This is a genomic window from Streptomyces sp. NPDC005878, assembly GCF_040629815.1.
Lineage (GTDB): Bacteria > Actinomycetota > Actinomycetes > Streptomycetales > Streptomycetaceae > Streptomyces.
Window position 1 is genome coordinate 225586 of record NZ_JBEXWK010000006.1, and the last position, 56072, is coordinate 281657.

Genomic DNA, 56072 nt, shown 5'->3' on the forward strand with positions numbered 1-56072 from the left:
CCAGCGTCACCATGTCGCCGAAGTCCTCGGCCACGGCACCGCGGGGCCCACCGAACTGCTTGTGTACCTCCCCGGCGAGGACCGCCTCAGCGAGGTCCGCCTGCGCCGCGAGCGCCTCGTCACCGTGGAGCGCCCTAACTCGGCCCGGCCGAGACTTGAACGGTAAGCATCAGAGCATGCGTTGACCGTCCGCAGCCCGGTAGGCGCTTGGCCTGCCGGGCCTTCGCCGTACGTGCGATGAAATTGGCCCTTGGAACACCCGGAGCACGGTGATCTGATGAGCCAATGATCATGTCGCCCCGTCCTCGCCCTCGTGAGCAGACCGTCTGGCCCGGATCGAATCCGTCGTTGTGCGGCCTTCTGAAATGGATGGCTTCCGACACCTACCACTGGCTCCGTGACGGCTACGGACCGCATACTCCGCCGCCTGGTGAGGAGACCTTCACGGACGTTCATATCCGTCATCTGCGCCAGGCCATGGGCAGTCGCGTCAAAGTCATTCAGTTCACCAAGGCACAGGAGAGCTTCAACGGCGCGGACTGGGAACTGTGGATCCACAACAAATCTGAGGGTCTGGGGTTCCGGATCCAGGCCAAGAAAGAGTCCAGGGAAAGGCAGTACGGGTTCGGCTACTGGCTGGATGAGCGTCACGCGTACCAGTGCGATCTGCTCATTCACGACGCCCAGGCCACGGGGTGCATCCCCGTATACCTCCTCTATAACCACGAGTCGTGGTCGATCCGAAAGGACGCGGCGGCTTCGCTGTGCGGGCATACGGCTCCTGACCATTCGCACCACGGCTGCTCGCTACTGTCAGCCCACCACGTCCAGGAGCAACTCTTCCGGAAGGCGCTCGGCGACAGCCGGCGGCTTTCCCATGTGCAGCTCAGGAGGATCTCCGCGCCATGGAACCAGGTGCTGTGCGACCTGAAGGACAAGAGCGATGCGCCACACTCTCGTGGCACGCTCACGCTGAAGGCCATACAGAAGCGGGCCGAGGCCATGGAACGCTCAGGATGGGCGACCGTGCAGCGAGTCAACCGCCGCAAGTTCGCCTCTCCGAGCCATGCCTGTGGAGGGACCCCGGAGGTCAGCGTCGGCTCCTGGCTCGGCGACGAGCCGACCGATGAGGTTCGCGAGCCGGTGCTCCGGCCACTTCCCGACCATGTGCTCCGCCTGCTGGAGGCGAACCCTCTGCGCCCGCCGGAGCCGGAGATCCCCACCCGCGCGATGGTGATGTACGACGTGAGTGACGCCGAGGAGACCGTGAACGACTTCGTGGGGTGCATGCGTTACTAGCGGCCGGCGAGGAGACGCGACGATGCCCCGGCCGCTGCGGGGCACCGGCCGGGACACCATGCTTGGAGGCGGGGGACTAGCGGGCCTGGATCTTGGCGAGTGCCTTGCCTAGGTGGGCATCGACGAGCGCCGGGGATCCGGCAACGATGACCACCACGGTGCCCGAGCGGATCGCTGTCTGTTTGATGACGCTGCGCTGCCCGCCCACGGAGTAGGTGAGTAGCTGGCTCCACTGCTCCTCGCCGAGTTTGGGTGCGGTGGTGGCTTGAGTGGTCATGTCGATGGCTGTGGTGCCTGAGACGACCTGGTACGTCGGGCAGGAGGCCATCGCGTCGTAGATGCGGCCGATGCCGTCGGACAGCTTGCTAGGGGTGTCGCTGTAGAGCTCCTCGCTCATCTCGGAGGTGCCGCCGGCGCCGTACGTAAACGCGGTCTTCGCCCTCCGCGGGAGGTGGAGGCTCCCGCCGGACGCCACGTTGCCACCAAGCCGTTCCAGCGCAGGGCATCCGATCACCGTCACGTCCTGCTGGGCGCGCTCCGCCTTGCGTACGTAGCCCTCACCCAGGTCCTGCTCGCTCAGGAGCAATGCGTCCAGCGCGGCCGAGGGCAGCGGTGTGGGCCCGGCCGTACGGCTCGCATCGGGGGGTGAAGAGGCCGCTGCCGGTGAACCCTCCGAGGATCCAGAGCTGTCGTCGGAGCAGCCGGTAAAGGCGAGGGAGGCGAGTGCGGTCAGGACGAGCGCGGTGGTGGAGTGGCGACGCAAACGGGGCCCTTTCGAGAGGCGGAGCGGACGGTGCAACGCGGGCATGCGATCCGGCGCTGGGGGCGTGGGTGGTCAGTGACCCAGGTGGCGCAGGCCGTCATCCAGTGTGGGGTGAAAGTGGTCCACAGGGCCGGAGTTGCGGTTGTACCAGGCCGGGTCCAGGCGCGGCTCGGCGGTGTTGTGGCCGGCGCGGCAGCGCAGCCAGATCGTGTCGTCGCGCATGCTGAAGACGACCCAGTCCCGGTATGCGCCGCACTGCGGGCACGCGCGGACCTCGCCGTCGATGACGAGCGGCTGCTCCCAGCGCATCATCAGTCCCTCGACCTCGTGGCGCGATGGCGCGCGCAGGTCCGCCGGAGGGAAGTCGGGCACCACCCCGATGCTCCCGGTGTGAGCGGGCGGCGCCGGGTCGGGTGCCGGGCTGGCGAAGTCGGGTGCCGACCAGGTCGCGTGCATCTGCAGCATCGCTTGGCCGGCGCGCTGGGCGTCACGGAACTCGCGGTCCGCGCGGCGTCGAAACATATGTCCCCCTCTTCGTCGTTCATCGGCCACACGGAGAGTGCCCCAGGTCTTTGACCTGCTGCAACTTGCGCATTCGGGAATCATCTCGCCTTCGGGGGACGGGGGTTGCGGCCGGTGGAGGGCCGCTTCGGACGCCCGGTGCGCTGTGGTGTGGTGGTGCCCGGGTCGGGCATGGCGGAGGCGTCGGCGGGCAGGCCGGCCAGGCGCCGCAGCCGCCAGACCAGGACATCGCTGACCGACTCGGCCGTGCCGAGTTCGCGGCGGGCGACGGCCTCGGCGAGCAGCGCACCGGGCTCGTGGCCGGCGGCCTCGACGTCGGCGAGGGTGGCAGCGAGCGCGTGCCAGCCTGGCTCGGCCAGGATCTGCTCGGCCAGATGCGGCACCGCCTGGTGCAGGTGGGCCGCCTGGCGCCGCTGGAGCGGCTGCGAGAGGCGGCGGCCACGGTGGCGCAAAGCGGCCATCGGGTGCTGGGCGGCGGACTGGTAGGCGGCGCGCAGGAGTTCGGCGGCCTGGCGGGCGGCAGCGGCCTGCTGGGCGTGGTTCTTGCGGCCGTGCCAGTGGGCCGCGGCGATGACCAGGAAGGCGACCATGTCGATCACCATGGCGGTGGTGGCGCCGTCCTCGCCGCGCCCCAGGGCGGGGCCGCCGTAGACGAGGTCGCGGGCGGCCTGGCGCAGCGCGCGGTCGTGGCCGCGCTCGGCGCGTACGTGGGAACGCGAGGCCCGCTCGAAAGCCCTCGCTGCCTCTTGGAGTTGTTTGCGGGTGTGGGCGGCAGAGGTCTTTGCGAGGGCGTCGAGGACTTCACCGGATGCCGCGATGAGTGCTGCCGCCTGCTGGTCGGCGCCCTGGTCGATGATCAAGAGCGCCTGCCAGGCGGCGGCTGCCGTGCGGCGCCGTGCCTGTGCCGGACCGCTCGGCGCGCCCGCGCGGTCGTCCGGAGCAGTGGCGGGGCCCTGCTGGGAGGCCGACCAGCGTTCGCGGATGCGGGGCAGGGAGAGGTCGGGGGCGAGCGTGGAGCCCGCGAAGTAGACCGGCTTGTTGTCCTCGTTGCGGTCGTCGACGAGCGCGACCTTGTAGCCGAGCAGGTCACCGGAGGGTGCTTGGCGCTTGCGGATGAGCAGGCCAGAGGCGGCCAGCCGGTCGAAGAACTCCTCCTCGCTCGCGGCACCGGCCACCGCCCGGCGGACGGTCTCACGCAGTTCCTCGCGGGCGGTCTGCCCCCGGCCTTGACGCTCCGCTTTGTGGCGCTCCGCACTGGTGGGCCGCTTGGCAGCGGTGCCGTCGCCCTTGTTGAGGCGGCGCAGTCCCAACTCGGCTTCTAGCTGACGGGCTTCGGCCTGAACGCGGACGGCGTCGAAGTTGAGGTCGGGCTTGTAGCCGTCTTCGCGCACGAGGGTGGCCACGATGTGGATGTGATCGTCAGCGTGGCGAACGGCCGCCCAGCGGCAGCCCGTAGTTTCCTCGGGGTCCTCGATGCCGGCGGCAGCGACCATGCGGCGTGCGATGTCGCCCCATTCCTCATCCGTCAGGATGCGGTCCTCGGTGCCGTTGCGCACGGACAGGTGCCAGACGTGCTTCTTCGGTCGTTCAGCCTCGTCGATGTTCTCGACGGGCTGGTCGAGCAGGCGCTGGAGCTGCTTGAGAGTGGCGCTCGGGTTGCGGCCGGGATCAGGAGCACCGTTGTCCCAGGAGGCGACGAGATGCGGGTCGATGTGCTCCTCACTTTTGCCCGGCCCGTACAGGTAGGACAGGAGGCCCATGGTGCGCTTCCCGCGTTTGTGGATCCTGGCGATCATGCCGGTCTTGATCTCAGTTCTGCTGGAGGAGCTGGTCGGTGGCGTCCTGGACACGTTGGACTGCCCGCTGTGTGGCGGCCAGGACGGCGTCGAGTTCGGGAGGCCAGGCACCGGAGTTGATGGCGCGGGCCACTTGGTTGAGGTTGTTGCCGACCTGGTGAAGGTGGCGACGGGCGGCGAACAGCTCGGAGACTGTCTCCCGGCGTCCGGCTATCGCAGCGGCGGTGTTGTCGAGATCGTGCGCGGCGACGAGACCACTGCGGGCAAGGAAGGCGGGCAGGCTTGTACGAGTGGCGGTCGCGGCTGAGGTGAGCACGGTCTTCTCGCCGGCGTTAAGGCGGACGTAAATGACGTGAACGCGCTTATCGTCGCCGGACTTCGGCGAGCGCTTGCGTGCGGTCTTCTTTGGAGCGCGGCGCTTGCTGCGTGATGACTGCTTCTCCGGCTGCGATCCGCCCTCGGTCGCTGCCTCCCGGACCTGCGCCCCCCGGTGCTGGTCCGGGCCCGCCACCCCCGGGGCGGGCTTCGCCGAGACCGTCATCCCCGACGGGGAAGACGGTCTTGGCGGATAACTTGCTCCCCGCGAGAGCGAGTTGATGCCCGGCTCAACGGAGGCGTGGGGCTGGGGTTCGTTCGGGTTCGTCATCGGATGCGGTTCCTCGTGGTGCGGGTGCGGTGCTGGATCTGCGCGGCGAGTTCGACCATGGGGGCGGCGCCGTCCAGTACACGGACGCTGCCCTCGGGCGCGTGCTGCACGAGCCACTGCCCGTTCGGGCCCAGGACGGCGGCGTGCAGGAGGCGGTGGCGGACCAGGACCTCAGCCCAGGCGCCGGCTTCGGCTGCGGTCGGGATCGTCGTACGGGGGTGGCGGGAGCGGATGGCGGGGCCTCCAGGGTCGGGGCAGTGGTTTGGCGTCGGGCCGGACCACCGCTTAACGGGGATGGCATGGGCCGTTTGACCTGCGGTTATCGTCTGGTCATCCGCAGATCGGGCAGGTTGCGAAGTGCTGGCCGAGGGCTTTGGCCATGCGGGACTTCACGGCCAGGGCGTTGGTCGCGCTCGTCTTCGCCGCCTTTGTGTCCGCGCTGCGCTGCGAGTGGTTGCGCAGGTAGGTGATGTCCTGCTCGTAGCCGCTCTTGATGCGCGCGAAGCGGTCGCAGGTCCTCATCGCGATCTCCTGGTGTCTCGGGGCAGGTGTGCGAGGGCGGGGTCCGCGTACAGCTGGTCCTGGAGGACACGGAAGTGCCTGTTGCTGACGCTGATATTGGCGTTGCGCAGGTGAGGGCGGATGGCCCGTCGGGTCATCCGGCCTTCTTCGAGGGCGGCTTTGCGCGCGACCGCGACCTTGACTTCCCACGGGACCTCGTCCTGGTCCGCAGGCTTGGTCCGCGAGTCCGACGCCGAGGCTTCCTGGTCCGTGGTCCGGGCACCGTGCGGTCCGCCCCCGGACCCGTCCTCGTCCTGGTCCGCCGAGGGGGCACCGTCCTGGTCCGTTCCGTGGTCCGGCTGGTGCGGGGTGGGGGTGGTCTGCTGGTCCGCGGGGGTGGAGTCGGCCGCTTGGTCCGTGGTCCGCGTGTCGTGGTCCGCGGTCTCCGGGTGCTCGCGGTCCGGCATCTGGTCTGCCGGGGCTGCTTGGTCCGTGCCTGCCGGGCCGGGTCCTTCGGCCGGACCGTGTGCGTGGTCCGCCCGGTCGTGGTCCGTCGGACCATGTGGTCCAGGACCCGCCTGACCTGCGGCGTTGCTGGTCCGGCCCTCGCTACGCGTTGCTTTCCGGCCAGCGGTGGTCCGCTGGTCCGCAGTGGGCTCACCGGGTTCCGTGACCTGGTCCGCGGCCCGTGTGTGCTCGCGGTCCGGCATCTGGACCGCGAGGGCGCCATGGTCCGCCCCCACCGGACCAGGCCCTTCCGGCGGACCAGTGTGGGTGGCTCGTCCGTCACGGTGGTCCACCCCGGCGTGGTCCGCGCGCAGGTGCCCGGCGGACCCCGTCGCCTCCATCCGGACCGCCGGGTGGTCCGCGGGGGCCTCGGCAGGATCCTGGTCGGCCGGGTGGTAGCGCGTGATGAGGATGTACAGATGAACCGCGCCGGCCAGCGCGAGCGGGGCGAGGGTGGAGAGCACAGCGACGACCGTGTCGCCCAGCTGCAAACCGGTGCGGATGGTCTGCTGGTTGAGGCGGACCGCGTGCAGGGCGTTGGCCCAGATGCTTGCTGCGGTGGCGGTACCGAAGAGGACCCAGACGTAGAGCCGGGCACGCAGCGGAGCCTCGGAGAGGACCAGCAGGGCCCGCACCCCGTAGGCGATGAAGCCGTCGATCACGAGCGGAAAGAGGTAGGTGAGAAATCCGCGGATGTGGATGGCGACGGCCATCTGCTGCAAGGCGTCGTAACTGAGGGCGCATCCGGCCAGGCCCAGGACCACGATGGCCAGGCGGTCCCAGAAGCCGACGGGCGCGACGGCGGGGTGCGCTGCGGTGCGGTGGGTCATGCGGCCTTTCCGAGCGAGGAGATCAGGGCGTGGGACTGCACCTCGCGACCGTGCGTCGCCATGTGCTGCTCATCCGGGTCGTCGGGGTGAGGCTCGCGAAGCTCGCCGTCGTGTTCCTCCACCAGGCCCCAGTACAGGTCGCGGGTCTCGATGGCACGGGCGGCTTCGCGCATCAGGTCGCGGGTCCAGTCGAGGTCGGCATTCATCCGGTGGGCTACGCGCTCCGGGCTCCACCCACGCAGGCGAAGATGATGGATGACGGTGCTGCGCTCCGCGGTGCTCAGCGGCACGTCGCGGCCCTGGAGGGTGGCGCGAACGCGGTCGTAGTCCAGGCGCTCACTGCGCTTCTTGAGCCACTGCTGGCGTTCCTTGTCGGTCAGGCCGCCCCAGATGCCGAAGATGACCTGGTGGTCGATCGCGTAGTTGAAGCAGTCCTTCCTCACCGGGCAGGTGGCGCACATCCGCTTGGCCTCGGCGATGGACCGGCGGTCGCGCACCGTGTGGAAGAACAGCTTGTCGGCGCGGGCAGGGTCCATGCCGTGGCAGGCGCCCCGGGCGTGCCAGCTGTGGTCGCCGGTTCCCCGCAGGTCCGGTGCGGGGGAGTCGTTGGTGGTCTTGTAGCGCATGGGAGTCTCCGAGGTCGCCTCGCGGGAAGGCGGGCAGGCAGCACCGTGGTGTGGCGGTGTGCGGCGAGGCGGGACAGGGTGCGGCAGACGGGGCCGCACGTGTGATCGGTGGCGCGGGGGCAGGTCAGGGGCGCTGGAAACGGCGGTCGGGCCCGGTGAACTCGACGGCGGTGCACATGCCGGACAGGCGGGAGAGCACGCGGTCGCCGACCTTGTCGCGCAGCACTGCCTGGCGCGCGGGCATCCGGTCGGTGCGCACGGGCGGCATGTTGCTGGTGAAGATCGTCGGCAGCCGGTTCTGGCAGCGCCAGTTGACCAGCCGGAAGGTGATCTCCTCGGTCCACTCGCTCGGTTTGGCCGCCCCGAGGTCGTCGAGCAGCAGCACCGGGATCCGCATGATCCGCCGCAGCAGGTGCTCGGAGTCCGCTCCGGCGCGCGGGCGCAGATCGGCGTACAGGTCGGCAGCGGTGGTGGCGTGCCAGAGCACGCCACACCCGGCACCGGTCAGCGCGCGGATCGCACCGAACGCCTCGTGTGTCTTGCCGGCGCCGGTGGGGCCCCACAGCAGCAGGCTGGGCCCGTGGGTGATCTCCCTGCGCCCGGCGGTGCCGTAGTGCGGGTTGATCCCCGCGGCGTTCGGCACCCTGGCGTTGCTGGCGATGGTGTTCACCCAGGCGGCGACGTCCGGGTGCTCGGGCAGGGCCGCGCGGTAGTCGACCGGGATGCGGGCCTGGGCGGCTTCCAGGGCCGGGATCGGCTCCGGGGTGCCCGGCAGGGGACGCTCCAGGCCGACGTCCAGGCCGCGCTCGGCGAGCTTGGCCTCCAGGCGCTCACGCAGCCGCTCGGAGATCGCGGGCTGCGGGTCGGCGTAGCGGGCGCGGGTCACAGGCGGCCTCCAAACGTCGTCGGCTCGGCGGTGGGGTTGAGGTACGGCGTGTAGGCGTTGCCGGTGCTGGCCCAGGGCCCCGCGCCGGAGGCGGACGACAGTGCGGCGGCCGACTGCGGCGTGGCGTTGACGATCTCGTTCACCAGGCTCGGCAGGACGCTGGGGTTGAGTCCCTTGGCCCGCAGTTTGTCGAGCGCAGCGCGGATGTCGTCCGCCTTGAACTGCTCGTCGAGCAGGGTGTTGACCTTCCGGCCCAGATGCCCGAGGAAGTCCTCCGGCGGGCGGCGGTTGCAGCCTCGGACGTACTCGGCCACCAGATGCTTGGCCGAGACCTTCACCGAGGGGGCGTCGGCTGCGGGCGCCTCGCGCCCCGTAAGGGAAGATCCAGGATCCAAGATCCTAGATCCAGACGCCGAGGGTTCGTCGAAGCTTCGGCGAGGAGTCGACGAACCTTCGCCGAATTCCTTTTGACCTGCGGAAACGTCAGGTTGCCGAGTGCGGGGACTGGCTGTGCCGTGCACTTCGGAAAGGGCGGGATCCGCCGCAGGCGCCGGGGGCCCGGACAGGGCTGCCGAGGCTGCGGGAGCCATGTCCGCTACCTGAGCGAGGGTTCCACGAGCCTTCGACGAATCTTCGGCGAGGGTTCCACGAGGTGTCGCCGCAGCACCCCGGGGGGCGGGCTGCGTGACGTTGGGGCACTGGCCGGCACCGCATCCACCGCACTTGTGGCCCGCCTGGTGCTGAACACAGCGCGGCACGCGGGAGGCAGACGGACGGTCGATTTTCTGATGCCGCTCCCAGGTGGTGATGTGCAGCCAGCCTCGCCCATCACACCCGGTGTACCGGCAGATCAGCCCGGAGGCGGCCAGTTCTTCCAGGTCTTGCGCGACATGCGTGGCGGTGTGCTCAGGGCGCAAGGCCCACAGGCGCCCGGCGATGATGGCCGGGTGGTCACGGTGTCGGCCGGAGTCATCGGCCTGCGTCAGCAACCCGATGAAGGTCAACATCGCGGTGACCGAGCACTCGGCCAGCGACTCCGACTCGAACATCTCAGGCTTGACCGTACGGATACGAGCCATCAGGCCCCACCTCCTGCGCGAAGCCCGAGCGGACCCCGCTGGACCGGTGTCCGGTCGACGGCGGACGGGGGGCAGACTGCCGCGCCGGTCGGGCTGACCGACCTTTTGCGCAGGGCAGCGCGCATGCAACACTCTCCTCTGAAGTGAGCGCCGCTCCGGGGTGTGTTTGGGAATGGGCCCGGTGCGGTGATGGTGGGTAAATCTCCGGCCCTCGCACGGGCAGGAGTTCCATTGGGCGGTCGGCGCTTGAGAGTTCGCACCTCTCGGGCGCCGTCGCTGTTTTCGGGCTACCCGGCCCGGCTGGTTCGTGTAAGGCCCACGCTGTTCCTCCTCGTCTCTGCCGCCGGGCAGGGTGCCCGGCGGGGGACGACGAACATATGCGGACCCTTCGACAAGATCCAGACTTAGCTAAAGGCTGCGGTACAAGTTGCAGCGGGAGGCGGGACGAGTTGCTTCGCCTGTCCCTGGGGCGTGGTGGACCGGTGGGATGCGGTGGCTAGCTCGTGCACGGTGACTCCGTGGAGGACGGGCCGGATGTTGTGTTTGGCCTGTCCCGCCTCGACGGGGCAGCCGCGTACAGGGACCGGCATGGCGAAATAGCGCAGAGCTGCCGCCCTGGCGCAATCAGTCAAACGAAACTATCCTCGTTTGATCTACGGATCAAGTGGCTAGAGTGACCTAGATACATTCGCCGGACCTGGAAGGACGTGTTGGATGCCGGCCCGTCGGTTCGAGGCCCAGCGGCTGCTGATCGCTCGCCGGGAGGAGGGCCTCAAGCAGAGCGACGTCGCTCAGGCAGTGGGCGTCAGTTCTGCGCGCGTGAGCGCCTGGGAAACCGGGCGGTCGGTGCCTGACCCGGAGAAGCTGCCACGGCTCGCCGAGGCCGTAGGGCGGGACCTGGACGTGCTGTTCCCGCGCGCGGGGCGCCCCGATCTCAAAGATCTGCGCGCTGATGCCGGCTACTCCCAGGCCGCGACTCGCGAACTGACAAAGACGAGCACGGCCGGGCCGGTGGCTGCCGCGGAGAACGCGCAACGCCGGCTGGCGAAGGAATACGAACAGCGCCTGGCCGACGGGTACGGGGTCAGCGTAGAGGCGCTGCGGCGGGCGCAAGAGCGTTCCTTCGGCCATGACGTCCCGGAGCCGGGCGAGCCGGAACCCGCAGACGCCGTCCAAGCCGGCGGTACGACGCTGCCCACCACGCTCGAAGGGAAGATCACGTATCTCCTGGAGCAGCTGCCGGATCCGTTGTCGGACGTCGAGGTCGCCGCTCGGGGGAACAGCAGGGCCGGGGCGCATGTGCTGACGGCGGACCTGGTGCGAGGGCTCAGGACGGGCGCCGTGTCGAGCGCCTCCGACGACGTTCTCGGCGCCCTCGCGGAAGCCCTGGAGACCACGCCCCTCATCTTCAGATCCGGCGATGCCGGTATTCAGCGCGTCATCGCGGAGACGCTGGTGCTTAGGAACCAGGTTGCTGCGATCGCTGCTCGCGGCGGCGAGGAGGAAGGTCTCTCTGCTGAGTTGCTGGCGTTCATCAATCAAGAGGTGGCCAAGGCCAGGGCGGAAGGTGCCGCCCAACGCGAACACCCCGCCTCCGGATAGACCGTTGTGCAGGCAGCGTCTGGCGGCCCGGCCTGCACTTGGTGGCGCGGCCGGGCCCACTGGTCACAGGCGCACGGGGACGTAGGCAGTCCGGTTCTCGGCGTGGGCCCTGAGCGCCTGCTGCCACACGTCAGCCAGGTGCGGAGGGATCAGACCGTCTTCCATGCCGTCGGGCGGACAGAACCGGTACTCGCTCAGCTCGCTCTGCTGCAAGGTGATCGCCGCTTGGTCGCTGGGGCTGAGGGTGCCGCCGTCGAAGATGTAGAGCACCTGTGCGCCCCTGCCGGGAACGGTGATCCAGGCATGGACGAGCAGACGCCCGATGGCCGGAGCAATGCCGAGTTCTTCACGAACCTCGCGGACGGCCGCCTCGCAGGGGGTCTCGCCCTGGTCGACGTCGATGCCGCCTCCGGGCAGATTCCAATAGTCCTTGTACGTCGGGTTGACGATGAGGACCTCGCCGTCAGGGTTGAAGAACACGGCAGCGGCTGATGCGGTCAGAGCGTTCATGGTCATCACTTTGCGGTGTGGGGGTCGTGGGCAGGAGCCAGCGCATCCAGAATTGCGCGGGTATGGGGGCTGGCCTGGCGATACGCGCGGGAGACGCGCAAGAGCAAGGGCACTTCCGAGGCGAAGTCATCACCGGCGGTGTAGAAGGCGGCGGGTGCACCGGCAGGTGCGTCCGCGAACGCAAGTGCGGCCTTGAGCCAGTACGCCTCAGCAACGGCGGCGCCATCGTCAGCGACATGGCCCTCGGCTTCGGCAAGCCGACGCGCTCGCTGGAGCAGATCGGACGGCGCCCTGCGACGCAGCTCGTGTGTGACGTCGCGGATCTCGGTGACGTAGCGGCCGAGGCGAATCTGCGGGGTGGCGTCATGAGAGAAGATGTCGCGCACCAGGTTGATGACGCCGGCGGCGCGGCGACCGCACAGGAGTCCGCTCGGCTGGTGCAGTGCGACGCCGTCAACGGCCAGGACCAGATCCCGCCACAGGGCATGAAGACCGGCGAGGGCCTTGAGAGCGCGGACTCGGGTGGCGAGAGCATGGGTGGCGGGTGTGATGGAGCCGAGCAGCCACAGCAGAGACGCCGCATACAGCACGGTGTCGGTGACATGCTCCTGCGTGGTGCCAGCCGAGGCGGCGGCGGGGTGAAGAGCGATCACCCCGAGGTACGCCGTGCGCAGCACGGCGTACAACACCATCAGAGCCATGCCTGTGGCCATCATCGTCAGCCCGGCCCGCAGACTCCATCGGCGAGCGAGCCGGGCAGCCCGGCCCCACTGGTAGGCGCAAACGGCAGCCGCCGCGGCCGTGTAGAAGTTGAACAGCCCCAGGTACAGGGCCAGGCCCGGCTCGCCGGCATGGCGGCCCATGAAATACGGGCTGTTGACGGCGGTCTTCGAGCGGTCCAAGGCGAGGAAGAACACAGCGATCAAGCACACAACGGTAGCCAGCGAAGCGCGAGCTGCCGTGCGATGAACCACGGAGGTGATCTTGATGTGGCGGGCCGTGGCGTCGTCGTCCCGGTAGACATCCGTGACATAGGTCAGCAGCACACAGATCCCGACAATGGCCAGGGCGTGCTTGAGGAGCGTGGGCAAGTCGTTCATGCCCAGGGGGCCGACTACGGCGCGACCGGTGTCGGTGCGCAGCCACCAGGCGGCGGCGAATGCGGCGAAGGCACCCCACAAGGAACGCTCGCGGCGCTGGCCACGCAGCGCGCTCGGCAGACGGACAGCGGCTTGCAGCAGCAGAAGCCCGATGATCAGGCAGACGAACGCATCAGAGACGGGCACGGTTCTTCCGGGGGGTACGAGTGCGGGGGATGAAGTTCAGACGGGAAAGGTCCTCGTCGAGGTACCGGAGCACGGGATCCTCGATGTAGTCGGTGCCGTACGCCTCGTGGTGCAGCAGATCGGCCACCATCTCGGCGCGCCTCTCGACCGGGGTGTCGTAGCGGTGCCGGGCCATGACGCGGCCTCGCTTGCCCAGACGGTGCAGGACGTTGGGCGGAAGATCCGGGAGGAGCCTGGCGAGGTGCTCGAAGCTGACCTCGCTCACGTCGTCGCACCACAGGTGAGCAAGCTCGTGGAGGATGATCCTTTCGCGGTGAAACGCCGTGGTGCCCTCCACGTAGAGGATCAAATCGATTGGAACGTCGGCCAGTTGGACCCACAGGCCGCACACGTCGGTGTGAGCCAGCAGATAGTCAGGGATGGCCACCAGCTTGATGCGCCGGCCGCGCTCGGCCTCGATGCCGGCGATCAGACCGTCCAGCGTGAACGGCCGCGGCACCGGCATCTGTGCCACAAGTTCCTGGCACTCCTGGCGGAGCGTACGCAGGCTGACCGCCCTCTTGCCTGACCCCGCCTGCCCCCCGGCGGTCGGAGCCGTGCCCCGGCCGCCACGCAGCCTCGTCCACCACATCGCGCGCCACCATCTCCTTGCCCCCCACCACGCTGCCCACAGCCCGTCCGGCGCGGGCCGGTATCCCCAAAAAGAGGTCAGTGCCCCATCGCTACGCCGCCGTCCACCGGCAGGACGGCGCCGGTGATGTAAGCGGCATCCTCGCTCGCCAGGAAACGTACGGCTGCGGCGACTTCATCGGGCCGTCCGATGCGACCCAGCGGCACCTGCCTAAGGAGCGCGTTTTGCTGGTCCTCGCTCAGAGCTGCTGCCATGTCGGTGAGGGTCAGGCCCGGGGCGACCACGTTCACCGTGATGTTCCGCGAACCGAGTTCGCGCGCCAGGGACCGGGCGAAGCCGATCAGACCGGCCTTGGACGCGGCGTAGTTGGCCTGCCCTGCCTCGCCGCGCAGGGCGACCGCGGAGGAGATAAGGATGACGCGACCCTGCCGCGCCCGCAGCATGGCGCGGTTGGCCCGCTTTACGGTGCGGAACGTGCCGGTGAGGTTGGTCTCCACCACCGAGGAGAAGTCATCCTCGGACATTCGCATCAGCAGCTGGTCGCGGTTCACCCCGGCGTTGGCGACAAGGACCTCGACCGCCCCGTGTTCGGCCTCGACCGTCTTATAGGCCAGTTCCACCTGCTCGCCGTCGGTGATGTCGCACTGCACGGGCAGGCACCCGAGATCGACAAGATCTGTAGGCGGCTCGCCGGTGCGATAGGTGAAAGCCACCCTGTCGCCGCCTTCGGCGAAGGAGCGAGCTATAGCGTGGCCGATCCCGCGGTTCCCGCCAGTGACCAGGACCGAACGTGACATGACTGCCTCTCAGAGTTTGCTGCGGGCCCCACCGGATCCGGGGCGCCGTTTCTGATCGGGACTCTAAAGCCGCAGGCAGACACGCTGAAGCACGCGGATTGCGCGATCGGAACTGCCAGTTCCACTTACGATTCCGTAGGAAGTGACAGTTCCCATTGCATGTACATGAAGACAAAGAGTGCGCCCCGCTGACCTGGTGATATGACGTGGTGTATCGATTGCGCTACCACCACAAATCCGCTGGCCGTCGGCTAGGAATGTGTCTCACGACTCAGGGGGTCAAATACGTGACTCTTACCGATTCGTCCGATTCTGGGGCGCAAACCATCACGCGCATCCTGAAGAACGCCCGAGCCCGCCGAGACCCTCGCGATATCCCCGGTGCCGAAGCACTGCTTGGACGACGCGTACGCCCCGGCCTTACCCAGATCGACGTTGCCCGTCTCGTCAACGCGAGCAGTCGCTGGGTCCGGGCTCTGGAGAACGGGGAGCCACGGAACTACAGCGACGCCTTTCTGGGTGCTGTGCGACGCATCCTGAACCTGAATGACACCGAGTGGGATCTGGTCTACCGACTCTCCCGCCACCGCACCCCGCCTCCCCCGGGCCAGCAGCCTTCCGGCGTTCGGCACGCCAGGATGCCGGCGGCTATCCGGACCCTCCTGGAGAGGCTGCCCTTCCCGGCGTACATCTGCGACTACCGGTGGGACGTGCTCGGATACAACGCTCGAATGGCTGCCGACTTTCCCTGGCTTCTGCACGGCCTCAACGTCATGCTGTGGGCCCTCACCTACCCGGAAGCGCGCAACCAGCTCATCGACTGGGAACGCGGCTGGGCTGCGCCCATGATGGCGCAGCTACGCGTCCACGCTGAACAATGGCGTCACGATGCCGGGATGCGAGCAGTCCTCGACACGGTGCTGGCGGACCCGGATGCACGCAGACTCTGGAACTCTTCGGACCTGCCAGCCCTTTCTCACCCCGACAGCGCCGTTCCGCGACGCTTGTACCTGCCTCGCCAGGGCGAGAAGGAGTTCAGTGTCGTGCTCGTCACCATGACCCCGGACGCAATGCCCGCATGCCGCTTGATGATCCTCATTCCGGTGTGACTGACATCCAGCGCCAGCCTTCCTGGCCCGACCATGTGGCGAGCTCGCGAGCGTCGGCGTCCCGTTCAACCTGTCGCCGATCGCCGGGTACGACGTGCAGCTGCTGGTCGATGATGCTCATCAGCGGGCGCTGCCCGTGAACCTGTGAGTGCTGGCTCCGCCGGACTCGCAGTCGTGGGCGCAGACCCAACACGGCATCACGGCCGAGTAGCTGGTCCTCTCGCGAGGTATGAATCCGACGATCAGCCGCGAGGAGTCTCCAGCATTGTGGTCACGACCCGTTACGGGGACGGGCCCGTCTAGGTCTGGCCGAAGGCTTCGGCGGTCGCGATGCCGGTCCTGGATGTTCCGGACATCCACATCGCGCCGCAGCAGCGGGAGAAGGACGGCCCGTTGCTGCGGCGATTTGGTGCACGGTTAAGGACGGTCGTGCGGTGAGGCTGCGGGTAGGAAGCGGGCAGGTGGGTGGTCGATGCGGAGGTCGGGCCTCCAGGCGGTCAAACACTGGGCGGTGCAGTCGAAGATCCTGTTGGGCAGAGCGGTCAACGGCCACCAGCGCCAGGCCCCGATGGCCGGCTCGCGGTCGTGGGGTTCGCCGCGCCAGCGGTTGACCAGCACCGGGACGGTGACCCGTAGGACGCTGTCCACGTGGTCCAGGAGGGTGCCCAGCATGCAGGCGTCGTCGGTATCGGCACGGAGTCCGGTCTCTTCGGCCAGCTCGCGTACGGCGGCTTCAGCGAGGTCCTCGCCGGGTTCGACGGAGCCGCCGGGTGCCTCCCAGGTTCCCCGGGCATGGCGGCCCAGCAAAATGCCGTGCGGGCCGTGGACGAGGACTCCGACACCGACGGCGGCGTGAGCGATGGGCGGTCTCGTGCTGCGGGCCCGCGAGGTGGGGATGAGCGGCCGATGCGCCTGGAAGAGGCGGTAGGAGACTGGGCTGTCTGGCTGACCGGAGTTCAGCACGGTGATCGAGTCGACGATCAGCCCGTTCTGAACCAGCAGGTCCTCCCACAGCGAAGATTCGAGCACCCACATGTGGACCGCCCGCTCCTCGCCGCTGCCGGGCAGACGAAGGGCTTCCGGGCGAGCGGCAACACGGGAGGAGGGCCCGACCCCGGCTGAGGTGGTGTGCAGGGCGGTGAAGACGAGCCGGCCGCCGGGTGCGAGGGCGTCGGCGAGGACGGGCAGCAGCCGGTCGGGATCGAGGTAGGGCAGCCCGTTGATGGAGTAGATCACCTCGTACGGGTCGGCATCGGCCAGGTGCCGGACCGCGTCGGCCAGTACGAACTGGATGCCAGGCAGAGCGCCGTATCGCTCGGTGGCGCGCTCGTGCTGGCTGGGGGAGGCGTCCACGGCGTCGACCAATGCTCCGTGCTGAGCGAGGTAGGCGGCATGCAGGCCGAGCCCGGAGCCCAGGTCCAGGAGCCGCCGGCCACGGAGGCTCCCGAGGATCTCGACACCGGGGCCCGTTCCGGCGTTGCCCCAGTGCCACTGGGCGAGGTCGGGGATGTCGGGACGGTGCTGGAGCTGGTGGCAGCCGTAGACGTGCCAGGTGGCGGCGTTGGCTTGTTCAGCGCCAAGAGCGGTGAGGCGAGCGATCACGGGGAGTCTCCAGCGGGCTTTTCGGCGGTCAGAGGGGTGGCTTGGGCGGGGACGGTGTGCTGGTAGGCGCTGGACTGCAACAGGTAGGCGTCGCGGAAAGCTCCGGTGCTGGCGACGGGGTCCATGAGCTGGTCGAAGGTGCCTTGTTCGACGATGGGTCCGCGGTCCAGGACCACGATGATGTCGGCGTGCCGGACGCTGTGGAGGCGGTGGGTGACCAGCACCACGGTCTGGCCTTGGCGGGCCAGGGCGCGGATCTGGTCGAAGGTCTTCTGCTCGGCCTTGGGGTCGAGGGCGCTGGTGGGCTCGTCCGCCACGAGGACCTGGCCCTGGCGGAAATATGTGCGAGCAAACCCGAGCCTCTGCCACTGCCCGCCGGAGATCTGCTGGCCGCCCTTATAGCCGCGCGACAGCAGTGTGCTGAGTCCGTTGGGCAGCTCGGTGATCACATCGTCGGCGCCCGCGAACCGGGCCGCCTCCATCAGTTCGTCGTCCTGGAACGGGTCGGCTGGGCGGCCGATGCCGATGTTGACCCGGGCGGTGAAGGGCCAGCGGTGGAAATCCTGGGCGAGGGTGGCGACCCGATTGTAGATCTGGGCCCGGCTGGCGGTGACGGAGTCCACCTGGTCCCACCAGATTCGGCCCGCGTCCGGCGCGTACAGACCGCACAGCAGCTTGACCAGGGTGGTCTTGCCCGAGCCGTTGCTGCCCACCAGCGCGATCGTCGTCCCTGCGGGCAGCACCAGGTCGATGTCGCTGAGGGCGGGGGCGTCCTTGCCGGGGTAGGTGAAGGAGACCCTCTCGAACCGGATCGTCGCGTGATCCGGCAGGTCGACGCCGTCGGTGGGGATCGCGCGCCGCTCCGCTTCGGTGCACAGCCGCTCGTAGTCGCCGACGAAAAGGCTCTCCTGGTGCATGTCGGAGATCTCCAGGACGCACCGGCGCAGGGATGCGGATCCGGAGCGGATGGCCAGGACCGCGGTACCGCCGACAGACAGGGCCATCGCCCCGGTCCACAGCAGCAGTCCGAGCACCCCGAACGTTGCCGCCGTCGCGGCACCGGTCGCGGTGGCGGCGAACAGTCCGGTGCGCGCGTCCTGGCGGGCGAGCCGGTCCTGCTCGCGCTCGGTGGTGTCGGCCATGCCTCGGAAGTGCCGCAGCAGCCACGGGCCGATGCCGTGCAGGCGAAGCTCGGCGGCGGCGCTCTGCTCGATCATCAGGCGGGTCAGGAGCTGGGCGGCACGCGCGTGCTGCACGAATTTATGGAAGGAGATGTAGCGGCGTCGTGCTTTGGCCATCGCGCCCCAGGCGCTGGGCACGGTCATCAAGAGCAGCAGGGGGTGCAGCACGGTCAGTACGCCGGCCGCCGCGATCAGCGAGATGAGACTGTTGACCACGTTGGTGGTGTACTTCACCATCCGGCGGGCCCAGTCCGCGCCCCAGGATGCTGAGTTCAGGAGCCGGTGGAACTCGTCGTCCTCGATCGCCTTGAGTTCGACCCCGGAGACCAGTGTCAGGTACCTCTCGGTGGCGACGCGTTGGACGCGTGGCTCCAGGGCGCCGGTTGCGGCGGTGGACGCGGCGGTGCACAGTGCGCCGACCATCCCTGTCACCGCGACCGCAAGGAGCGCGGGCAGGGCATCAGTGATCCGCGCCGGGACGGTGCCTGGGGCGAGGAGGTGGGCGAGCACCATATTGACCGCCACCAGGGAGATGGCCTGCGCGACCCCTGAGAAGACCTCGGCCGCCGCGACGGTGCGTAGGGCGCTGCGGTCCGCCAGGGCCGCCAGGCGCACGGACGTTGCCACGAGCCGGGGCAGATTCCGCGCCATCGACCACAGGGACAGCCCCAGCCACGCGCCGTGGTGCGCGTTCCAGCCCATGTCGTACTCCAACTGCCCGCCGAACAGCAGCTCTTCGGAGGCTGAGACCTTCTCAGCTTCGGCTTCGTCGGACAGTGACTCGTCCTTCTTCATGCCGTCCCCCGCTCGCGGGTGGCCGGTACACGCAGGCACGTCTGGAGGGTGCCGGTGACGAACAGGTCCAGGAGGGCGGCCGTGGCCGGGTGGCAGTCGGCGGGCGGCTCGCCCGGCTCCGCCCAGACCAGCTCCACCTCCCCCTGGCTACCCGCGTTGCGCGGCTCGCCCCTCCAGCGCTGCGCGGTGAACAGCAACACCAGATACCGCTCGCCGTCGCCGACTTGGAGGTGCGCGGTGCCGCAGTACTCCACGTCGGAGGCATCGACCTGGACGCCAACGGCCGCGTCGACCGCTCGGCGGGCGCTGTCGTCCGCCCACTCGCTGCCTGTCAACGCGCCGCCGACCAGGACGAGTCGCCGGTCGGCTGCGGGTTCGGTCCGGCGCAGGAGCAGGACCCGGCCGTCCGGCCGGTGCAGGACGGTGGCGGTGTCCACCGCCGGGCGGAAGCGGTCGCGTTTCCCGTTCAAGTCGGGGACGGCGCCCCTGGCGGGGGGATGTGGCTGATGGAGGGGGCGGGCGGCGGGCTGTTCGACGCACACGGGGTGCTGTTCGAACTTGGGCTGGTCGCCGGTGCAGTGCATGCGGTGTGGCATGGACGCCTCCTCGTTGACGTGACGCTCGGACAGGTGCTCGGACTAACGGCCCCCGATGGCGCACGTTCGGGTGGTGAGGGGGCGAACTCTTCGGGCTGATGTGCGGTTTCGCGCCTGGGGCCTTGCAGAGCCCGAGCCGGGGCCGGTTCGATCACGCAGATGGGTGTCCGAGTCCGCATCGCACACGATCCGGGGATTGCGCGGCCCCGTGTACGGCAAGGGCCGGAGGCCGTGGTGGAGTGGGCTGCGCTGCTGCGTCTAGCGCCGCAGCAGCGCGACGAGGCGGTGCCACAGGCGCACCGGCAGGGAGGTCGAGCTGCCGCCGAGCGTGAGCGCGGGGACGGGCTCGGGCTTGTCCTTAGCAGGCTTGTCCGTGGTCATGTGCACTGCTCCTTGTTCACGGCCACGCCGGAGGTGTGGGCCTGTCCGGAGTCGCCGCCGTTCTTGTCCGAGAGCATCTCGACGGACGCGGTTATGCGGGTCCGGTAGAACCCTGGCACGCAGCCGATGGCGACCGTGGCCTTCTTCGTGACGTTGATACCGGCGGTTGCCCGGTAGGCGGCGCGCCGCTGCTCGGCCCAGGAGCCGTTGATGGTCCGCTTGTCGACGATCACGGTCAGTTCGTGGCGCAGGACAGCGGCCCGGCAGACGGCGTCGGCGTATCCGGTGATGCGACCGCCGGTCACGTACGGTTCGGAGATCCGCTGGCTGCAGCGGCCGAGCAGCACGTTGCCGGAGTAGGTGACGCCTTTGTCGGACGTTCCCGAGCTGCTGCTGGAACAGCCGCTGTCCTCGGCCGCCAGAGTGACGGTGAGGGCGACGGCGGCGGCTAAGCAGGCCAGGACCCGGCGTATTCGAGGGACGGTTGGCATGACGGGCTCCTGAGTCTGACAAGGGGAGGTCAGCCGAATAGGTGGATGAGGGCCCAGAGGAAGCCGTACCAGAGGCTGACGATCGCCAGCAGCGCCAGCGCTGCGGCGACCAGCGGCGGGCCCATGCGCTCGCTGGCCCGCTCCTTTGCCTCGGCCTTCGCCTTCTCCTCTTCCAGGCGTGCCTGCTGGTCTACCCAGCAGCTGTGGCAGTGGGCGCCAAATCCGGCGTTCGGTATGTGGCTCTCCATCAGAACGCCCCGTGTCTGGAAGGCAGTTGTTTGCGGAGGCCGTCTGGGCGCCCCAGGTTGCGGGATGGCCGGAGGTGGCCTGCGGCCCGGCCGGCTGTGTCTCGGCGCATCGCGGTCTGGCCCAGGTCGGCCAGGCGCGGAAGGAAGGACACGTCGAGTTGTTCCACGGGGTGCAGCAGCCCTTTCGAGCAGGTCTTGGCCGCCCACACCGCGTATACGGCGCGCGGGTAGGAGGGGTTGATGCCGATCTCCCCTTTGGGGAGGAAGCCGTTGAAGGGGGTGGGGATGCCTTCGGTGTTCCAGTAGTTCCAGGCTTGCAGTGCCTTGGCGTGCTCCAGGCAGGCGTAGAGCTGGGGGTAGCGATCCATGATTCGCATCTGGCGGAACAGGAGCTGCCCCATCAGGCCGGGCGCGGCATCGGTGAGCGCGGTGAAGGACTGGCGGCGGAAGGTGAAGGCCGCAGCGTCCTGGTCCGGGGCGAGGGCCAGGCAGGCGAAGAGGTGGGACAGGCGGTCTCGGGTGTACTCGGCCGCGCCCGCCGCGAGGCTGGGGTCGATCTGCGCAATCAGCGTGGCCAGTTGGTGGTGGTCAGGATGGAAGCGGGCGAGGTCAAAGAGCTGGTCCATGCCGTCGACCGCCGCGTGCGCCAGGTGCTTGTACAGCCGGTTGTTCAGCTCGCCGCGCTCGGCGTACGCCCGGGTCTGGGGGGTGGTGGAGTGGAGCATCAGGTACTCGGACAGCACTTCGAAGTACAGGTAGCCCAGGAACGGCACGTGGCGGACGGCGGCGGCGAGCTGGTCGACGAACACCGCGGCCGGGGTCCTCCTGCCACGTGCGTTGGCTAGGGCGAGGTCGAGGAACGGCGCGGATGCCCGCAGCCGGGCCATGATCGCCTGGCGCAGCTGCTGGTTTTCGGCCGGGGTCAGGAATGCCGCGTGCTGGAGGTGGGTGCGCAGGTGGATGGGGCCCAGGCGCAGGTAGTCGATGCCCTTGGGCGGTACGGGAGCATCGGGGGTGATCTCGATGACTAGCGTGTCGGTGTGCGGTTTGGTCTCCAGGAGGTACTGGCCGAGATTGTGGGGGCGCAGACCGTCCGGCTCGGGGGTGAGCGGGGCGCAGTACAGGGCGGCGACGAGGCAGCCCGATGATGCGTACAGGTGCCGGCTGGTGCGGATCGCGTCGAGGGCGACTGTGGTGTGCATCAGATGGATGGGGCCGCCGCCGGCCAGGGCGCGGGTCATGGCGTTGTCCCGCAGGAGCCAGCCGTTGGGGGCGTCGGCGAGGTCCTGGCTCCACGCAGCGGGGCTTTGTGCCAGACCGGCTGGGGCCGGGGCGGGCGGGGTGGGGAGGGTGTGGTCGGTGTGGGCGTTGTCCCATGCGGTGTCCATCAGAGCCGAGCTCCTTTCGGCGGGGTGGTGAAGAGTTGACAGGCGTCATCGAGGGCTTGGCGGTGGGTGGCGCCGTTGAGGCGGGCCTGCTCGCTGCGGACCACCAGCTCGAAGGCGACCGTGGGCAGCCAGTCGGGGACGGTGGCGCGTAGGCGGGACAGGTCGGGCCACCAGTGCTGTAAGGGGAGCCGGTAGCGGTCCAGGGCGTCGGCCGCCTTGAGTAGGTCGACCAGGTGCGGGGCCTGCTGGTAGGCGCGTCTCTGGGAGGGGGTGAACGTCTCGTGCGGCACGTCGTGGAGGCCGACGGCCGCCGCCTGGTCCCGGGAGTACGTGGGCAGCTCCTTGCCGAACGTGGTGAGGACGGTGTCGCTGTGGCGCTTCAGCCACGAAGCCGTCCGTTGCCCGTGCCCTGAGTCGTCCCGGTCGTCGTGGCGGCGGCAGTCGTGGACGGCCGCCGCCAGGCACAGGGCCGCGGCGTCGTCCGGGCTGAGCTGGTGGTGCTGGGCCAGGAGATCGGCCAGCAGGCAGACACGGGCCTGGTGGCGGATGCCGTGGATGGAGTCGGCCAGCCGGGCGTCGGCGAACCAGGTGGACTCCGGCACAAAGCGACGGCCAGGTTGTGGGAGGGTGAACGCCACGGGCGCCAGAGCGGGCGTGGGCCGGTTCTGGGCGATCCAGTTCACGGTGGCCCGGTCCATGTACTGGTGGGCCGGAAGCGACCGCTGGACCGCTCGGTCGTGCAGGGACGCGGTGGCAGGCCGCCGGGTTCGTGCCGAGGACACGGGACTCCTCGAAAGGATGAAGAGACGTTGGTGGGCATCAAGGTGGGCGTGGCCGTGCTGACCATGGGGACGCGGCCGAAGGAAGTCGCGGAGCTGCTGGCGTCGGTTGAGGCTCAGACGGTCAAGCCCGCGAGGACCGTGCTCGTCGGCAACGGCTGCACGCTCCCCGACGACCTGCCTGGCTGGGTCGAGCGTGTGGAGCTGGCCGAGAATCTCGGGGTCACCGGCGGGCGCAACGCCGCCCTGGCACACCTGCGGGACGTCGACGTCGTCGTGGACCTCGATGACGACGGGCTGCTCGTCGCCGACGACGTCGTCGCCCGCATCAGCGACCTGTACGAGAACGATCCCACTCTGGGGATCGTCAGCTTTCGGATCGCGGACGAGACCGGGGTGACGCAGCGCCGTCACGTCCCGCGCTTGCGCGCCGGTGATCCGATGCAGGGCGGCGAGGTCACCACCTTCCTCGGCGGCGGCCACGCCCTGTCCACCCGCATGCTTCGCGAGGTCGGTGACTGGCCCGAGATGTTCTTCTTCGCCCATGAGGAGACGGACATGGCGTGGCGGGCGCTGGATGCCGGATGGCGCGTCGTCTACGAGCCGCAGCTTCTGCTCCAGCACCCCCGGACCTCCCCGGCTCGGCATGCGTTCTTCTACCGGATGACCGCCCGCAACCGCGTCTACCTGGCCCGCCGTCACCTGCCCGCCCTTCTTGTGCCCGTCTACCTCGGTACCTGGCTCGCCCTGACCGTGGCCCGCACCCGTGACCTGGCCGGGCTGAAGGCGTGGTTCTCGGGGTTCGCCGAGGGGTGGCGCACCCCGTGCGGCGGGCGCCGGCCGATGCGCTGGCGCACCGTGTGGCGCATGACCCGGCTCGGCCGTCCGCCGGTGATCTAGCCCACCGGGGTGGGCGGCGCGGGATGCAGCCACGCGGGGATCGCGCCGGGTGTCGCGGCGAGCCATGCTGCGTAGCGGGCGATGCCCTCGGCGACCGTGATGCCCGGCTGCCAGCCCAGCACCGTGCGCATCCGCTCCACGCTCGCGTAGCCGCCCTCGGGGTCGCCCGGCGGCATCGGCGTCGACACGAGCGTGGCGCCCTTGTAGTGGCCGGATACCAGGTCGGCGACCTGGCGGATCGTGGTGGCGGTGCCCGTGCCGATGTTCACCGTCTCGTTGTGGGCGCCCTCAGCCACCAGTGCGTGCAGGGTGCCGGTGGCGATGTCGTCCACGTGGACGAAGTCACGGACCTGGTGTCCGCCGCCGTTGAGATGCAGGGGCAGCCCGCAGGCTGCGCGCATCGCGAACCAGGCCACCACCCACGAGTGGGAGTTCTCCTTGATGACCTGCGGCTCGCCGTAGACGGAGAAGTAGCGCACGATCGCGTACGAGACGCCGGCCCCACTGAGCATGGCGGCGGTCTGGTGCTCACCCCACGCCTTGGTGTTCCCGTACACCGACACCGGGCACATTGCCCCGCCCTCGGAAAACTGTGCCGGTACGGACACGAGGCCGTGGAGCGGGTCCGGGGCGCCGGGGTGGGGGCCGTTGCCGTAGACGCTGGCGGAGGACACGAACACCATCCGCCGCACGCGGTCCGAGGACGCCACGGCGTCCAGGACGTGCTGGGTGCCGATGATGTTCGTGCCGATGGCGTCCAGCGGTCGCCGGGTGCACGCGGCGACGTCGGCCAGGGCAGCCGCGTGGATCACGTAGTCGCAGCCGGGCACGACCGTGCGCATTAGCTGAGGGTCCGCGATGTCTCCGATGATGAAGTCCGGGCCCAGCGGGTCGATGCCGAAACGGCTGCGGTAGACGTCGGGAGGGTAGGCGTCGAGCTTGCACACCGAGACCGGGCGCGCGCCGACCTGCCGCAGCCGGTCAACGATCCGGCTGCCGATCAGCCCGCCAGCCCCGGTGACCAGCACGGTCTTGCCGGAAAGGCGCTGTTCAAGCGACATAGGAGGTTCTCCTTCACACCGGTAGAGAGGTCTCGTTGCTGCGGGTGCCGATCGGCCTCGGGGACCGGTCGGCACCCGCGTCCACCCGGCCGACTGCCAGTGGGAACGGGCGGAGTCTGGGGAGCTCCGGCACCCGGAACGGACCAACGTGCGAGTGCCGGAGCGTCTTCAGGGGTCGGACGGGGGAGCGTCCGGCAGCGTTACCGAGACGGCCTCCCGCACCGTCTCGGTGACGATCACGGCCACCGGATCGCGCAGAGTCCAGGCGGGTCCGGCCATACCGAGCAGCAGAAGCACGACCAGTGGGAGTCGGCTCTCGTCGCAGGGCTGGCGGGCGGTGCGGGCGTGCCGGTGCCGTGCGCTCATGGATCACTCCGTTTCCCGTTCCCAGCGGTCGCTGATCGGCGTGGAATCCACTCAACTCCCGTACGGAGTAAGGGGAGAGGGCCCAAGATGTAACCCCGTGTAGTCCCGTGTAACCCTGGGCGGAGGGAAGGTCGGGGAGGCCATGGACTCCGGTGGTGAGCGGATCGCCAGGCAGATCCGGCAGGCGTGCGAGGAGCGCGGCTGGGGGCCGACCAAGCTCGCCCGTGGGCTCGGCATCGCAGCTGCCCGGGGGCCCACCGGCATGTCCCGCCAGTACGCGCGCAAGCTCCTGGCGGGCGAGCGTCTGCCGGGCGAGCTGTGGATGCCCGCCGTGGTCAGCGTTCTGGGAATCGCAACGGATCAGGTGGCCGAGATCCCCGGACCTGAGCCCGTGTACGTGGATACCGTGGAATCCGTTCTGGCCCTTGGAAGGAGCGACAGCGACGTGGACCGTCGGATCTTCCTGACCGCCTCGGGCGGTACAGCCCTCGCCTTCCTCGGCGTCCCCGACGCTGAAGCGATCACCCGACGCGTCCGCGCCGCAGCCCCCACCGCCGTCCGGGTCGGCGCCGGCGAGGTGGCTGCGATCGAAACCATGGTCACGACGCTCGGGAACCTGGCGGCTGAGTACGGCGGCGGCCACGTCAAACGCCTCGCGGTGGACTACCTGGTCGACAACGTCGGTCCCTGGCTGAAGGGCCGCTACACCGAGGCCACCGGCCGCAAGCTGTACGCCGCCACCTCCCAACTGGCGCACCTGGTCGGCTGGATGACCCAGGACGAGAGTGACGACCGGCCACATCAGGACAAGGCCCAGTACTACTACGGGCACGCCTGGCGGCTCGCCGCCGAAGCGGGTGAGCCGGAGCTGGCCGCGACTGCCCTGCGCGGGGCCGCCGTTCAGTCCATTGCTCGCGGGCCGCGCCACCGCGCCGAAGCGTTCGCCCTGGCCGAGAAGGCCATGACCTACGCGAAAGACCTCGACGACCCCCGGGCCGTCGCCTACTACCAGTCCACGCTCGCCGAGGCCGCTGCCCTGGACGGCAACCACCGCCTGGCCATGCAAGCCCTCGCCGCCTCCAAGACCGAGATCGAGCGCACCGCCACCGCACCCCCCGGCCAGTCTTGGGCATCCCACTTCACCATCGGTCGGTGGGCGTACGCGTCGGGCATGACCCTCGCGAGAATGGGCGACCTCCCCGCCGCCCGCGAACACCTCCACCAGGCCCTCGACACCTACGGCCTGGACCGCCGCCGCACCCGCGCGAGCGTGCTCGGGAACCTCGGCGGCCTCCACCTCCAGCAGGGCGACCTCGACGGGGCCCTCGTGGTGTGGAGCGAGTTCCTGGACTGCGCCGAAGGCGTCCAGTCCATCAAGGTCCGCGACGCCGCCGAAGACCTCCGCGTCCGACTCGCCCGGTACGAGAACGTCACCGCGGCCCGCGAGCTGTCCCAGCGCGCCACGGTCCTGCTCGCCCGCGCATGACGTGCCGCGCGACATGGCTCCGCCGAGCGCGCTGAAGAGAGCAGACCTGTGCCCGCTCACTGGACTGCTCCGACCAACGCCACGCCCTTGGGCAAGACGTGAAGCCTGCGGCAGGGGCTGGTCGCCGCCCGGGTGCGGACGCTGACCGCTTCGGTCGGCAGAACCACGTCCCACTCGGCCCACACCTTCTTGCCCTCGGGCATGCGGTCCCAGCCTGAGCGGCTGGCGAAGGCGTCGACCAAGAGAAGCCCGCGCCCGGACTCGGCCGCGTAGTCGGCCTCCAGCCGGGCGGGAAGTACCTGGCTCCCGTCGTACACCGCCAGGAGCAGCCGGTCGTCGAGAGAGAGGGCAACGGTGACTGGGCCCGCTGCATGGGTGACGGCGTTGGTGACGAGTTCCGAGGTCACTAGCTTGATCGCGCCGTGCTGCTCGGCTTCCAGCGTCACTCCCCAGTCGGCGATCAGTGCGAGGACGCGGTCGCGAGTGCGGGCCAGGTCCGCAGCTCCGGACACGGCGATACGGGCGTGGCGCTGGGTCACGACACGGCCTCCTCGGGGGTGTGGCCGGGGGCGCTCGTGGCGAGGCGGAATCCATGGGGGAGGGGGCCGAGGCCGGGCAGTGGCTCGCCCAGGACCCGCCACATCAGGCGGTCACCGGTGAAGGCGTTGCGGGCGTGCAGCCAGCGGCTGTTGTCCAGCAGGTAGCCCTGTCCGGCCAGGAGCGGCACCGTGATCTGGTGGCGTGCGATCGTGGCCCGCAGGACGGGCAGGTGGGGCTCGATGAGGGGGTTCCAGCGTGCCAGCGCGTCCAGGCGCAGCCGGATGGAGACCCGCCCTGGGCCTTGGCGGGTGAAGACCTGGCTGGCGTGGCCGTCGCCGCCCCCGAAGAAAGCGGTGTGCCGCGTGGACAGCAGATCCAGGGCTTCGGGGTGGTGGGCGGCGAGGTCGGCGTGGACGGCCTGCCCGTCGGTCAGCAGGCACTCGCCGCCCTTGGCCGCCGGATTGGCACACACCAGCAGCATCAGGCGGGGCGGCCTGGGGATTCCGGAGCGCTCCGTGTGGGGGGTGAGTTCACTGCTGGTGAAGCCGCCGTACCCGGCCCGCCGCGCGTGGCGGCGGGTGTCGTAGATGGTGGTCACCCCGTCCCGTGCGTCGCTGTCACGGTGAGCGGTGACGCGCATGATGCGGGCAGCGAATGAGGTGAGGACCGAGCGGACCATCAGCTGGTCCACGGTGACCAGCCCGGTCTGCCGCAGCTGCTCCGCGAGGTCGTCCACGGGCAGCGTGGTGGCCGGCTGGAACGGCGGGGCGGGAGCACGCAGGGCGTGGGCGTGGCTCATCACGGGACTCCTTCGCTGGGTGGCTGACCCACTGTTCGCGGCCAACGGGCGGGCGGTAAAGCGACTGATTGTCGACTCGGGCAAGTCGGGCAGAACGCAGCTGAGTTGAGGCTGGCGTGCTACGTTCCGATCGCCCCTTGCACGCGCTGATGGACGAGGAACGCCGCCATGCCGTACACGCCGCCGTTGTGGCCCGTCTCCATCAAGGGCGTCGCGCTCGACGCACAGGGCCGGGCCCTGCTGCTGCGGAACGAGAGAGACGAGTGGGAGCTGCCCGGAGGCCGCCTGGAAGTCGGCAGCCCGGACGGATCGCAGATCCCGGACGACTCGCCCGAGCAGGCCCTGGAGCGGGAGATCGCCGAGGAGACCGGCTGGAAGATCCAGACCGGACCCCTGATCGACGGCGGCGCGTGGATCTACGAGCCGATCCCGGGGCGGCGCGTTCTGATCGTCACCTACGGCTGTACGGTCCTGACCCCCGACCGGGCCCCTGTCGTCAGCCACGAGCACAAGCAGGTCGGCCTGTTCACGGCTGATGAGGTGCCGTCGCTGAGGATGCCCGAGGGCTACAAGCGGTCCATCGCGGCGTGGTTCGCCCAGGTGTAACCCGTGGACGGCACCGGGAAGGAACCCGTCGGAGGCAGGGCGCTGGAAACACGGCCGCCGTCCCGGTTCGCTGCCTGGCACTGGGCCACCGGTCAGGCGCAGCAGATCCTCGCAACCGGCGACCTGGGCAAGATCCTGCGGCTGTTCCGGGCGGTTCACGGCCTGAACCAGACGGAGCTGGGGCACCTGCTCGGCTACGACAAGACGTACGTGTCCGCGATCGAGCTGGGCAAGCGCACGGTGGAGGACGTCGGCTCGCGGCGGCGCATCGCGGACCAGCTGCGCCTGCCCCCGCACCTGCTCGGCATCACCGATGTCGCGGACACCGACCACCGCGCGATGCTCCAGTTCGGGGAGTCCACTGTGCGCCTGGCGGAGATCGCTCGCCAGTCCGGCCACGCCACCGAAGCCGTGGCTGAACTCTGGCCGCTGGTCGCCCGGTTGGAGGCCCGCCTGGAGGATGGTCATGCGGAACGGGAGGTCCTGCACCTGCTGGCGCGGGCGCGGGTCGGACTCGGCGTGGCGCTGGGCAATGTGCTGCCCGAGGAAAGGCTCGCGACGGCTGCGCGCTGGACGGGCAAGAGTCTGCCGATCGCCCAGTACTTCGGTGATCGGGCCTTCTCCTCGTCCGCGCTGCGGATGCATGGCAACGAGTTGCGCAAGGCGGGCATGAAGGGCGCCGCCGTCGACCGCCTCCAGCAGGCCGCCGCTCTCGCCCCCGGCCCTGCCGCGCGGGCCGCTGTCCTCCCGCTCCTGGCCCGCGCCGCCGGATCCCTCGGCGACGGCACGCTGTTCGATGCCGTCGTCAGCGAGACGGCGGCGCTGCTGGAGGTGGTGGAGCACACCTCGCTGTTCAACCCCTACGCGCTGCACGAGATCCGGTTGCGCGGTCTGGTCGCCACCGGCCGGGCGGACATCGCCATACGGCTGATCGAGCAAGCCCCGATCCCGACCATGACGGTGGCCCCGCAGTGGCGCGTCATCGAGCTGATCACCGTGGCTCACGTGCGGCTGCTGGCCGACGATCGCGACGGCGCCACCACCTGTCTGGAGACGGCCGTCGCCGAGGCCGCTCGGCAGCGGCTGCCGCACCAGTTGCAGAGGATCGTGCGGGTTGCAGGCGATCGGCTCCCGGCCAGCCGGGACGCCGCCGGTCATGCCCTGGACCGGATGCGCCAGGAGATGGTGGCCTAACCCAGCACGGGGCCGGTCGCCGGGGAGGACGCTGGCGGGGGCGAGCTGAGCTGGGTGGGGGCGGTACATCTGCGAGGTCCCTTCTGGGGGGTGCCGATCGGGGCTCGATGACGCGGTCCGGGGGTCAGCGGGGCAGCAGAGCCGTCCGTGCTGGCACGGCCGGGGCGGGGTCGGCGAGTGGTGCGGCCAGGTCGGCGCTGGTGGCGACCAGGTGATAGAGATCGGGCGTGGCCTGGGCGGGGAGTTGCAGGCGGTAGGCGCGGCGTCCGTCGGGATCCCGTGAGAACCGGTCGAGCTGCCAGCCGCAGACGCCTTGGAGGTAGAGGGCGACAGCGCTGTCCGTTACCGTGCCGCGCACCCAGCGCGGCGGTCCGGGCCGGCGGGCGATGTAGTCGGCCAGCCACACCGAGCCCAGACGCGCGAGGCGCTGGCCGTGCTGAGCGGGGTGGGTGACCGACAGGGCTTCCTCCTGCCGCTCCTTAGCGCTCCATCCCACGAGGGCGGCTTCACGGACGGCGAGGACGAAGACTCCGACGAGGTCACCGTCTTCTTCCATCCCGATGACCTGGGTGGTGTCGTGGCCGTCGGCGAGCATGCTCAGCAGTGCGAGGCTGTGGCCGTGGTGCGGGTGATCTTGTTGCTGGGCCCAGGCGGTGCGGGCGGTGAGCAGCGCATCGACGAGCGGGCGGTCCTCGTGCGAGAGGAGCCTCATGAGGTACACGACGGGTCCTTGACGATCGAGAGCTGTGGCTTGAGGGCGATGCCGGCGTAGGCGCCGGAGTTCGCGGCGGGAGCGCGCGCATCGGGGTGTTCGGGGTGCCAGCGGTGGGTGGGGACGAGGCCGGGGTCGAGTAGGGGCCAGTCACCGAACAGGGTCTGGATCGCTGTGCGGGTGCGGGGGCGGAACGCTACGGCTGCTTCTTCGGCCCACAGGGCCGTGAGCTTGGCTTTCGCGTCAGGCGTGGGGGTCAGGTCCGGGCTGGCGTGGGTGATTGACAGGGCGCTCCCGGGCGGAAGCCACTCCCGCAACACCGCGAGGGCTGAGGTCACGGCCTGGTCGTCCTCGATCCACGGCAGCACGTCGTGGAGCAGGACGGCGACCGGCCGGGTCAGGTCGAACCGAGGCGCGACCTGGGGATGGGCAAGGATCTCGGCCATGTACCGAATGTCGGCCTGGAGGATGCTGGGGTTGCCAGAGAGGCTGCTCATAGTGCTCTGGGCGACTCCGACGACGATGGGGTCGATGTCCACGTGCACGATCGACGCGCCCGGCAGTACTTCGCCGAGCGTTGGCGGCTCGTGGCGCTGGAGGCGTTTCGACCAGTCGTAGGCGTACCCGCAGCCCAGGTCGAGGACCTGCTGGAAGCCGATCTGGGCGAAGAACCGTGCCGTCAGCGCGGTGTGGTCGCGGTTGTTGTAGGCGGCGGACACGATGGTGTAGTCCGCCTCGTGGAGCCGATGCGCGAAGTCCCGGTCGACCTGGAACGAGTCCCGGCCGCCACTGAGCAGGTGATAGAGGCGGGCCGGGTTCGGACGGCAGTAGGCGTCGTCGTCGACAGCTGGTGCTCCCGGCCCTCTCCATGAAGGCCCGGACGTCACCACGGCGCACTCTCCATCCCCTGCTCGGCCAGCGCAGCCGGATGCACTGGGGTGGGGTGGCTGCTGATGACGATGGCGTTGCCCTTCACGGGCAGTGCCAGCAGCCCTTCGGCCGCCAGGTCGCGCAGGGCCCGGCGGACATCACGCGGGGAGAAGTCCAAAAGGCGGGCGAGGTCGCGTCCTGGCGGCAGCGGATGGTTCACGCGGTGCACGCCATCGCGGATCTCGCCGCGCAGTTGCCGGGCGGCGGCGACCGCGCCGGGTCCCGGTTCGGCGTGCCGTACCTTCCACCGCTCGCGCGGCGCCACGACCAGGCGGCGGCCGGCGTCCCGCTCCAGGACCCCGAGGTCATGCAGGCGGTCGAGCGCGGGCCGTACGCAGATCTCCGGTACCCGTAACTCTTGGGCGAGGTCGCGCGGGAGCGGGAGCGTTGAGCCGAAGAAGTACCCACCGCGGGCGATGCGGGTGAAGACGATGTGCCCGGTGTTGCTGAGGTCGGTGGCGGATACGGGCCGTACTCCCCTCCGCGTCATGCGCCGCCGCCCTGATCGGGGTGCGGGAGGGACGGTGGGTGGAGTGGGAGGCTGCGGGGTCATGGGTCCTCGTTGGCAAGGGAGGTGAACAGGCTGTCGGAAGGGAGGAGTTCAGCTGGCGGGGCTGCGCAGGATCACGCAGGCGACGCGCTGGCTGGCGAGGTCGTAGCGCGTGGCGTGGGCCCAGCCGTCGCCGAGCCGGGCAAGGTGGTGTTCTGTCATGCCGCCGCGCAGGGTGCGGGCCTCGTGGTCGGTGGCGCGGACCTCGCTCAGGTACAACTGGCCGCCCGGGCGTAGCCAGTTGGTGCGGACGCGGTAGAGGAAGGCGTCGGGGTCGTCGAGCAGAGACACGGTCTGGCGGCACACGACCAGGTCGACACTGCGCGCGATCAGGCCGGGCGGGTCACCGAGGGAGAGGTCGTGAACGACGTACGGCAGCGGGCAGGGGGTGGCCTGGCGGGCCAGGGTGATGGAGGAGGGGGACCAGTCGATGCCTGTCACGTCCATCCCCGACGCGTACAGGTAGCGGGTGAAGTCCCCGGTGCCGCAGCCCGCATCGACCGCTTTCTTCCCGCGGTGGCCGGGGAAGCGCTGCTCGAAAAGGCGGAGCTCCTCGGCGGTGAGCGGGTGCAGGTATACGCCGCTCGTGGCCACGAAATCCCAGAATGTGACGTCGCGCGGCGGTAACCGGAGCGGGCTGCTCGGCATGTGGACTATCCTCTCGGCCACCCCAGGAAAGTGGGGCGAGATGGTTGATAACGGGCGTGATGAGGGTGGGCCGGCCTCAGGGCTCGGGTCGATCGGAGGCCGGGGCGCACGTTGCTCCTGCCGCCCCGCACAACAGGTGGGCCAGCAGTCGGCGCCGCGCCTTCCCGTGATCCCCGGTGCCGCACACGGGCGCAGCGTCCGGGCCGCGGGTGGGAAGGCCCCGGCTGGAGGGCCGCCTCCTGGCCGCGTCGTGGATGCGGGATCTCGACCACGACCAGGAGGTGACCAGCTATGGGGGAGGCGGGACGTGCGGACCGCAGCGGAAGCCGATCCGCCCGGACTGCCGCGCGGGGAGCCAGACGGCTCGGGGCGCCGGCGGAGCGTGGGTCATGGCAGTCGCCCGGGAAACACCCACACCAGTGAGATCAGCACCAGGCAGAGGAGCGGGAACCCGGCGCAGTGCTGGAGGTAGTGCTGCCAGAACGGCAGCGGCCCCCGAGGCGGGGCCGCTGGCGCCCCGGCCTGGCGGCGTGCGGCCCAAACGGAGCGGGCCAGGAGTACCGCATACAGGGGGAGCAGACCCTAGGTGAACAGGGAACGGAAGATCATGATCCTGGGGTGTGTAGCGGGGGGAGGGGAGGGTGGTCATCGCAGCGCACCCGCCTCGGGGTCGGCTTCGGTGCGGCAGACCAGGCGTATGCCCCAGCCGTAGAGCCACGTCTCCAGTCCGCGCCGCCCCCACTGCGGCTCGTTCACGCAGATCGGCGGGACCAGGTCGCTGGCTGACTCGACCGTGAGCAGCGTGATCCATTTGCCTTGGATCAGTCGCTGGAGACGTTGCCAGCCCGGCCGCTCCCATAGCGGCCAGTCGGACAAGCCCCGGTCGTGATGGAACCAGCAGACGTTACCGCCGTGCGCCTCGGCCGTTCTCCCGAGTCGCGCGTGAATCGGTTTGACGTCGGCGCCCTGGGGAGCGCTGGTGTAGGTCGCGGCCGACACGCGGAGGGCTTCGACCCTCGTCGTGAGGCTGCGCAGTATCCGGACGTACGAGCTGCTTGGCCGGCCTCGGTCGATCGGCTCCATCTCCAAGAGCTGACGCGCTTGGGCGACGGCTGCTGCCAGCTCCGGCGGAGGATCGAGCCTCAACTCCAGCGTTCGGAGCAGGCTCTCGATCCGCTGCCGGTCCTCGCGCATCGCGTTGGTCCGCAGCCGGTAGGTGATCAGGTTTAGGGCTGCGAAGTCACCCGCGCTGCTCGCTGACTGGTCGAAGAGAGCCGTCGCCTGCGTCAAAGGGAGCTGGACCTTCATTGCCCACTTCCCTTCTGCCCTGGGGGTGATTCACGGCCGCTGGCCTTGACGGTGGTGACATCGCGTAGAACCGCGAAGTGGGTCTTACTCAACTGCCGCCAACTCGAGCTATCCAGAGCAGGATTGATGCTCTAATGAGGCATCGGTGATGCAAGTAGGGGCATGACCTGGCTGTATCTGTGAACTGGGCTCGATGGAGTGGGAGCAACGTCATGGGGCAAAGGAGGTATCGCCTCGCTGAGCGCCGTAAGACGGTCGGGATGACTCAGGAGGCCCTTGCCGATCGCCTCGGTGTGGACCGGAGCACGGTGGTGCGTTGGGAAGCGGGTACTGGATCCCCCCAGCCCTGGCAGCGACCCCGGCTAGCCGCCCAGTTGCGCGTGAACGCTCTGGAGCTCGAAAGTCTGCTCACGGAGCCGATCGACGAGTCTGATTTTGATCAGCAACGCCGCGAACATGCCCTACGCCACCCAGCCAAGGTCGATATGGGCACCGTTGGGGAGCTGCGACGGGAGTTTGACGAACTGGCCGAGCGATACGACCAGGTGCCCTCGGCGAGTCTTCTCGCGAGAGGTGGGGAGCAGCTCAGCCACCTCACCTTCCTCGCGCGGGAAGCGCGCGGCGGCCGTGTGCAGCGCGAACTGATGTCCATCCAGGCTGACGCGTCGGTGCTGATGGGCCAGTTGGCATGGGATGCGTCTCAGCGGCGAGACCAGGATACGGCCAGGAACTACTACGACCAGAGTGGCCAGATCGCACGTCGGCTCCGCGATCACACCCTGGAGGCCCGAGCTCTGCTCCGCACCAGTTACGTCGCCTTGTATGGGGCCCAGCAGGATCCGAGAACTGGACTTGGTCTGGCGTTGCAAGCAGCTGAGACAGCCCGATTGACCAGCCCGGGCGTAACTGGCTTGGCTCTCCTTCACGCAGGTGAGGCACACGCGATGCTCGGAGAAGAGCGTGCCTTCGAACGCACTCTCAAGCAGGCCGAGCAAGTACTCGAAAGGTCAGACGCCACAGACGCCGCCGTAGGACTTGTCTCGTCCACCCAGATCGGACGCCTCTCCGGCTCCTGTTACCTGTCCCTAGGACAGCACCGTCGTGCCCAGCTGATCCTGGAGGCCACAGCCGCTGAACTGCAAGATCGAAAGAAGTCGCGCGCCATCGTGCTGGGCAACCTTACGCTGGCCTACATCCGACAACATGAGCTTGACGCGGCAGTGGAGACCTTGGGAGAGGCAATCGCGGAGCTTGAGGAGACCCGCGGCGGCGGAGGTATGAATCTCGTCTTCGGTGCCGCCCGTGAACTTCGCCCGTGGAGACAAGAACCGATCGTTGCGGATGTCCACGACCGGCTTCTGGCGCTCATGATGGCCGCATAACTAGTGAGGAGGACCCCTGTGCCGCTCGTGCACGACGAAGAGAAGCAACTGGTCCGAAGGGCGGTATGGGAGGCACTCGACACGGCCGGGGCGGTACACGATGAGACAGCACACGGTCGTATCCCCAACTTCGTTGGGGCCGAGGCAGCAGCTCGACGCTTGGCCGAGCTCGACATCTGGAAGACCGCGAGTGTTGTCAAGTCTGTTCCTGACAAAGCACAGTTGCCCGTACGGAGTCTCGCTTTGAAAGCGGGCAAGCTTGTGTACATGGCGGTGCCGAAGCTAGCGACGCGTCAGCCCTTCTACCTGCTCGACCCGCGCAAGCTCTCCGCTCCGCACGATATCGCTGCTTCGAGCAAGCATGCGGCGACTGTGGCCCCCACCGTTGACGTGGATCAACTCCTTCCCATTGACGTCATCGTCTTGGGTAGCGTTGCCGTCAATCGTGCAGGGGTCCGGATCGGTAAGGGGGCTGGCTACTCAGACCTTGAGTTCGCTTTGCTCGCCGAGGCCGGACTCATCCGACCCGACACGGTGGTCATCACAACGGTCCACTCGCTGCAGGTGATCGACGGTTCGATTCCAGCAACGGATCACGACGTCAACGTGGACCTGGTGGTCACTCCCGACGAGGTCATCGAGTGCACGACGCCGCACCGCCCGGCGGGCATCATGTGGGATCACCTCGATGAGGAAAAGATCTCTTCGATCCCCACGCTGCTGGCCCGCAGTCGGAACCGCACGGAGGATCCGCAGTGTTCGTAGCACCTCAACGGCGCTCACTGTTCCGAGTCGCCTCGGGTGGCCGGCTCGCGTGCGCGGGGCGGGTCCATGAGACCCGCAGGAACGCGGAAGCGGGGCCGATGATGGACCCGTAGCGGGCGGTGACCTGGTCAAGGACCCGCTCGGCACGCAGCTGGGCCTCGCGCAGACGGTCAATGCTGAGCTGAGTAGGCAAGGACGGCGACCGAACCCCCACGACTTTCATATCCCAGACCAGGGCGCCTACACCCTGCCCAGTGCCGCAACACCGGCAACTTGCGTAGCACAACCCCCTGCGGGCACCACCTAGACAGCAGCCCCGATCTCGCAATCCCCGGCGACCGCCCTGCTCCGCAGCTCCTCGTCCTGCACAGTCGGCTGGCTGAGGCCGCCGCCGGGCCCAGCAGCGGTGAGCCCCCCAACCGCCTCTTCACCGATCTGCGCCTGGTGCTCCTGGCCATGTCCCTGACCTGGCCTGCCGCCTTCGAACACGTCACCGGCACCGACATGATCGACCAGGTCGACAGCCACATCACCGCCGAACAGCGGCCCTGGCGCAGCGTCGATGCCCAGCCCACCGACCCCCGCCCTCTACATCCTCGCCCTCCAGCTCCTCGACCACCATCGCTCTGCCGGGGGCATCCCGCGGATGGTGTTGCCCTTCCGCGCCCACGACGCAGAGCCACACCAGGCGCTGAACCCGCGATGCCAATGGCTTGCATGGCCGGGTGGCCTTCCGGTACGCAGGCGGTCAGGGCAAGTCGTCGCACGCAGGGGGCGCTTCGGTGTCTCCCGGCAGCGTGGTCGTGGCGAGGGGGAGCCAGGGGCTTGGCGCTTGGGGTGTGGCGGGGGTGACGGGTGTGGGCAGGGGGCTGGTGTCCGGCGGGCAGCTGGCTGGGGGGGCCGGGGAAGGTGCAGAGGCCGGAGGCGGTGACGGGGGCGGCACTGGGGGCGGTGACGGCGGGGGGAGGGCGGTCGTGGTGGGAGAGGGGTAGGGGGTTGTCGCAGACGGGTGCGAAGGGGAGGCCGTCGGCGGCGGGGGCAAACCGGCTCGGGCGCTGTCCTGCGAGGGCTGCGGGACGCCTGGACGGCGGGGAGGCGCGGGGGTGGATTCACGCGGCGCGGCGGGCGGGGACATGACGGGCAGGAGGTCAATGTTGAAGTCCGGCGCTGGGGGCGGTGCAGCGCAGCTGGTGCCTAACAGGAGGCCGCAGAGGGCGAGCGGGAGGGTCCAGCGAAGTACGGGCATAGGAGGCTCCTGGAACGCCGGGTGTGCTCCGGGCAGGGGAAGCGGGGCTGGAGGGCGGCCGTTGATCAGCCTGCTTCCAGGGTTTTGAGGAAGAGACTGAAGGAGGTGAAGAACGTCTCTGTCCCGTGGTAGACGGCCAGTACGGCGTGGGCGATCTGTAGGGGGGCGGTGGCGATGGCGAACAGGGTGATGACCAGCAGAAGCCAGAAGAGCAGGCCGCGGGGGCGGGAGTACATGAGTTGCCCTCCCTGCGGGGCGCCGTGCCGACGGGGCGGGTGATCGACGCAAAGCCCGGGAAGGCCCGGCGTACGTGTCGGGGGCAGGATGTCGTCTGAGACACCGGATCATGGGGGGGGATGCCTCCCTGTGACGGGGCGTGCCTCAGGGGTGCGGGTGCGGCACCACCACAAGGCGCCCGTGGACACCTCCACATGACCCGTTCACACCCCGTGCGGGCAACCGCGCATACAAAGGCGCACGGGCTGCAAGGGGCAGCCCCCACATCTCCACAGCGAGCCCGCGCACGCCCGGCGCGTGCGCGCGCCCAGGAACCGGCCCCCCGGGACAAAGGGCCATCTGCTGGTCTTCGCAGGTACCTCGGACGGTTCCCGCCTGGGGCGCCCCGGCGCCGGTGACGGCTGGACGCTCGCCGTCACGGGAACTGCCACGGTCCCTGGCCACCGGATCCGCTGTGACACCGAGACCCGAGGGGGATTGTCGTCTCAGTGCGGTTCAGCGCTGCTGTGGGGGCAGGGCGGCTGTGCCCGGTGGATGTTGGCTGCCCAGATTCCGTCGGAGTCCTTGATGACGTCGAGGATGACTGCGTCCTGCGCTGCGAGGGTGCGTGCGCGGCAGCAGACCTGGATGGCGCAGGCGTGCACAAGGGCGTCCGGTTGGCCGTTCTCCCAGGTGATGACGCCGACTCCCTTGTTCGGATCGAACCACTTCACAGTTCCCTCGGGCACCATGCACACCTCCCGGCGCCAGGATAGGAAACACAGGGCTCCTGGGCGGAGTTGCGGTGCGTGCAGGCGGTGCTTGCCTGGGGGAGCGGGCGTTGCTGTGGGCGGGAAGCAGGTGGTCAGCGCTGTGCTGGCGGCGGCTGGCGGAGTGCGGGTGTCATCTGGGAATGCGGGGTCACGTCGGGGTGGCGGGGTTGACGCTCTGTGGCGGGGTGCGGCTGCTGGGGGTGAGGCCGCACTTTGGCGCCGGGAACCGTGTTCGTTTCGCCGGGTCTGCGCTTCCGTTCCGTGGTGGCAGGCATGGGGGAGGGCGGCTTCGGTCAGAGAGCCGGAGAGTTCTGCTGGTCTGATGGACCAGCGGTCGGGGCGGCGGGGCTCCTGTTGGGGCTTATGGAGGTTCCGGGCTGGTCTTTGCGCCCTGGATTCGCCGGCTGGCTGACGCGGGTGGGGGTGGGATCCCGGTCGGTGGCACGGGGTGCACCGGGTTGGCGAGGTGGGGGGAGGGGCGGGCGGCAGGCCAGCGTGCGGCGCGGTGCCGCCCGTGCGGCGCGCTGCCTGATGGTGCTGGTGGGGTTTGGCTTACCCGCTCTCCACGAGCAGAGGCTTGGTGTCGGGCCAGGTGAGGGCGGCTGATCCCCAGGTCAGTCCGGCGCCGAACGTGGTGAGCAGGGTGCGGGTGCCGGGTGGGACGGCCTGGCGTGCCGCGGTGTCGGCGATGGCCAGGGGCAGGGAGGCGGCGGAGGTGTTGCCGACGTCGGCGATGTTCCCGAAGCAGCTGGGCGCTGTGATGCCCAGGTGGTCGGCGACGGTGGTGAGGAGGTGGGTGTTGGCCTGCTGGCCGAGGAAGGCGTGCACGGAGCGGGTGGGCCAGCCTGCCCGGTCGAGTACGTGCCGGGAGGAGGCGGTCATGCGCGTGACCGCGTGGGTGAAGGCTTCTGGGCCCTGCTCGCGCAGGCAGTGCTGGGCGGGCGGGAGGGGCTGTCCGTCGCGCAGTGGGTGGCGGGATCCGCCGGCCAGGATGGTGATGAGGTCGCTGCCGGAGCCGTCGCTGCCGAGGTCGGTGGCGCAGATGGCTCCCGGTTGTGTGCTGGGGCCTTGGCCCAGCAGGACGGCGCCGGCGCCGTCGCCGAAGACCATGCTGGTGGTCGGGTCCAGGGGGTCGAGGACGGAGCTCATCACGTCGGCGCCGATCACGAGGGGCCGGCTGCAGATGCCGGAGGTGATCAGGGCGCGGGCCAGGGTGAGGGCGTAGAGGAAGCCGGGGCATCCGGCGCCGACGTCCAGGGCCGGTATGTCGCCCAGGTTCAGGCGGTGGGCGACTTCGGGTGCGGTCGCGGGGATCGGCCGGTCGGGGGTGCTGGTGGCCAGCAGCAGGAAGTCGCTGGCGGTGGCGGCGGAGGTCAGGGCTGCCTGGCCGGCGAGGACGGCGAGGTCGCCGGTGCTCGTGCCCGGTTCGGCGATGCGCCGGCGCCGGATGCCGGTGAGGTCATGGATGGTCTCGGCGGGGATGTGCAGGCGATGGGCCAGTTCCTGGTTGCTGACGCTGCGCTGCGGCAGGCAGGCCCCGATCCCGCAGATCACCGCGGTCGGTGTCACGGGAGTGTGCTGGGGGTCCGGCTCTGCGCGGCGCAGGGAGGGCGGGGGTGCGCCGGTGGCTCGCACTGGTCCGGCGGTGGGGGCGAGCGAGGGGCCGGCCGGGGGGAGGGGCGGGGGTGTCACGGTGTCCTCCGTGCTCGTTCGCGGGCCCAGCCGTAGGCCGCGCTTGCTGCGGCGGCCGGCGCCATGCTGCTGCGTCCTGGGATCCGCTGCCGTCGTCCGGAGGTGATCGGATCGCCGAGGTTGGTCCGGGTCTGGACGGTGAGCTGGCGGGCCGAGAGGTCGGCGAGGGATGCCTGCAGTTGGGCGGGGGCCTGGGTGAGGACGCTGAGCAGGTGCAGGGCTGCCTGGGCGGCTTGTTCTTCGGTGAGGGTGTCCAGCAGCAGGTCGCGCATGATGGTGGTGAGTGTTCTGCGCAGCGCGGTGGACAGTTTCAGTTTGGGGTAGAGGCAGCGCACGGATCCTTCGATGTTGGCGACGGATTTTCCCACCACCGAGACGAGCGGGGTGATCTGGATGCCGCGGTGGGAGGAGTAGCGCAGCAGGGTCATGAGGGCGACCCCGAAGTTGAGTTCGGCCAGGGTGGCGTCGGTCCAGTGGGGGACGATGCGGGTGAGGTCGCCGATGAAGGCCGATACGTTGCTCCAGGGGGTGGCGGTGCCCAGGTTGACCCATTGTCTGGCCATGGCGGTGCCGTCATTGTGGGCCATCGCCATGAAGGTGCCCAGAATGGCGGCGCTGGTGGTGCGGTCGAGGCGTCCGACCATGCCCCAGTCGATGAGGTGTGCTTTGCCGTCGGGGCTGATGATGATGTTTCCCGGGTGCGGGTCGGCGTGGAATTTTCTTTCCAGGAAGTAGCAGCGGAACATGAACTGGATGAGCTGGTAGGAGATTTCTTTCCGCTGTTTCTTGCTGAGGTCGTCGCTCTTCACCCGGTTGATGGGCACACCGTCCGCGAAGGTCTGTACCAGAACGCGGGGTGTGGCGGTGATGACTTTGGGTACTCGTACCCGTTTAAAGTGCCTGGCGGCTTTCCTGGCGTCCTTCATGTTGCGGGCCTCGCGGGTGAAGTCCAGTTCGTCTTCCATGACGGTGAACAGGACTTCCAGCATGGCCCCGACATCGACGACTTCGTTGAAATGCGGTGCCGCTCTCGCTATCAGCCGGGCAACCCTTTTCAGGACGGCCATGTCGCCGAGCACCGCCGCGGAGGCGCCTGGGCGCTGTACTTTGATGACGCAGGGGGTGCCGTCGGCGGTGACGGCTTTGTAGACCTGGGCCAGGGAGGCGGCGCCCAGGGGCTGTTCGGTATGGATCTCAGTGAACTGCTGCCGCCAGTCGGCGCCCAGGCTGTCTTCAAGGACGGGTTCGAAGCGGGCGAACGGCTCCACGTTGGCGTGGTCGTTGAGGTTTTCCAGTTCGTCCCGGATGTACTGCGGTACGAAGTCGGGGCGGGTGGCGAGGATCTGGCCGACTTTCACATACAGCGGGCCCAGTTCCTCCAGGGTCCGGCGCAGTCCCTGCGCCCGGGTGGCTTTGAGGTCCTCAGCGTGCGGGACGCCGGGCCGGCCACGCCGGGCGCTGAGTGTGTTCAGGGTGCGGCCTGCTTCGCCGGCGAAGGACCGGGACATAATGCGGACGGTGCGGCGGGTACGCCCGTGGGGCATGCATGCTCCTGGTCCCTCGCGCTGCCTGGAAGGGGGATGGCTGCTGTCTGCTAGGTGGCGAGTTCCCTGTCCTTGTGGTCCTTGGCCACGACGGTGGTGAGGGTGGAGACCTGCTGGGTGAGCTGGCCGATCTGGCCGGCGAGTGCGCGGATCTGGCGCTGGTTCTTCTTCGCCCGCTTCTTGCTCTTGGACTTCTTCCGCTTCTTGGTGCCCAGGCCCTTGCGGATGACCCGCCGGGTGTCCTTGTCCATGCGCTCGCTGTTGCGGACCAGCCTATCGAGGTAGTTCTTCCTCGCCATAGCTCGCCCCTCCTTCTGGTTGCTTAGGGGGTGGTGCTGTTGCGTTCTGCCGCAGGGGCACCTGGGCGGACTGGGCAGGGGGTGTTCCGCCCAGGTGCGCTCACTGCCGCCCTGGTGCACGGGCGGGGCGCCATGAAGGCTGCCCGCTTGCGGGGCGGAGCTGGGAAGGTGGTGCGTTAGCCCGTTACCGCGCACGGCAGTGCACTGCGCACAGACGTACGGCACAAGGGGGCGGCGGAAATGCTCGGATAAAGACTTCGGCCGCGTCTCGCAGTATGTGCGTGAAGCGGCTGTGAATGGATCCGGCGCTCTCCCGCCGGCCCTTTGACGTTAACGCCGTGTCGTGGCGGGCTGTCAAGGGGCCGCCCTTGCGCAGCAAGGCGTATAAAGAAATTGGCCTGATATTCGCGGCCTGGCGGGGCGGGCGGGTTCCCTGCTGGTGAGCACGGGCGTCCACCACATTCCCTGGCGACGCAGGAGACAGGGGCTGCCCGGTGCTGCACCATGCCCCTGCGCATGCACGGCGTTTCCGGCACGCCGGGGGTGCGTGGGAAATGCGGGGAACGAAGCGGGACGCTGTGCGGCAGTGAGTCTTCGGGGAGCGTTTTCCGGCTATAGCGCCCGGCGCGCAAGGGTGTCAGCATTCTGTTTCCGGAGCGCGGGGGCTGGTATTTCTTCCTTTCCGCGCTCTCTGCACGCTCTTCGCACTCCTTCCCGTACCGAAATTCCGGACTGCGGTCTCTCTTGTTGGGGTAATCGGCTGTTCGCTATCCATCGTCCGCAGGAAAAGCGGCGCGTCGCGGGGGCAACCGGGGCGCATCGGAGCAGGCACACCATGGGCGGTGGCGTGCGGCCCCGGCGGGTGTGTAACGCCCCGCCGGTGCGGACTGGACACCAGTGAAGGAGAGGACCGCTGATGACGAACGAAAGCCGTGAAGCGACCGATGAGCCGATTGCGGTGGTGGGCGCAGGATGCCGCTACCCCGGCGGGGCCAACTCGCTGGAGGCACTGGACCGGCTGCTGGCAGAGGGCCGTGAAGCGGAGCGCGAGGTGCCCGCCGACCGGTGGACGCAGGAGCAACTGGCGGTGCTGGCCCAGCCGGTGGCCGATCGGGTGCGCTACGGCTGCTTCCTCGATGGTGACATCTACGCCTACGAGCCCGAGTTCTTCGGGATCAACAAGCGGGAGGCGGCGTGGGTGGACCCGCAGCACCGGCTTTTGTGGGAGGTGTCGTGGGAGGCTTTGGAGCACGCGGGCATCCCTCCACTGCACCTGAAGGGCTCACAGATACAGACCGGCCTGTTCTTCGGGATCTACACACACGACTACGAAGTGCGCAGCCAGCGCCCCCTGAAGTTGGGAGACGACCCCTACGCCCTGTACACCGGGTTGGCCGGCGTCGGCGTGGGGCGCCTGGCCTACCTGCTGGACGTACGCGGCCCGAACATCGTCCTGGACGCGACGTGCGCCTCCAGCCTGACCGCTGTGCACCTGGCCTGCCAGAGTCTGCGGGCCGGGGAGGCTGACCTGGCATTGTCGGGCGGGGTGAGCCTGAACCTGGTGCCGGAGACCGCCGCCAATCTCGCGCGCTGGTCGATGTTTTCCCCCACCGGCCACTCCCGGGCCTTCGACGCCGATGCCGACGGCTACCTACGTGCCGAGGGCTGCGGCGTGGTTGTGCTCAAGCGGCACAGTGACGCCGTCCGCGACGGCGACCGGATCCTGGCCGTGCTGCGGGGCTCCGCGATCAACCAGAACGGGCACGGTACCCGGTTCACCGCGCCGTGCGCGCCGCCTCAGACGGCCCTGTTCCGTGAGGCGTTGCGCCGCGCCGGCGTCGAGCCGGGCGATATCGGCATGATCGAGGCACACGGCCCTGGCACGCAGGTCGGGGACCCCATCGAGTTCGCCGCACTCGCCTCTGTCTACGGGCAGGGCCAGGCCCGGTGCGCACTCGGTTCGGTCAAAACCAACATCGGTCACGCTGAGCCTGCTTCTGGCGTGGCCGGGCTGCTCAAAGCGATCCTCGCGGTGCGCTCGGGCACCATTCCGGCGTCGCTGCACTTCACGCGGTGGAACCCGCAGATCGACGCAGACTCCACCCGCCTGTTCGTGCCTACGCAGCCGGTGCCGTGGCCGGTACCGGGCCCGACCCGGCTGGCTGCGGTGTCCTCGTTCGGGATCAGCGGCGCCAACGCCCATGTGATCGTCGAACAGGCCCCAGTACCCCTTGCTCGGAGCGCGGCCGGTGCGGTGGGACAGCTGGACAGTTCCGGTGTGCCGCAGATATTCCCCCTCTCCGGCGGGACGGCGGCGGGCGTCCGGGCCGGCGCCGCCCGACTGGCCCACTGGGTGGAACAGCACGGCGAGGGCACGACGCTTGAGGACATCGCCTACACGCTCACCGTCCGCCGTTCACACCTGCGCCGTCGCGCCGCAGTGGTGGCCGGCAGCGCCAAGGAGCTCGCGGACAAGCTGCGCTCCCTGGCCCAGAACGAGACGGCGGACGGCGTGGTCGAGGCGACGGCGCTCCAAGATGCCGGTCCTGGACCGGTGTGGATGTTCTCCGGGCACGGCTCGCAGTGGGCGGGCATGGGCCGGGACCTGCTGGACGTCGATGCGGCGTTCACCCGGGTGATCGATGACCTGGAGCCGCTGGTGGCCGCCGAGTCCGGATTCTCCCTGCGAAAGACGCTGGGCTCGTCCGCAGAGGTGACGGGCTTCGACCGGGTGCAGCCCACCCTGTTCGCCGTGCAGTTGGGCATCGCCGCGATGTGGCGGGCCCACGGCATCAGCCCGGCCGCCGTGGTCGGCCACTCCATGGGCGAGGTAGCCGCAGCTGTGACGGCGGGCGCTCTGGACCTGGCGGACGGGGCCCGGGTGATCTGCCGCCGCTCCCGCCTTGCCCTGCGCACCGGAGACACAGGCCGGATGGCCTCCGTCGCCCTGCCCCGCGAGCAGGTCGAGCACGACCTCGCCGAGCAGGGCGCGGACAGCGTCGACGTCGCGGTGATCGCCTCCCCTGCCTCCACTGTGGTGGGCGGAGATGCCGCACAGGTGGCCGAGATGGTCGCCTACTGGCAGGAGCACGATGTGTTCGCCCGGCTGGTCAACGTGGACGTCGCCTCCCATACGCGGCACATGGACATCATCCTGGACGACCTGCGCGAAGCCCTGCAGGACGTGGTGGCCCAGCCGCCCGTGGTGCCGTTCTACACCACCGTGCGCCAGGACCCGCGCGCCAATGTCGTGCTGGACGCCGCCTACTGGGCGGCCAACCAGCGCGAGGCGGTGCAGTTCGCCTCCGCCGCGCGGGCGCTGGCCTCGGATGGCTACCGGGTGTTCATGGAGATCTCCCCCCACCCGCTGCTCGGGCACGCCCTGCGCGAGACCCTCAACCATGCCGGGATCAACGACACCGCCTTCGTCGCCTCCCTGCGCCGTAACGCCGGCACCCCGGCCGCCTTGGCAGCCGGGCTCGCCGAACTGCACTGCGCCGGCCACCCCGTTGCGTGGGAGAGCCTTTATCCGCAGGCTGATCTGGCCGATGTGCCCCCCACGTCCTGGGAGCGCGAGCACTATGAGATCGCGCGCCTCACCCCGCCCAGGGTGCATCCTCTGACTGGCCCGCATGTGGCCGACCCGGGGCAGGACGGCACCCATTACTGGCAGAACGTCCTGGACACCGCTGACCTGCCGTGGCTGGAGGATCACCGTGTGGACGGCACCGCCGTGCTGCCTGGCGCCGCCATGTGTGAGATGGCCCTGGCCGCCGCCACCGACCTGTTCGCGGCCCAGCCGTCCGCCGTGTGCGTGCGGGACCTCGAACTGCGCAACGTCCTGCCACTGACCGGACCCGTCATGGTGACCGCGCAGGCCACCACCACCGGAGCCGACAGCGCCCTATGGGAGCTGAGTGTGCCCGGCGCCGACGCTACCGGCAGGACCGTGCACGCCACCGCCCGTCTGTCGCACCATCCCGTCGCCACCCCGGCGCCCGCCGACATGGACAGGCTGCGCGCCGAGCACACACAGGAGGAGTCCGCCGACGAGCTGTACGCACGCGTACGCGAACACCTCCGGGTGGACTACGGTCCTGCGTTCGCCGGCCTGCGCTCGCTGCGGCTGAACCACCGTCAAGACGAGGAAGAGATGAGCCTGCTCGCCGAACTGGTCCTGCCCGACACGGCCCGCCCACCCGTGCGCGATCTGCACTGGCACCCAGCATCCATGGACATCTGCGTCCAGGCGTTCCTGATGGCATGGCTCGCCACCCGTGCCCCCGCCGATGGCGTGCTGCTGGGCTCCCGCATCGGTGAGGTGCGCCTGTTCGGGGACATCACCCGGGGCCGCTACTGCCACGCCCGCCTGGAGCCGGGAACAACGGACGAACACGCCACCGCCGCCCTCCGCCTCCTGGACGCGGACGGCAACGTCCTGGCCACAGCAAAGGGCGCGGAATTCGTGCGGCTCCCGGCCCGCTCCCCCCAGGAGGAGTTCGACAGCCGCCTGCTCCAGACCCGCTGGGAACAGACACCTCTGCCGGAGCCCGGGCCCGCGCCGACCGCTGGTGGCAGGTGGCTTGTGGTGGACGCGGGCGACACACAAACCGCTCGGGAGGTTGCCGGCGTGCTGGAATCCCATGGCGCCACCACCATCCTGGCCGCCCTGCCCACGCCCGCCGAAACCACGCACCAGCACGAGCAGGACACCGACGATACCGGCCCAGCCCTGACCCGTTTGCGGGACTGCTTGAGGTCCTCTCTGGCACCGCTGGACGGCATCGCCGTCCTGTTCGACTCCGACGACACCGCGGACGAGGGCGCACCCGGCCGCGCCCGCCACCACGCCGAACGGCTCCTGCTGGACATCGTCCAGCCCCTCATCGCCGAGAGCGCTGAGAGCCCGCCGCGCCTGTGGGCCATCACCTCAACCGCCCACCAGGTCCTGCCCGGCGACATCCCCCGCCTCGGCCAGTCGGGGCTGCGCGCCCTGCTGCGCGTGGTGAGCTACGAACACCCCGAGCTGCGCCCCACCGTCCTGGACACCGACCCCGCCACCAGCGCCGACGACATCACCCGGGAGCTGCTGGCCTGCCCCGACGCTCAGGACGACATCGCCCACCGCGGCGGCCACCGCTACACCGCCCGCCTGTGCACCCGCCCGCTGACCGCCAACGACCAACGGCACACGCGGATCGACTGGGCGGGCGATGCCGTTCTTCTCGACCAGCAGCACGTGGGTGACCTCGGCTCCCTGCGGCTGACCGCCGGGCACCGCCCGCCGCCCGGCCCGGACGAAGTCGAAATCCACGTCCACGCCACCAGCCTCAACTACGCCAACGTCCTCATGGCCCTGGGCTACTACCCGGAGATGCGCGTACCCGGAGAGCCGGCGGCGGCTGCCGTGGCGGACAGTGCGGGGATCATCACCGCCGTCGGGGAGCGGGTCACCGGCCGGCGCGTCGGCGACCGGGTGACCACGGTCGCCTGGGACACGCCTATGGCGTCGTTCGTGCGGGTCCGCGCCGACTGGACCCTGCCTGTTCCCCCCACCCTGTCCCTGGAACAGGCCGCGGGCCTGCCGACCGCCTACCTCACTGCCTGGTACGCCCTGCACCACCAGGCGCGGATGCGGCCCGGGGAGAGCGTCCTGATCCACAGCGCCTCCGGCGGCACCGGGCTGGCCGCCCTCAACGTGGCCCGCGCCCTGGGCGCCGAGGTGTGGGCGACCGCCGGCAGCGAAGCCAAGCGCGCCTACCTGAACGAGCTGGGCGTGGAGCAGGTGATGGACTCGCGCAGCCTGGACTTCGCCGAGCAGATCCGCCGCCTCACCCACGGCCGGGGCGTGGACGTCGTCCTCAACTCCCTGACCGGGCCCGCCCAGAGTGCGAGTCTGGACCTCCTCGCCCGCCACGGCCGGTTCCTGGAGATCGGCAAACGCGACATCTACAACGGCACCCGGCTCAGCCTGCTGCCCTTCCGCCGCCACATCACCTTCGCCAGCATCGACATGCCCTTGCTGCTGCGCAATGACCCCGGTCTCATCGCCGGCCTGTACGCGGAGCTGGCGGCGGCGTTCGCCGATGGCACCCTGCCGCCGCTGCCCGTCACCTGCCGGCCCATCGAGGACGCCGCCGAGGTCTTCCGCACCATGGCCGCAGCCCAGCACACCGGCAAACTCGTCCTCACCTGGCCCCAACACGGCACTACCACCCTCCCCGTCCGCCCCCGCGACACCACCGTGGTACGCCGCGACGCAAGCTACCTGATCACCGGCGGCCTGGGCGGCCTGGGATTGCTCTGTGCCCGCTGGCTCGCCGAAAGCGGCGCCCCCCACATCGTTGTGACCGGCCGCTCCCAGCCCGGAGCAGAAGCCACCCGCCTCATCGACAGCCTCCGCGCCCAGGGCACCCGCGTCGATGTGGAGTGCGCCGACCTCGCCGAGGCGGCCACCGCCCACCACCTCGTCGAGTGCGCCCGCGCAGCGGGCTACCCGCTGCGCGGTGTGCTGCACTGCGCCGCCGTCATCGAGGACGCCACCGCCCCCAACATCACCCCCGACCTCCTCACCCGCGTCTGGCGTCCCAAAGCCGAGGGCACCTGGCACCTGCACCGCGCCACCGCCGGCCTCGCCCTGGACTGGTGGGCCGCCTTCTCCTCCATCGCCGCCGTCCTGGGCAGCCCCGGACAAGGCGCCTACGCCAGCGCCAACGGCTGGATGGATGAGTTCTGCACCTGGCGACGCGCCCAGAACCTGCCCGCCACCGCCATCAACTGGGGCGCCTGGGCCCAGCACGGCCGCGGAGCGCACCTCGAACAGCTCGGCCACACCATGATCGGCCCCGAGGAAGGCATCGCCGCCCTGGAAACGATCCTGCGCCACGACCGGACCCGCACCGGCTACAGCCCCCTCAACCCCGCCCAGTGGCTCGCCGCCTACCCCGACACCGCCGACCTGGCCTACTTCACCGACCTGGCCCCCACCGAACACGGCGCCGGGCCGGGCAGTGGTGGCGACGACGCGCTGGCGGTCCTGCGCGCCGCCCCCGACGAGCGGCGTCACAGCCTCCTGGAAGGCATCATCATCGAGCACATCACCACCACCCTGGGCCTGGAAGAGGGGCGCTGCCACGCCGAAACCTCCCTGACCATGCTCGGCCTGGACTCCCTGCGCGCCACGGAAGTACGCAACCGGCTCCAACGCGACCTGCACTGCACCTTCCCCCACACCGCGCTGTGGACCAACCCCACCGCCGCCGCCCTGGCCCGCTACCTCCTCGGCCAGCTCACCGGACAGCACCTCCTCACACTCACACCCGCCCCCTGACCCGCAGGGGGCCCGGCACGGGGCCCCCTCCCCAAGCCCCGCCTCCCACACCATCGGCCCCGGCCCGGCGAACGCCCGCCCGCACATCCGGCCACGCCGGCACGGCCCTGCGCATCCCGCCCAGCACCGTCCGGCCCGGCCGCCCCCGCCGAAGACCTCCCGCAACCCGACGGCACCAACGGCACAAGCAGCTCCCGAACCCACCACACCCGTCACCGCCCGGTGTGCCGCGCCCCGCCTTCCCCCACAGGGGGGCCGCGGCACACTCCCCGCCCCCGACCACTCCAAAGGCCCGACATGCGCGACCCTCCCGTGGACCCGGACGAGCCCCCTGCCCGCCACCGCGCCCCAGCAGATGCCTGCCTCGCTCCGCACCTGCACCGCGGACCGCGGCGACCCGCCCAGCACCGCCATGCGCACCCACGTGGCGGCCGTGCCCGAGGCACAAGAAAAGGCGTTCAACTGCCCAGCGCTCACCCGGCCCGCGGCCCCCACGATCTCCGCGCGCCGCCGAGAGGCTGCGCCACGCCGCCCCGCCCGCCCAAAAGGCAGCCCTCCCCGGGTCCGCAGGGCCACGAACACCTGGCGGCCACCAGCGAACACGACGGCCGCCAACGCGCCCGCTGCCGCGGGCACACCGCACCCGCACCGCCTTGTGCGCGTCCCCCAGCCGGGTTCCGCACGCCGCAACAACCTCAAGCCCGTGGCCGGCCCTGTTTGCTCCGGCGGCGCGCAGCGCCCCTGGCGCCCGTCGGCGAACCCGGCCGGCACCTCCTGTATCAGCCTGTCCGTGTGCGGCCCCCAGAAGGGAGCACGAGGTGAGCATTCCCCGTCCCGCCGCCGTGATCTGCGGCCTGGGCTCCTGTCTTCCCCCGCAGATCCTGACCAACGACGACGTCGCACGCCATGCAGCCCTGGACATCACCGACGAATGGATCCGCACCCGCACCGGCATCCAGCGCCGCCGACACGCCGGCCCGGACGTCAGCACCGGCGATCTGGCGACCGCCGCAGGCGAAGCCGCCCTGCAGTCCGCTGCAGGCTGGGCGCCGGACCTCGTCATTCTCGCCACCACCACACCCGACCGGCGATGCCCGGCCACCGCCCCCGAAGTCGCCCACCGCCTTGGCCTGACAGACGTCCCCGCGTTCGACCTCGCGGCTGTCTGCTCCGGGTTCATCTACGCCACCGCCGTGGCCAGCGGCATGCTGCTGGCGGGCCTGTACGCGCGCCCGCTGGTCATCGCGGCGGAGACCTGCTCCCGCATCATCGACCCCGCCGACCGGGACACCGCACCCCTGTTCGGCGACGGCGCCGGCGCGGTATGCCTGCGGCGCGGCGCCACCGACGAACCCGGTGCGATCACGGCGGTCGACCTCGGATCCGACGGAAGCGGCAGCGACCTCGCCGCCATCACCGCAGGCGGCTCCCGCCACCCCTACGCCACCGACCCGCCCCCGCCCCACCAGCTCTACCTCCGGATGCGCGGCACCCCGCTCTACGCCCACGCCGTGCACCGCATGACCCAGTCCTCCCGCACCGTGCTCGCCCGGGCCGGCTGGCCCGCCAGCAGCATCGAAGTCTTCATCGGGCACCAGGCCAACCAGCGGATCCTCGACGCCGTCGCCGACCGCCTCAACATCGCCCCCCTCCACCGCCACGGCAACATCCGCGAGGTCGCCGACACCGCTGCCGCCTCCATCCCCCTGGCCATGTACGCCGCCGCCCAGCCAGGCGTGCTCCGCCCCGGCGCCCGCACCCTGCTGACCGCGTTCGGAGCCGGACTGACCTGGGGCTCCATCACCCTGACCTGGCCCGACCTCAAACCCCACGCCCTGCCTCCACAACCCCACAGCCCCCGCGATGCCCCGCCACGGAAGGCACCTGACATGTCACCCGTCTACGACACGCTCCTCACCCTGCTCACCGACAAGTTCGGGATTCCCGCGCAGCAGATCACTCCCGACACGTCACTGGCCGACCTGGAACTGGACTCCCTCGCCGTCGCCGAGTTCTTCCTCACCCTCCAAGAACGCTTCACCATGTCCCTCGGCGCCGACCAGTGGCGGGCTGAACGCACCCTGAAGGACATCGTCAGCACAGTGGAGGCACTGCGATAAGCCTCATCACTCCCCGCCAGGCACACGCGAGGCGAGGTGAGCATCCACCCGTGCTCGCCCTCACCGACCCGTCAGCCAGGCCCAAGCACCCCCTCCCGCCTCTCCAAGAAACCGACCGCCGCCAGCCGGGCGAACCACGCCCCGCACCATCCCCCATGCACTCTTCCTCCCGGAAGGGACCTCCCGCCAGATGCCGGCGTACGCCGGGGCCCGAGCCGGCCCTCGCGAAGGGGCGCTGCCACGCCGGCACCTCACTGCCCCTTCCCCACCCCGGACTCCCTGCGCGCCGCGGAACGAACCGACCGGCCCCCACGCAACCCGCACCGCACCTTCCCCCACACCGCGCCGTGGACCAACCCCACCGCCGCCGCCCCCGCCGGCTACCTGCTCCACCAGCTCACCGGCCAGCCCCCTCACACCCGCACCCCCAGCTTGACGCCACAACACCCCGGCAAAAGAGGCCCACATGATCACGCGAAGCCGCCTGAGCAACCCGCGCGGCCCCGCCACCGCCCGGCGGGGCCGCAGCCACGGCAGCCACCCCCACACCCAGCGCCCCAAGCCCCCCGCCCCAGGGCACCGCGCGCCGCAGCCGCCCGCCCACAGCCCCACAACCCTCCCCCCGGCCGACACCTGGCTCCTGCTCACCACCGCCCACTCCACCGACGCGGACGGCCTGCCAGCCCAGCTCAGCCGGGAACTGGAACGCCTGGGCAAACGCAGCACCATCATCGGCGGCGCCGCCCTCATCCGCCGCCTCACCGGCGCCGCCCACGTCGTAGCCATCCTCCCGCCCCCACCCCACACACACCCCAACCCCGCCCAAGCCCACCCCACCCCCTCCACCGTCCGCTGGCTGACCCGCCTCAGCCGCCGCCTGCCCGACCGGCACACCCGCCCACCCCGCCTCTACGTCCTGACCCGCTACCTCCAGCCCACCCCGACCAACACCACCACCAGCCCTGAGCACGCAGCCATCACCCGCTTGCTCCGCACCCTCACCGCCCGCCACCCGCAGCTACGGCCCGTCCACATCAACACAAGCCCGGCCACCCACCCCGCAGCCATCGCCCGCCAACTGCTCGACACGCCGCCGGCAAGAGACACCACCTACCAAGCCCGGCCCCCACCGCCCCACCACGTCACACCCCCTCGTACGCGACACGCCCTCTGCGAGCAGCAACCGGCAACACCACAAGGAGGAAAACAATGACCCCCCTCACCCACGCCCTCCTGGTTGAAGGCCCCGACGATCTCCCCGCGGCCTACCGGCATCACCGCCTCGACTCACCCACGGACAAAGTGAGCATCACCTGGTGCGGAGGCCGCGAACACTTCGTCGCCACCGGGGAAACCACCGAACACGACGGTCACCGCCTCGCCGTCTACCGCTGGTCCTACCGCACCCGCATCGCCGAATAGACCGGATCAACGGGGGCCCGGCTCCACCAGAGCCAGCAGCCCCGACCACAGACCCGGATCAAGGCCCACGGCCCGCTTGCGACCCGCACCGGGCCTGCGCAGCCGACCCAACGGCGCCTCGCCGGACCCGATTCGTCGACACCCTTGCGGCCCCGTCGTCTCGCCGGCCTGGGCCGCCCGCGCAACGGCCGGGGATGCCACCGAGGCCCGTGATCCGGGCCTCGCCTCCCTCGGCAGACGGCGCTGCCGCTGTTCCCGGTGCGCAAACAACACTCCGGCCTGGATGGGGAGTTGCTGTCCCATCTCATCGGGCAGGACCCGTACAACCCGTACAAGGTGAACGGGCCCGCCACCGAGCAGCAACACGTCGATTCTCCGCGAGCCCCTACTGGGTAGGGGCGGTTCACTGGTGCTGAGCATCGAGGGTGTACCGAGGACTGAGCTGGGCCCAGTGCATGTAGCCGGCGACGACATCCCGGACGATGTCGGCATACGCAGACCCGTACTGTGGGTCCGTGGTGCAACAAGCGTCGGCGATCGTGGTGAACTCGTCCACTTGGCGGCGGAATTCGGCGGCGAGCAGGTCGGCGGCCTCTTGGTAGGTACAGTTGTGGTGCTGTACGAGCAGGCGTGCGTGGACCCAGGTGTCCCCGCGTTGTAGGTCCCGGCGCAGGCCGATGATGTCGTTCATGGCGCCGATCAGGTAGCTTCCCAGTGCCGTCAGTTTCTGTGCTTCAGGCTGCATCAGGGTGCGGGCGGGGATGTGCACTCCACGGGCAACCTCGGCCAGGGTGAAGAACAGCGGCATACAGGTGGTGAGCTGCCGGACCCGCGTGTAGTCCGCGATCGTGGGCGTGGTGTTGCTGTGGGTGTAAGCGGCTTCGGTACTCAGTCCCATGAAGTACTGCAGCAGATGCCGCTGGGCGCGCAGGACCTGGTCCGGAGCGGCGATGCGCTGCAGCCGCTGGCTCAGTCCAGCCAGCGCACGCGGCAGTCCCGGAGCGGTGGCATCGCTGGTCACGGCGCGGCTGATGCTCTCGAACTGTACGAGGCGCCCCATGGCGCGGGCCAGCGCGCCGCCAGGACGGCCGTGCTTTTCCATGATCTGGTCATCGGCCAGGGTCACCCAGATGTTGATGCACGAGCCGAGCAGCACCGCATCGGCGTCACCGTGTGGCACCACGCTGGGGAACGACAGGCCGATCCTGCTGTCGGTGAGGCACCGCTCCTGCTCGCCCGGCTGGACCAGACCGCTTTGGCGTGTCCACTGCAGCGTCTCCTCACAGATTTCCTGTGCAGCCGGGTGGGGGCGGGCCGAAAAGGGCAGGGACAGCGGCGGGATGAGCAGACCTGAAGGATCCGGAGCCGGCCCGGGCGCCGCAGTCCGCCCTGCCGTATCTGCCTCTGCCTCCGCGTTCCGCGCACGAGTGGGGTGCAGGCGGTCCATCGGTTCTCCTTCGTGGATCCCCCCGGCTTCATCGGTGGGAGGGAGTGAAGCGTCTGCGGAGCAGGGCAGAGAAGGCCGGTCCGCTCCCTGGCTGGGTCAGGGGCGGTCGGTAGGTGATCGCATGGATCTGCGGCACTCCTTCCGGATCGAGCCGGCGCCGGGCCACGCATCGCGCTTGCCCGTACGTTCGGCTGCGCCGGGATGGTCTGCAACGGTGCGCTGGCCGGCCGCGAAGCCTCCGGCCAGGAGGACAGGTCGTGTATGACGACCGGCGAGCTGGCACGCCGGGTGATCGCCGAGGCGAAGCGGACGCCCGGGCGGGCGTGGCTCATGGAGGTGTCTGTGGATGGGTTGCAGTCCTCCCTGGGGGACCTGAACACCGCGTAAACCAGCTTTTTTTCGTGTCGGTGCCAGGCAAGCGGCGGGGCGGCCGTACGGGTCTGCCGCGGTTCACGTTGAATCGGGAGACCCGCCGGCCGGTCCGGTTCTCCAAAAACGGATTCCGGCTGCGGGACAACGGCCGTCTCCACCCGGCGAAGATCGGTGACGTGCAGGTCCGTTGGTCCAGACCGCTGCCGTCCGCCGCATCGTCCGTGACCGTGATCAAGGAGACGTCCGGCCGGTTCTGCGCGAATGTCGTTGTGGAAGCCGAGACCGAGTTCCTGGAGCCGGTGGCCGACGAGGTCGGTTTCGGCGTGGGCACGACCACTACGCCGTCCTGCGCAGCGGCACGGTGATCGACAGCCCTCGGATTCTGCGCCGCGCCGGTTGGCGGCTGAGGAAGGCGCAGCAGATCGTGATGAATGAAGGGGAGGATGTCACGTCGGGGGTCCCCCGTTCGCGGGTGCCTGCGGCGTGCGGGTGGCCGCCCACTGCGCGTCGATGGCTTGCTGGTATCGCCGCAAGGCAGGTGCGCAGAAGGTGCGGGCGGGACCCTTGGGGAGTGCGTTCACATATTGCTCAGCGAGCACGAGTTCCGTACGCACGTAACGCACCATGTCGTCGGTCCGCCAGGAGGCGGGCCAGAAGTCCACGCCGCGATCGATGTCGCGGGCGCGGTCGATGAGGATGTTCGCGGACTGCAGTGCGCGTCCGTAGCCGATGCCGTGCGTGCGGTGGGTGCGCGTCCCGTCGTGCCAGGCCCACAGGTCTGAGAGCATGAGCACCAGCGTGCCGGAGACCGCGTACGTGTAGCGGTCCAGATCCTGCCGGTTGCTGATCCGGAAGCCCGCGCGGGCCCAGTCCGCCATGCGCTCGGCCATCGCCGCGAACGTCTCCAGTACCCGGGGCGCGATCTCGGGCGGCGCCAGAACAGCCCAGTCACCGATACGGAGCGACACCTCAGGCAGTACCGAGGTGTGCGCGCGGTAGGCTGCGGCAAAGTCGGCCCGGGTGAAACTGGACTGCAGTAAACGGCTGGTCGCTTCCAACAAGGCTGCCTTGGTGGCTCCGGCAAGTCCCGGATGGTCCTCGATCTCGTCGATCGCCCGCATGCACAAGTAGGCGCTCGACGTCGCCTCGTTCAGCCCGGGAGGCATCGCGATGACCGGCTCATACCAAGTCGTGCTGTAGTCACGCACAACGCCGTGCGCCTCCGCCAACAAGGACATGGCATACCTCCGGATCTAGATCAGCGTGGCATCGGCAGCCCGGCAGAACAGGGAACGCAAGCGGCCATGAGGGGCCCGCAGGAAACTGTCGGCGGCCCTGCGTCCAGACTGTGCAGCAAGCCAGTCATCCGCAGGCATCAGCGCTGCCGGGCGGCCAGAACGCCTGCCGGTGGTGGCCTCCGGCTCTGAAACCACCTGCCGGGCGCGGAGGCACAGATGACCCAGGGCAGAACGTGCGCAAGTGCCTTGGCGGATGCCCCCTTCGCCACGCCCCT

Annotated in this window: 54 protein-coding genes (1 of these 54 running past the window's edge); 16 read left to right on the forward strand and 38 right to left on the reverse strand. The window is 69.8% G+C overall.

Annotated features, from left to right (window positions below; genetic code table 11):
* Both ABZ404_RS13285 and ABZ404_RS13290 read left to right on the forward strand, forming a co-directional pair.
* On the forward strand, window positions 1-166 hold the 3' end of the coding sequence (locus tag ABZ404_RS13285; protein ID WP_358830755.1) for a hypothetical protein. 722 nt of this gene lie to the left of the window's left edge; the window shows 166 of its 888 coding nt (coding positions 723-888); its start codon lies beyond the left edge, outside the window; it ends in the stop codon at window positions 164-166.
* Window positions 167-369: 203 nt separating this feature from the next.
* Window positions 370-1299, forward strand: a complete 930-nt coding sequence (locus ABZ404_RS13290) for a DUF6615 family protein (RefSeq protein ID WP_358830756.1) — start codon at window positions 370-372, stop codon at window positions 1297-1299.
* A gap of 76 nt (window positions 1300-1375) precedes the next feature.
* Here ABZ404_RS13290 and ABZ404_RS13295 read toward each other — a convergent pair whose 3' ends face one another.
* From ABZ404_RS13295 to ABZ404_RS13335, 9 genes are all read right to left on the reverse strand, one after another.
* On the reverse strand, window positions 1376-2062 hold the full coding sequence (locus tag ABZ404_RS13295; RefSeq protein ID WP_358830757.1) for a hypothetical protein: 687 nt from the start codon (window positions 2060-2062) through the stop codon (window positions 1376-1378).
* A 72-nt stretch (window positions 2063-2134) separates the two neighbouring features.
* A complete protein-coding gene (locus tag ABZ404_RS13300) occupies window positions 2135-2584 on the reverse strand; it encodes a hypothetical protein (protein WP_358830758.1) in 450 nt (149 codons plus the stop codon).
* An 80-nt stretch (window positions 2585-2664) separates the two neighbouring features.
* Complete coding sequence (locus tag ABZ404_RS13305; protein WP_358830759.1) at window positions 2665-4380, reverse strand: relaxase/mobilization nuclease domain-containing protein; 1716 nt, start codon at window positions 4378-4380, stop codon at window positions 2665-2667.
* 13 nt (window positions 4381-4393) lie between these two features.
* Window positions 4394-4921, reverse strand: a complete 528-nt coding sequence (gene mobC / locus ABZ404_RS13310) for a plasmid mobilization relaxosome protein MobC (RefSeq protein ID WP_358830760.1) — start codon at window positions 4919-4921, stop codon at window positions 4394-4396.
* Between the two features lie 435 nt (window positions 4922-5356).
* A complete protein-coding gene (locus ABZ404_RS13315; RefSeq protein ID WP_358830761.1) occupies window positions 5357-5548 on the reverse strand; it encodes a hypothetical protein in 192 nt (63 codons plus the stop codon).
* Window positions 5545-6864, reverse strand: a complete 1320-nt coding sequence (locus ABZ404_RS13320; protein ID WP_358830762.1) for a DUF2637 domain-containing protein — start codon at window positions 6862-6864, stop codon at window positions 5545-5547. The genes ABZ404_RS13315 and ABZ404_RS13320 overlap by 4 nt, the downstream gene beginning before the upstream one ends.
* Complete coding sequence (locus ABZ404_RS13325; RefSeq protein ID WP_358830763.1) at window positions 6861-7490, reverse strand: WhiB family transcriptional regulator; 630 nt, start codon at window positions 7488-7490, stop codon at window positions 6861-6863. Before ABZ404_RS13325 ends, ABZ404_RS13320 begins: the two co-directional genes overlap by 4 nt.
* Window positions 7491-7614: 124 nt before the next feature.
* The gene (locus ABZ404_RS13330; RefSeq protein WP_358830764.1) at window positions 7615-8376 is read right to left on the reverse strand and encodes an ATP-binding protein; all 762 of its coding nucleotides are present in this window, start codon (window positions 8374-8376) and stop codon (window positions 7615-7617) included.
* Window positions 8373-8771 (reverse strand): hypothetical protein, encoded by a 399-nt coding sequence (locus ABZ404_RS13335; protein WP_358830765.1) that lies wholly within the window; start codon window positions 8769-8771, stop codon window positions 8373-8375. Before ABZ404_RS13335 ends, ABZ404_RS13330 begins: the two co-directional genes overlap by 4 nt.
* 1398 nt (window positions 8772-10169) lie before the next feature.
* Here ABZ404_RS13335 and ABZ404_RS13340 point away from each other — a divergent pair.
* Complete coding sequence (locus ABZ404_RS13340) at window positions 10170-11057, forward strand: helix-turn-helix transcriptional regulator (RefSeq protein ID WP_358830766.1); 888 nt, start codon at window positions 10170-10172, stop codon at window positions 11055-11057.
* A 63-nt stretch (window positions 11058-11120) separates the two neighbouring features.
* Here ABZ404_RS13340 and ABZ404_RS13345 read toward each other — a convergent pair whose 3' ends face one another.
* The 4 genes from ABZ404_RS13345 to ABZ404_RS13360 all read right to left on the reverse strand — a co-directional run bounded on the left by ABZ404_RS13345 (window position 11121) and on the right by ABZ404_RS13360 (window position 14281).
* On the reverse strand, window positions 11121-11567 hold the full coding sequence (locus ABZ404_RS13345) for an NUDIX hydrolase (RefSeq protein WP_358830767.1): 447 nt from the start codon (window positions 11565-11567) through the stop codon (window positions 11121-11123).
* 5 nt (window positions 11568-11572) lie between these two features.
* Window positions 11573-12853, reverse strand: a complete 1281-nt coding sequence (locus ABZ404_RS13350) for an MAB_1171c family putative transporter (protein ID WP_358830768.1) — start codon at window positions 12851-12853, stop codon at window positions 11573-11575.
* Complete coding sequence (locus ABZ404_RS13355) at window positions 12840-13367, reverse strand: hypothetical protein (protein ID WP_358830769.1); 528 nt, start codon at window positions 13365-13367, stop codon at window positions 12840-12842. The genes ABZ404_RS13350 and ABZ404_RS13355 overlap by 14 nt, the downstream gene beginning before the upstream one ends.
* A 194-nt stretch (window positions 13368-13561) precedes the next feature.
* Window positions 13562-14281: a beta-ketoacyl-ACP reductase gene (locus ABZ404_RS13360; RefSeq protein WP_358830770.1), complete on the reverse strand. Its 720-nt coding sequence runs from the start codon at window positions 14279-14281 to the stop codon at window positions 13562-13564.
* A 287-nt stretch (window positions 14282-14568) separates the two neighbouring features.
* Between ABZ404_RS13360 and ABZ404_RS13365 the strand changes: the two genes are divergently transcribed.
* The gene (locus ABZ404_RS13365) at window positions 14569-15390 is read left to right on the forward strand and encodes an XRE family transcriptional regulator (RefSeq protein ID WP_358830771.1); all 822 of its coding nucleotides are present in this window, start codon (window positions 14569-14571) and stop codon (window positions 15388-15390) included.
* Here the strand turns inward: ABZ404_RS13365 and ABZ404_RS13370 are convergent.
* The 9 genes from ABZ404_RS13370 to ABZ404_RS13410 all read right to left on the reverse strand — a co-directional run bounded on the left by ABZ404_RS13370 (window position 15377) and on the right by ABZ404_RS13410 (window position 22854).
* Window positions 15377-15511, reverse strand: coding sequence for a hypothetical protein (locus ABZ404_RS13370; RefSeq protein WP_358830772.1), 135 nt, complete (start codon window positions 15509-15511; stop codon window positions 15377-15379). The genes ABZ404_RS13365 and ABZ404_RS13370 overlap by 14 nt on opposite strands.
* A 296-nt stretch (window positions 15512-15807) precedes the next feature.
* The gene (locus ABZ404_RS13375) at window positions 15808-16992 is read right to left on the reverse strand and encodes a bifunctional class I SAM-dependent methyltransferase/NUDIX hydrolase (protein ID WP_358830773.1); all 1185 of its coding nucleotides are present in this window, start codon (window positions 16990-16992) and stop codon (window positions 15808-15810) included.
* On the reverse strand, window positions 16989-18968 hold the full coding sequence (locus ABZ404_RS13380) for an ABC transporter ATP-binding protein (protein WP_358830774.1): 1980 nt from the start codon (window positions 18966-18968) through the stop codon (window positions 16989-16991). Before ABZ404_RS13380 ends, ABZ404_RS13375 begins: the two co-directional genes overlap by 4 nt.
* Window positions 18965-19564, reverse strand: a complete 600-nt coding sequence (locus ABZ404_RS13385; RefSeq protein ID WP_358830775.1) for an NUDIX domain-containing protein — start codon at window positions 19562-19564, stop codon at window positions 18965-18967. Before ABZ404_RS13385 ends, ABZ404_RS13380 begins: the two co-directional genes overlap by 4 nt.
* A gap of 258 nt (window positions 19565-19822) precedes the next feature.
* A complete protein-coding gene (locus ABZ404_RS13390) occupies window positions 19823-19945 on the reverse strand; it encodes a hypothetical protein (protein ID WP_358830776.1) in 123 nt (40 codons plus the stop codon).
* Window positions 19942-20436 carry a hypothetical protein gene (locus ABZ404_RS13395; protein ID WP_358830777.1) on the reverse strand — a complete coding sequence of 165 codons (495 nt, stop codon included), beginning with the start codon at window positions 20434-20436 and terminating at the stop codon, window positions 19942-19944. The genes ABZ404_RS13390 and ABZ404_RS13395 overlap by 4 nt, the downstream gene beginning before the upstream one ends.
* A 29-nt stretch (window positions 20437-20465) precedes the next feature.
* The gene (locus tag ABZ404_RS13400; protein ID WP_358830778.1) at window positions 20466-20684 is read right to left on the reverse strand and encodes a hypothetical protein; all 219 of its coding nucleotides are present in this window, start codon (window positions 20682-20684) and stop codon (window positions 20466-20468) included.
* Window positions 20684-22072 carry a hypothetical protein gene (locus ABZ404_RS13405; RefSeq protein WP_358830779.1) on the reverse strand — a complete coding sequence of 463 codons (1389 nt, stop codon included), beginning with the start codon at window positions 22070-22072 and terminating at the stop codon, window positions 20684-20686. The genes ABZ404_RS13400 and ABZ404_RS13405 overlap by 1 nt, the downstream gene beginning before the upstream one ends.
* The gene (locus ABZ404_RS13410; RefSeq protein ID WP_358830780.1) at window positions 22072-22854 is read right to left on the reverse strand and encodes a hypothetical protein; all 783 of its coding nucleotides are present in this window, start codon (window positions 22852-22854) and stop codon (window positions 22072-22074) included. The genes ABZ404_RS13405 and ABZ404_RS13410 overlap by 1 nt, the downstream gene beginning before the upstream one ends.
* Window positions 22855-22881: 27 nt before the next feature.
* Between ABZ404_RS13410 and ABZ404_RS13415 the strand changes: the two genes are divergently transcribed.
* Window positions 22882-23751, forward strand: coding sequence for a glycosyltransferase family 2 protein (locus tag ABZ404_RS13415; RefSeq protein WP_358830781.1), 870 nt, complete (start codon window positions 22882-22884; stop codon window positions 23749-23751).
* Here ABZ404_RS13415 and ABZ404_RS13420 read toward each other — a convergent pair.
* Window positions 23748-24812, reverse strand: coding sequence for an NAD(P)-dependent oxidoreductase (locus tag ABZ404_RS13420; protein WP_358830782.1), 1065 nt, complete (start codon window positions 24810-24812; stop codon window positions 23748-23750). The two genes, ABZ404_RS13415 and ABZ404_RS13420, sit on opposite strands and share 4 nt — an antisense overlap.
* Window positions 24813-24980: 168 nt before the next feature.
* Complete coding sequence (locus ABZ404_RS13425) at window positions 24981-25178, reverse strand: hypothetical protein (RefSeq protein WP_358830783.1); 198 nt, start codon at window positions 25176-25178, stop codon at window positions 24981-24983.
* Window positions 25179-25320: 142 nt separating this feature from the next.
* Between ABZ404_RS13425 and ABZ404_RS13430 the strand changes: the two genes are divergently transcribed.
* Window positions 25321-26664 (forward strand): tetratricopeptide repeat protein, encoded by a 1344-nt coding sequence (locus ABZ404_RS13430; protein ID WP_358830784.1) that lies wholly within the window; start codon window positions 25321-25323, stop codon window positions 26662-26664.
* 56 nt (window positions 26665-26720) lie between these two features.
* Here ABZ404_RS13430 and ABZ404_RS13435 read toward each other — a convergent pair whose 3' ends face one another.
* Window positions 26721-27203, reverse strand: coding sequence for an ATP-binding protein (locus ABZ404_RS13435; protein ID WP_358830785.1), 483 nt, complete (start codon window positions 27201-27203; stop codon window positions 26721-26723).
* The gene (locus ABZ404_RS13440) at window positions 27200-28003 is read right to left on the reverse strand and encodes a TauD/TfdA family dioxygenase (protein ID WP_358830786.1); all 804 of its coding nucleotides are present in this window, start codon (window positions 28001-28003) and stop codon (window positions 27200-27202) included. The genes ABZ404_RS13435 and ABZ404_RS13440 overlap by 4 nt, the downstream gene beginning before the upstream one ends.
* 168 nt (window positions 28004-28171) lie before the next feature.
* On the opposite strand from ABZ404_RS13440, the gene ABZ404_RS13445 reads away from it, so the two are divergent.
* Complete coding sequence (locus ABZ404_RS13445) at window positions 28172-28609, forward strand: NUDIX domain-containing protein (protein ID WP_358830787.1); 438 nt, start codon at window positions 28172-28174, stop codon at window positions 28607-28609.
* 3 nt (window positions 28610-28612) lie between these two features.
* Window positions 28613-29803, forward strand: a complete 1191-nt coding sequence (locus ABZ404_RS13450; protein WP_358830788.1) for a helix-turn-helix domain-containing protein — start codon at window positions 28613-28615, stop codon at window positions 29801-29803.
* Window positions 29804-29927: 124 nt separating this feature from the next.
* Here the strand turns inward: ABZ404_RS13450 and ABZ404_RS13455 are convergent, their stop codons facing one another.
* The 5 genes from ABZ404_RS13455 to ABZ404_RS13475 all read right to left on the reverse strand — a co-directional run bounded on the left by ABZ404_RS13455 (window position 29928) and on the right by ABZ404_RS13475 (window position 33951).
* Entirely contained in the window at window positions 29928-30524 is a 597-nt protein-coding gene (locus ABZ404_RS13455; protein WP_358830789.1) for a hypothetical protein, read from the reverse strand.
* On the reverse strand, window positions 30512-31402 hold the full coding sequence (locus ABZ404_RS13460; RefSeq protein WP_358990383.1) for an SAM-dependent methyltransferase: 891 nt from the start codon (window positions 31400-31402) through the stop codon (window positions 30512-30514). Before ABZ404_RS13460 ends, ABZ404_RS13455 begins: the two co-directional genes overlap by 13 nt.
* Window positions 31399-31935 carry a GntR family transcriptional regulator gene (locus tag ABZ404_RS13465; protein WP_358830791.1) on the reverse strand — a complete coding sequence of 179 codons (537 nt, stop codon included), beginning with the start codon at window positions 31933-31935 and terminating at the stop codon, window positions 31399-31401. The genes ABZ404_RS13460 and ABZ404_RS13465 overlap by 4 nt, the downstream gene beginning before the upstream one ends.
* 111 nt (window positions 31936-32046) lie before the next feature.
* Window positions 32047-32589 carry a class I SAM-dependent methyltransferase gene (locus tag ABZ404_RS13470; protein WP_358830792.1) on the reverse strand — a complete coding sequence of 181 codons (543 nt, stop codon included), beginning with the start codon at window positions 32587-32589 and terminating at the stop codon, window positions 32047-32049.
* Window positions 32590-33288: 699 nt separating this feature from the next.
* Window positions 33289-33951, reverse strand: coding sequence for a hypothetical protein (locus tag ABZ404_RS13475; protein ID WP_358830793.1), 663 nt, complete (start codon window positions 33949-33951; stop codon window positions 33289-33291).
* Between the two features lie 212 nt (window positions 33952-34163).
* Here ABZ404_RS13475 and ABZ404_RS13480 point away from each other — a divergent pair, with 212 nt between their 5' ends.
* Window positions 34164-35333 carry a helix-turn-helix transcriptional regulator gene (locus ABZ404_RS13480; RefSeq protein ID WP_358830794.1) on the forward strand — a complete coding sequence of 390 codons (1170 nt, stop codon included), beginning with the start codon at window positions 34164-34166 and terminating at the stop codon, window positions 35331-35333.
* Between the two features lie 18 nt (window positions 35334-35351).
* Window positions 35352-36098, forward strand: a complete 747-nt coding sequence (locus ABZ404_RS13485) for a 5-formyltetrahydrofolate cyclo-ligase (RefSeq protein ID WP_358830795.1) — start codon at window positions 35352-35354, stop codon at window positions 36096-36098.
* Window positions 36099-37409: 1311 nt separating this feature from the next.
* Here the strand turns inward: ABZ404_RS13485 and ABZ404_RS13490 are convergent.
* From ABZ404_RS13490 to ABZ404_RS13510, 5 genes are all read right to left on the reverse strand, one after another.
* Window positions 37410-37580, reverse strand: coding sequence for a hypothetical protein (locus tag ABZ404_RS13490; protein ID WP_358830796.1), 171 nt, complete (start codon window positions 37578-37580; stop codon window positions 37410-37412).
* 486 nt (window positions 37581-38066) lie between these two features.
* Complete coding sequence (locus ABZ404_RS13495; protein ID WP_358830797.1) at window positions 38067-38312, reverse strand: cold shock domain-containing protein; 246 nt, start codon at window positions 38310-38312, stop codon at window positions 38067-38069.
* A 573-nt stretch (window positions 38313-38885) separates the two neighbouring features.
* A complete protein-coding gene (locus ABZ404_RS13500; protein ID WP_358830798.1) occupies window positions 38886-39902 on the reverse strand; it encodes a beta-ketoacyl-ACP synthase 3 in 1017 nt (338 codons plus the stop codon).
* A gap of 119 nt (window positions 39903-40021) precedes the next feature.
* On the reverse strand, window positions 40022-41569 hold the full coding sequence (locus ABZ404_RS13505; protein ID WP_358830799.1) for an AarF/UbiB family protein: 1548 nt from the start codon (window positions 41567-41569) through the stop codon (window positions 40022-40024).
* Between the two features lie 50 nt (window positions 41570-41619).
* On the reverse strand, window positions 41620-41868 hold the full coding sequence (locus ABZ404_RS13510) for a hypothetical protein (RefSeq protein ID WP_358830800.1): 249 nt from the start codon (window positions 41866-41868) through the stop codon (window positions 41620-41622).
* Between the two features lie 916 nt (window positions 41869-42784).
* On the opposite strand from ABZ404_RS13510, the gene ABZ404_RS13515 reads away from it, so the two are divergent.
* From ABZ404_RS13515 to ABZ404_RS13530, 4 genes are all read left to right on the forward strand, one after another.
* Window positions 42785-49198: a type I polyketide synthase gene (locus tag ABZ404_RS13515; protein ID WP_358830801.1), complete on the forward strand. Its 6414-nt coding sequence runs from the start codon at window positions 42785-42787 to the stop codon at window positions 49196-49198.
* 818 nt (window positions 49199-50016) lie between these two features.
* The gene (locus ABZ404_RS13520; protein WP_358830802.1) at window positions 50017-51318 is read left to right on the forward strand and encodes a beta-ketoacyl-ACP synthase 3; all 1302 of its coding nucleotides are present in this window, start codon (window positions 50017-50019) and stop codon (window positions 51316-51318) included.
* 466 nt (window positions 51319-51784) lie between these two features.
* Window positions 51785-52531, forward strand: coding sequence for a hypothetical protein (locus tag ABZ404_RS13525; protein ID WP_358830803.1), 747 nt, complete (start codon window positions 51785-51787; stop codon window positions 52529-52531).
* Window positions 52528-52740, forward strand: coding sequence for a DUF5988 family protein (locus ABZ404_RS13530; protein WP_358830804.1), 213 nt, complete (start codon window positions 52528-52530; stop codon window positions 52738-52740). The genes ABZ404_RS13525 and ABZ404_RS13530 overlap by 4 nt, the downstream gene beginning before the upstream one ends.
* Before the next feature lie 403 nt (window positions 52741-53143).
* Here the strand turns inward: ABZ404_RS13530 and ABZ404_RS13535 are convergent, their stop codons facing one another.
* On the reverse strand, window positions 53144-54187 hold the full coding sequence (locus ABZ404_RS13535; protein WP_358830805.1) for a terpene synthase family protein: 1044 nt from the start codon (window positions 54185-54187) through the stop codon (window positions 53144-53146).
* Between the two features lie 261 nt (window positions 54188-54448).
* On the opposite strand from ABZ404_RS13535, the gene ABZ404_RS13540 reads away from it, so the two are divergent.
* The gene (locus tag ABZ404_RS13540) at window positions 54449-54574 is read left to right on the forward strand and encodes a hypothetical protein (RefSeq protein WP_358830806.1); all 126 of its coding nucleotides are present in this window, start codon (window positions 54449-54451) and stop codon (window positions 54572-54574) included.
* A 212-nt stretch (window positions 54575-54786) separates the two neighbouring features.
* Window positions 54787-54924: a hypothetical protein gene (locus ABZ404_RS13545; RefSeq protein ID WP_358990386.1), complete on the forward strand. Its 138-nt coding sequence runs from the start codon at window positions 54787-54789 to the stop codon at window positions 54922-54924.
* 81 nt (window positions 54925-55005) lie between these two features.
* Here the strand turns inward: ABZ404_RS13545 and ABZ404_RS13550 are convergent, their stop codons facing one another.
* A complete protein-coding gene (locus ABZ404_RS13550) occupies window positions 55006-55797 on the reverse strand; it encodes a squalene/phytoene synthase family protein (RefSeq protein ID WP_358830808.1) in 792 nt (263 codons plus the stop codon).
* Between the last annotated feature and the right edge of the window lie 275 nt (window positions 55798-56072).

Coding starts and splice junctions, on each gene's coding strand:
- ABZ404_RS13430 (WP_358830784.1), top strand. CDS start 25,321: ATGGACTCCGGTGGTGAGCGGATCGCCAGGCAGATCCGGCAGGCGTGC.
- ABZ404_RS13385 (WP_358830775.1), bottom strand. CDS start 19,564: ATGCCACACCGCATGCACTGCACCGGCGACCAGCCCAAGTTCGAACAG.
- ABZ404_RS13390 (WP_358830776.1), bottom strand. CDS start 19,945: ATGACCACGGACAAGCCTGCTAAGGACAAGCCCGAGCCCGTCCCCGCG.
- ABZ404_RS13345 (WP_358830767.1), bottom strand. CDS start 11,567: ATGAACGCTCTGACCGCATCAGCCGCTGCCGTGTTCTTCAACCCTGAC.
- ABZ404_RS13315 (WP_358830761.1), bottom strand. CDS start 5,548: ATGAGGACCTGCGACCGCTTCGCGCGCATCAAGAGCGGCTACGAGCAG.
- ABZ404_RS13510 (WP_358830800.1), bottom strand. CDS start 41,868: ATGGCGAGGAAGAACTACCTCGATAGGCTGGTCCGCAACAGCGAGCGC.
- ABZ404_RS13300 (WP_358830758.1), bottom strand. CDS start 2,584: ATGTTTCGACGCCGCGCGGACCGCGAGTTCCGTGACGCCCAGCGCGCC.
- ABZ404_RS13400 (WP_358830778.1), bottom strand. CDS start 20,684: ATGGAGAGCCACATACCGAACGCCGGATTTGGCGCCCACTGCCACAGC.
- ABZ404_RS13305 (WP_358830759.1), bottom strand. CDS start 4,380: ATGATCGCCAGGATCCACAAACGCGGGAAGCGCACCATGGGCCTCCTG.
- ABZ404_RS13475 (WP_358830793.1), bottom strand. CDS start 33,951: ATGAAGGTCCAGCTCCCTTTGACGCAGGCGACGGCTCTCTTCGACCAG.
- ABZ404_RS13550 (WP_358830808.1), bottom strand. CDS start 55,797: ATGTCCTTGTTGGCGGAGGCGCACGGCGTTGTGCGTGACTACAGCACG.
- ABZ404_RS13340 (WP_358830766.1), top strand. CDS start 10,170: ATGCCGGCCCGTCGGTTCGAGGCCCAGCGGCTGCTGATCGCTCGCCGG.
- ABZ404_RS13405 (WP_358830779.1), bottom strand. CDS start 22,072: ATGGACACCGCATGGGACAACGCCCACACCGACCACACCCTCCCCACC.
- ABZ404_RS13325 (WP_358830763.1), bottom strand. CDS start 7,490: ATGCGCTACAAGACCACCAACGACTCCCCCGCACCGGACCTGCGGGGA.
- ABZ404_RS13525 (WP_358830803.1), top strand. CDS start 51,785: ATGATCACGCGAAGCCGCCTGAGCAACCCGCGCGGCCCCGCCACCGCC.
- ABZ404_RS13490 (WP_358830796.1), bottom strand. CDS start 37,580: ATGTACTCCCGCCCCCGCGGCCTGCTCTTCTGGCTTCTGCTGGTCATC.
- ABZ404_RS13540 (WP_358830806.1), top strand. CDS start 54,449: ATGACGACCGGCGAGCTGGCACGCCGGGTGATCGCCGAGGCGAAGCGG.
- ABZ404_RS13420 (WP_358830782.1), bottom strand. CDS start 24,812: ATGTCGCTTGAACAGCGCCTTTCCGGCAAGACCGTGCTGGTCACCGGG.
- ABZ404_RS13360 (WP_358830770.1), bottom strand. CDS start 14,281: ATGTCACGTTCGGTCCTGGTCACTGGCGGGAACCGCGGGATCGGCCAC.
- ABZ404_RS13505 (WP_358830799.1), bottom strand. CDS start 41,569: ATGCCCCACGGGCGTACCCGCCGCACCGTCCGCATTATGTCCCGGTCC.
- ABZ404_RS13395 (WP_358830777.1), bottom strand. CDS start 20,436: ATGCCAACCGTCCCTCGAATACGCCGGGTCCTGGCCTGCTTAGCCGCC.
- ABZ404_RS13495 (WP_358830797.1), bottom strand. CDS start 38,312: ATGGTGCCCGAGGGAACTGTGAAGTGGTTCGATCCGAACAAGGGAGTC.
- ABZ404_RS13440 (WP_358830786.1), bottom strand. CDS start 28,003: ATGAGCCACGCCCACGCCCTGCGTGCTCCCGCCCCGCCGTTCCAGCCG.
- ABZ404_RS13530 (WP_358830804.1), top strand. CDS start 52,528: ATGACCCCCCTCACCCACGCCCTCCTGGTTGAAGGCCCCGACGATCTC.
- ABZ404_RS13515 (WP_358830801.1), top strand. CDS start 42,785: ATGACGAACGAAAGCCGTGAAGCGACCGATGAGCCGATTGCGGTGGTG.
- ABZ404_RS13465 (WP_358830791.1), bottom strand. CDS start 31,935: ATGACGCGGAGGGGAGTACGGCCCGTATCCGCCACCGACCTCAGCAAC.
- ABZ404_RS13380 (WP_358830774.1), bottom strand. CDS start 18,968: ATGAAGAAGGACGAGTCACTGTCCGACGAAGCCGAAGCTGAGAAGGTC.
- mobC (WP_358830760.1), bottom strand. CDS start 4,921: ATGACGGTCTCGGCGAAGCCCGCCCCGGGGGTGGCGGGCCCGGACCAG.
- ABZ404_RS13480 (WP_358830794.1), top strand. CDS start 34,164: ATGGGGCAAAGGAGGTATCGCCTCGCTGAGCGCCGTAAGACGGTCGGG.
- ABZ404_RS13290 (WP_358830756.1), top strand. CDS start 370: ATGGCTTCCGACACCTACCACTGGCTCCGTGACGGCTACGGACCGCAT.
- ABZ404_RS13425 (WP_358830783.1), bottom strand. CDS start 25,178: ATGAGCGCACGGCACCGGCACGCCCGCACCGCCCGCCAGCCCTGCGAC.
- ABZ404_RS13535 (WP_358830805.1), bottom strand. CDS start 54,187: ATGGACCGCCTGCACCCCACTCGTGCGCGGAACGCGGAGGCAGAGGCA.
- ABZ404_RS13320 (WP_358830762.1), bottom strand. CDS start 6,864: ATGACCCACCGCACCGCAGCGCACCCCGCCGTCGCGCCCGTCGGCTTC.
- ABZ404_RS13445 (WP_358830787.1), top strand. CDS start 28,172: ATGCCGTACACGCCGCCGTTGTGGCCCGTCTCCATCAAGGGCGTCGCG.
- ABZ404_RS13370 (WP_358830772.1), bottom strand. CDS start 15,511: ATGAGCATCATCGACCAGCAGCTGCACGTCGTACCCGGCGATCGGCGA.